Raw genomic sequence first — 57,671 nt, 5'->3', positions numbered from 1 at the left:
CTATCTATTCACATAATGAAAAAACAAATGGTTTAGCTATTTATGGTGGTGATAAAAAAGACATTAAACTTTTATCAAGGTTTATTAAAGATATTAGGGCTGGGATCTACAATGAATTAAAAAAAGGAACTCCCCCATTTGAAATACCTAATATTCTAAAATTACCAAAATACAAACATTGGAATAAGTACGATGAATGGTTAGCCTTAAATGTTTGGAGAATATTATTAGATGAATGGATGGGACCTTTTCCTTGGAAAGCAAACAACTAAATAGAATCCAAATAAAAAATATTTTTATATAATTAAAAAACAATGATTTTTTTCAATTTCATTGTTTTTCCTAAAATGGAATAAATATAAGTTTGTCAAAAAAACAAATCAAAAGCAACCAAAATCTTCCACCTTCACTCCACCTCGAACAGCTGAATACACTGATTTTACTAGTATTATTACTTTCTGTATCGGGAAGTAAATGCTTTTTGCTAAATTTTGTAATTCTAGAATTTCTTTAGTTTCGAACTAATTATTAGAGTTTAGAAAAACAATTCTAATAAATACTAATTTGTAATAATTAAGATTTCATCTAACATCTTTAATTAGTTAATTTTATATGTTAATGTTTTAAGAATCGATAAGGGAATGTCTCCATTTTTAACGATTTCTTTATGAAACTTTTTAAAGTTAAAATTTTTATCTTTTTTGGCTTTTTCAAGAAATTCTAAAAATAAACTAGCTCCATATTTATATGTAATTACTTGAGCTGGCCAACGTTTCATTCTCTTAATTTCTCGCATTCCAATATCATCTTGATCAATGATGTTTTGTTTCCAAAATTCTAAAGCTTTCTGATCGGACCATCCATAATAATTAATTCCTACATCTAAAGACACTCTAACCGAACGAATTAAATCCCACTCCCATTTACCATATTCATCATATATAGTTTCGTATACTCCTAATTCATTACCCAAATATTCTACATATGCCCCCCAACCTTCAGCAAAACCCGGATACCAAAACAAATTTTGAATTTCTGTTCTTTTAACAATGTTATTAACCATAAACTGATAATGATGACCAGGAATTGCTTCATGAATATATAACCAACCTAATTTTCTTTTATTAAATGATTTATCAAAAAAATTGAAATAAAATGTATTATTGCTATAGTATGCTGGAACTTGCGATAGCGAAGCATTGGTGCCTCTTTCAATTCTTACGTCTGAAATATCATTTATATATGGAAACATTTTATGCGCCTTTACAGCTACCTTCTTTTTAATAGTAACAAAAGCTGCTTTTACATCATTTGGATTTTTAAAAAAGAACTCATTATTACTTAAGTATTTCTTGAAATCTGATTTTGATAAACCCGATGCTTCTTGTAGCCTTTTCATATGTAACTTGACGTTTTCTATTTCAGCTAAACCAAACTTATATAACTCTTCTGGAGACACTTCTTTATCTACCCAACGTTTTAGTAAATATGCATACCATTGCTTTCCATTTTGTACTGTGAAAATACTTCTCGAGTCATCCAGTTTTGTGTTATAATTCCATTGTTTTTCAAGTTCAATTCTTTCTAAGTTTAATTCAGTTTCATAGCTAAGTATATTATAGTCGACTTTTTGATTATCGGCTAGCTTAGACTCATCTATTTTTTTTAATTTCTCTTTTAGCTTAGTGAAAAATAGTTTTTGAATTGCAATGTTATCTTTACTCTTTATACTATTTAATGTATTCACATAGTTAATTTGCAAGTTTGGAATTCTTAATAAACGATATTGTTTTAGAAAATCGTTTTTAACCTTATTAAATTGTTGACTTTGTGAAAAACCACTTCCTGCATGAGCGTTATCAAGCTTTGAGTTTTTTAATTCGGCTTTACAGACTAAAACATAGTTAATTTGAGCAAAAACATTTGTAAATGTTACGAGCGTACAAACAAAAAATATTTTCCTTAGAGATTTCATAATATTAATATAGACAATTATTCAACTTTTAGATTTAAGTTATTCCATCTTACAGTTTCAATTTTTATCCTTCCTGAAGAGTTTTTACTGTATTTAAGAAAAATATTTTCAATATCTGTAGAAAGTACGCCTTCTGAATGATAATACAATTCAGTACAGATTTCAAAAAAACTTCTTATTCGTCTAGACATTTTTAAATACAATTTTCCTTCCATCTCTATAATACGTAGTTTTCTGTCTTCAACTTTATATTTACCTTCAAGTTGCTTTCTTAATTCTTTTGGAACAGATTTCTTTTTAACTTCTGTTGTATAAGCTTCTGTTAGCTTAATCCAAGGGTCAATGTTTGTTTTTTTATCAGTAAAAGAATAATTAACTTTTAAATGTGGTAGTAATGTTTTACTAGAATCTTGTTTCCAGCTAGTCGTCCACAATGTATGAGTAATCGAAACTTTTAAACCAGAGTTTGGTAAAGTAATGTATTTGATGTCTCCAACAGTATTTACACCCTCTGCTGTTGGTTCTCCAACAAGAATTGCTTTGGTATTTAGATTTAAAATTGATGCCAATTCTAATAAAGTTCCTCTTGTTGCTTTACTTGTTAACACAAATAAATGCCCTTCTTTATTAATGGTTTTAGAATCTCTTAATACATCCGTTAATCGTTTTAATTTAAAGCCATTTCCGCCACCTCCATATCTAACATCAATAATAATTTTATCTGTTTTATTGGAAGTTATACTTTCTTCAATTTTATCAACAAAATTAGAAAACGAATATCCTTCTTTATTATTTACAACTGCTTGTAGCTGTATAAATAAGGTTTTAGTATTTGGAATAAAATCTAACCAATAATTCTTTCCTTTATGATTTTTATTTGTGTAACTAAAAAACTCATCGTTTGGTAATTTTCTATTTAATTTTGCATATTCATTAATTGATTCACTTTTTATAAGTATAGTTTTTCCTAATGCAAACTCTATTTTTACTTCATTATCATTAATTCCTAAACCTACTGCCTTTAACATAGAAGGCATAAATCCATACACTTGAAAGAGGTATTTTTTATAATGTAGATTATCTGCATTTAGGAAATTTTTTAGCTTTTCAAACACTTTTTCAATAGGAGTATTATTGATTTTAATTACCTGTTTACCTATAATTTCTTTATAATTATTCGAAGCATCTAAAACATACAAACCATTTGAAAACCAATAGGTTTTAATTGGTAAAACTTGTAATTCAAGCCCTTTTTGAAATAATGGTACATTACAACCTTCATCATTTAGAGTATTCATTAATTTTTGAATACCAAACGTTGCTTCATAACCATTAAAATCTACATCCAATAGATTGTTATAAAACGAGTTAAAGTTCTTTTTAACAGCTTCATATTGATACATAGGTGCAATTTTCTCAACTCTTTGTTTTAAATATTTAATATCTTCTTTCCATAACTCTTTTTCAATTTGTAGGTTTATCTCTTGTGAGTTTCCAGAGCAAGAAAATATTAAGTAACAGATAAATAGTAATAATTTTTTCATAAATCTATTTTTCGAGTTTAGATTTCATCCAGTTTACAGTTTCTTTTCCTAAATCTGTACTGTAATTATTTATGGCGTGATTTAAATAGTTACCACTACCTAGAGTTTCAACATTATGCTGCATTGAATTGAAGTTTACAAAGCCATGGTCTGCTTTATTAATCAAAATAAAATCCCCTTTACCTCCATTCTTATTTACTATTTCTGCTATCATTTGGGCTCCTCTTGGACTTATAGCCTGAATATCGAACTCCCCATGCATTGCTAAAACTTGAGTCTTTACTTTTGACCATGCCCCAGGAATATCTATATCAGAGAGGTTTTGCCAAAAATCGAAATGACGACCTATATATTGGTTTTGTTTAAAATTGATTGCATTTGCACTGAAAAAATCTGCATAAGATTTGTTAGCCAATATTTCTTCACCTGATAGTTTATTGATTAAAAAATCCTTGTTAAATTTTAAATTAATTTTGTTGTCTTCCTTGATCTGTTCTTCAGATACACCAAAATGCTTAGGTTGAATAGTATACAAATCTACCATATAATCATACCAATTTTGAGCAACACTTCCATAGGTTAAAATACCACGTGGTGCTTTAAGTTCATTTAAAAGTGGCGCGATAACACCTCCCATAGAATGCCCAAACATAAAAATGTTATCAGTATCAATAGATTTTTGTTTTAGCAAATCTTTATAACCTTCTTGAAACGCCTTTAATTCTTCATTAAAACTTATTTGCAAACAATGTTTTTTACTTTTACTGTCTCCAACTCCAGGTTTTTCAATACGGTAAATAGCAAACCCAGCTTCTAACCAATCGTTCATTAATTTTTTCATAGGGTACTGGTCTGAAATTGTCTCTACAGATCCACATGTGTAACCTTGTAAAAAATATACAACTGGTGGATTTTTTATATTTTTTGGAGCAACCAGAATACTTCTTAGTACATTATCTTTATATATGACTTCACTATATTTGACATTTGCTTTTTTAAAGGCTTCAATTGGTCTACCTAATAAAGATGTTGTCTTTTTCCTTCTTTTATTTTCTGAATAATAATCAGCTTCGATTTTATCGCCCTCATAAAGCGGTCTAATAATTGCCAATACATCTTGAACAGTTGCTACTGGTACTCCATTTAACTTAGAAATTACATCACCTTCCTTGATTCCTAAATTAAAGAAAGTTGAGTTAGGCATTACTGTATTAATTAGCACTCCAGAGGTAATTTTTAAATTTTCTTGTTTAACTATACTATCATTTAGTGTTTGCATAGTGATACCCAAAAGACCTTTTCTTTTTAAGGTTTGTGCTTCTAAAATATTTTGTACCAATAACATTATAATTATTAGACTTATGTACCTTGTTTTCATCTTTTACTTTGGTTTATTAAATATTAAAAAATGCTAAAATGAGGAGGAACTTAAACTATCAAATGAAGAAACCATCAACCTTCTATCTTAATCGCTCCTGATTTAGTTTTGAACAACTATATTAATTTCCAGGTAGCTTGTATGTTCCCGTTTCAATCTCTTTTATAATTTCTTTCAATCTAGATTGAAATTGTTCTGGCGCCGTTTTTAGTACTTTCCTGACATCTTTTAACGCTGCTTTCTTATTATTCAGAAAATATTGGCTTATACCTCTATTCAATTCTAAAAACCATGTATCAGGGTTTGATTCAAGTAAGTTATTGCAATACTCTAATGCATCCTGATATAAACCATTTTGAAGTAAAAACCTGCTAAAACCATTTGCCTCATATACAGTCGCCTTTATTTCCTTTGCTTCTGCAATGGCAGTTTTAGCTTCTTCAGTTTTATTTAATTTTCTTAACAATCTTATCTTAGTTGACATATTCGTTAAATTCTTATCAGCCGCAAAACCGCCATATCCACCATTAATGGAACGGTTTGCCCATTGTAAAGCTTCTGCTAAATTGGTATTGTGATTTAAACACCATAAAGCAGCATCATTCCATGCTTGCCAATGGTAAGTATTAATACCACGTAGTTCATTCCTAAAACTTTCTACAACAGTTGTATTTAAATCAACTTCTACTTTAAAGGGAATTCGCTTTTCACCCCATTCTAACCCAATAACCAATGAGTTTTCAGTTCTGTTTAAGAATTCATAGTCTAGCTGTTCCGACTTTGCACAAGGCTCAGGATTTACAGTTACTTTTAAGCTTACATCCTTCTCTTTATCTAAGTAATAACTTCCCCATTGATTGTGATTATGAGCAAATAATAAAGTATATGTATCATTATCAGGAATAATATGAATCCCATAAACACCTGCTTTTAACGGCTGTCCTTCAACTAGCACATCGGTTGTAAATTCTATAGTTGTCCCCATATTGGCTCCTGCTCTCCAAGCTATAGGGTTTCCGCTCTGTGGAATAATATTAGGGTTGTTCCAAACATCCCTATTACGTAATGCAGGACTTCCATAATCTAATGTGATCTCGGTTACCCCTAATTTTTGTGTTTCTTGAACCCTTGGACTCCCTTGCGGCATATTTAAGGTATGAAATTGTGCCATTAAATTCTGCGTTAAAAATGCTGCAAACAGGAAAGCTATGAACTTATTCATTCTTTTGTGTTTTAATTTTATTTATAATTAATTTTAAAATTGAGAAGAACTATTCAATGCGCTCTATGCTAGATAGAATCAAATAGTAAATCTTGTGCAAACCTAATTTTTAAAGCAATTTGAGTCGTCCTAATGCCTGTAAAAACAGAAATTAGTACTTACTTTTAAGAGTGATTTAACAAAAATTATCTACATCAGCAGAAAGGAAAGAAATCAGTAGTGAAGTTATCCGTACATAGCAGAAATATAATTCTTTCTGTAATTAGATGGTGTTTGACCAACAGTCTTTTTAAAAACAGCATTAAAAGCAGATTTACTATTAAATCCAGATTCATATAAAATGGTTAGGATTGTCATTTCTTCGTCTCCATTTTTTAAAAGAGATTTTGCTTCTTCTATTCTATAGAAATTAATAAAGTCGTAAAAATTACCTTTATAGAACGTGTTTATTAAAATTGAAACGTTTCGGGCAGATTCTCCTAAAGCATCTGATAAATCACTGATCTTTAAATCTGTTTTTTTATATAACTTTTCCTTTACTAACAAATCACAAAGCTTGTTATAGATTTCTTTGTTTATTTTAGGGTTAACTGTTTCCTTTCGTAGTTTTACCGTTAAATTGTTGTAAAAAAATTCTGGATGGTTTAATAATTGAAATAAGGTAATATTGGATAGCCCCAACAACAGTAATACTCCTATAAATGTAAAAGTATAAGATATTTTTGGTAAGCTTTCCGTTAACGAACCGGTAAGAAACATCAACCAAATCATAATAAAGAAAACCAAAGTTTGCTTTAGCCATTTGGAAATTTTTACAAACCTTAGGTTATCGCTCTGATGCTTGTACACCACCCAAAAAGAAATAAATGTATAGGCAATCACTTGCACAAAATAAAGTTTGTCAAAAGAATTTCTAATCCATAAAATGTTTGCAGTTACTTCACTATCCCGTTTCAAAAGAAACAGCAGAACCAATACTATATTCAATACCAAAAATATTGCAAAAGGTATAAAATGGATGATCTGTTTTTTTATTGAGATACTTCCTTTAATAATGCTTACAGCAAAAAGATATAAAATGGGGGCATAAAAAAACAGAAATGAATTAAGGAAGATACCTGCTAGAAAAACAGCTTTACTTTCGGGAAAAATTACTCTGGCAATTATTAGATTACTTAGCAAGGTTATTCCTTTTCCTAACAAAAAGAATGAAAACACATATACTGAAATGTCTAACTTTTTTCTAAAATACCATATGATAATTGAAAAAAGTAAAAAATTAAATACCGTTATTCCTTCTAAAAACTCTATGCTTCTCTATTTTTTTGTGGTAAATATCGGGAATTCAAAACTTAAAATAAAGTTAATTGTTCTTAATGAAATATTCATTAGTCTAATATTAAAAACATAAAAGCGAGATTAAATTAAATTAATCTCACTTTTCAATCTATACTTTCTTTTGATTACCTCTTTACCAAAATCTAAAGCTTCATTGTATCCAACTACATAAGATTATAAATAGATTTTATTCCCCTTTTAGATTCCAAACATTATCTGTTTTATTTTTTTCAATTAACTTATACATCGGGTCAATTGTTATCACACTAGGTTTTTTATCTAAAAAGATTTCAAGTTTAGTCTTTTCCTGGCTAATTTTATACTGCTTAAGATAGTTTGTCTTTCCCTCTTCATCTTTTATTTCAACATCTATCCAATCATTCAAAGACACAAGTTCCTTATTTCCTAATTCATTGATGTGCGATTTTTGCATCTCAATCAATAATTCTACTTTATAAGAACTATCAGAAAGCTCTTCTAAGCTTGCTTCATAAATTCTATTATCATAAGTAATTGTAGTTTCGAATAAATCAGTAATAAGCTGTTGAAATTCATCAGGAGTAACAGTTCTAAAATATCCTATCAAATCTTTACTTGTTGGGTATCTTTCAGGTTTTATTGGATTGTTAAAAGATTTCCAATCATTTATAAAATTTCTCAATGCTAAATTAACTTTGCCTTCACCTATATAATCCTGTAAAGCATACATTGCTATAGCTCCTTTATCATAGTAAAGATAATCTTGATTTTCTACCAATACTAAAGGTACTTCTATATTATTATCTTGTAACTTCCCTATAAAATAGTTTTCAGAACATAATTTTAAAAACTGTCTGGTCTTTCCTTTTCCATATCTCTTTTCAAAAACCATAATCGCAGAATACTGTGCTAAAGTCTCCAAAATCATTGATTGTCCTTTCACATTTGCTGCCTCTATTTGCAATCCCCACCACTGATGTGTCATTTCATGTGCTGTTATATAAAAAGCCATATCTATATCTTTTTCATCATCAATATCTAAGATAAACCCTAGGGCTTCTGAAAAAGGTATTGTGTTAGGAAACGATTGTGCAAATTTTCGATAACGTGGAAATTCCATAATACGCATTTGTTTGTATTGATAGGCTCCAAAATGCATGGTGAAATAAGATAAAGAATGTTTCATTCCTTCCATCATTCTAGCCAAATTATATTCATGTCCTTTATGGTAGTAAATCTCTAAATCTACATTATTTTCTTCTTCTTTAGCTTTCCAAATATCCTGTAACACCTCATATTCTGCTGATACTACTCCATAAAAATTAATAATCGGTTCTTCTGTTCTGTAGTGAAAATAATTACGATTATTCTTTTCCCATCTTCTAATTAGGTTTCCAGGCACAATGGCACTTTGATTTGCAGAAGTGCTCAAGGTAATATCTAAACGAACACCTTTAGAGTCGCTTCCTGTTCTAGCATTTACCAATTCATTTGGGTTATCAATGTTCTTTTTATAAACACGATTTGCTAAATTGAACTTGTTACGATCATCTATATCACGTAATTCGTATTTATTGTTATATCCAAATGTTGGTAATACTTTGTTATTGAAAAAAGTACCATTATGAAGTACTTCTGTAGTAGAACCTCCCTCTTCAAAGCCTTTGGGAGAAAATAGTTGTTTGAAATACATTTTAATACTCTCTCCAGGCTCTAATGGTTTACTTAGTTGATAAATAGTATAATCATACTCGACATAAGCATTGTTCTTTATTGTTTCTACATCGAAAATCACCTCTTCCAATTTCACTTGTGAATCTATTCGTTTTTGTACATGAACTTCTTTAATAGATTCTGAGTGTAAATTGGTTATCACATAATAACCACTTGCTTCATAAGAACGTTTTTCAGGGTATAAATCAATCTTTAAATAAACATCGGTAATTTTAGGTTGTTGTAAATATTCATATTTCTTCAATGTGCTTTCATAACCAGCTCGAAACTCTAATTCATGGTCGTTTGTCCAATACTCATTTAGAATATTTGTATTATAAAAAATATAGCTTCCAACCAGTATCACACCTAAAGCAATGGCTAGCGTGAATTTCCTTAACGTATTACTAAATTGTTGCCCTCGAATTTTCCATCTTTTTAACAAACTAGTTTCTGTTCCTCTTACACTAATTATCGAAGAAAAAACTAATAAGAGTACCCCTAATAATGTCCAGTATAACTTTACCCATAAATAAGGTTTTAGAAAATGACCATACCCATTCATATCTGAGTAAGCTCCTATCGGATTTCCTCCAAATTTATATAGACTATGTGTATAGCCAAAGAACTCTAAAACCAAACTGATTGCAAAAAAGAATATCATTGCTATTATTCCAACATATTTATTGTTTATAATCGCTTGCAAAAAGAAGGAGATAAAAGTATACAATGCCAAAAAAGGGAATAACTCAAGAAAAAAGCCATAAAAATAAACCTCCAATTCAAAATTATAATATCCATTCCATATTTGAAATAGTACTCCTGTTCCTATTAATACAAACATTAAGAGAGCATAAACTAATAATAGACTTAAGTATTTTGATACTAAATTAACAAAGTTAGAAATTGGAAGAGCATCATAAATTAAGTTTAAATGAACGCTTCGTTCTTTCCAAAACAATTCAGCAGAATAAAAAAGAAGGATAATTAGGAAAAAATAAAGCGCCATTTCTCGTAATTCTTCTACTATTAAATAGGTAGTTGGATAGCTATCTACTCCGTAGCTTGTACCTAAACTAACTGAATTCACCAAAATGATAATCATTCCACAAATTGCAATTGCTTTGAAAGAGGTTTCCTTAATAATTGCTTTAAAATAGAATAATGTATGTTGAGCTAATTGTATAGTCCAAGCTAACATTCCATATTCTTTAGTTACTTTTGGAATTTTAATATCTTCATATGTTTTATTCTGTTCTGTTTCATAGTTTGATTGTTTCCTTTTTTGTTTTCTCGTTTTCGTTTGAATAATGGAAAAACTAAACTTATGATATCCTAAACCTAATATTATCGCGCCAATCACCATCCAAAGTAATTTGTTATACAAAAGAAAACCACTAACCGAAACCAATTGAGTGTTCTTTTGAATTGCTGACCAAAACTTTGTATCCTCATTTAATGTGTTCAGTGAAAAGGGATCTAAAAGCGCTTGAATTGAGCTATTTTCAATACTGTTTATCAACACAAACAAAACAAAAAACCCCAATCCTTGTGTATATACTACAATTAGTTTTTTGCTCAGGGCACCTGTAACAAAAAAGAGAGCGCTTCCCAAGAAAACAATAGGTAGTCCTACAAAAATAAAAGCATGTAAATATGCCATAAAATTAAATGGTAGCATTTCTTCAGGTTTATGCCAAGGCAAAAACTCTCCTACACACATTCCTAACAAAACTCCACTGAAAACAATTAAAAGAATAACGAATGCTCCTAAAAAACGACCTAGTAAATAGTCTCTTTTTGTTATTGGGTTAGTGTATAATAAGGAGGCTATATCATATTCAAAATCACGTAACACAGCTACTCCCATTATCATTGAACTTATAAACATGGATATACCACAAAGCACTCCCATAGTTTTAGCAATAAGTATAGGTGCATTCTTTTTAACCTGCCCAAGGTCAATACCGCTAAAGACAAAATCTATTCCTATAGTAGAAAATAGCAATAAAAAAATAAAGAATATATAAGTATCTGGACGTTTTAATCGATATTCTAATTCAAATTTAAATACTTCGTACCACATCTTTTTAACTTGTTTAATTTTTAAAATATTTGTGAGAAATACACGTCTTCTAATTGGGTTTCAATAGGAAGAAAATCGCTTCCAGGATTTGTTTCACTTAACACATGTATAATAGGTTTTCCTAAAAACAATTTTTCACTCAATACCCTATATGCTTTTCTATATAGTGGTAATTCTTTTTTATGAATTGTTTTTTGATATACTTTCCCCTTTATATTTTCAATAAGTTTTAAAGGGTTTCCTTCGAGAAGAACATTTCCTTTATTTATAATAGCCATTTTAGTACATAATTCCTTTACATCATCTACAATATGAGTTGAAAGAATAACAGCTGTATTTTCTCCTAATTCACTTAACAAATTGTAAAACCTATTTCTCTCCATTGGATCTAAGCCAGCAGTAGGCTCATCTACAATCAATAATTTGGGGGCATTGAGTAAGGCTTGAGCTATACCAAAACGCTGTTTCATCCCTCCAGAAAAACCTCCTAATTTCTGTTTTCTTACATCATACAAATTCACTTTATGCAATAATGCATCTACTAAATCATTACGCTCACCTTTATTAGAAATTCCCTTCAATATTGCTAAGTGATTTAACAATACATCAGCAGATACTTTTGGATATAATCCAAATTGTTGTGGTAGATATCCTAGTACTTTTCTAAGATCATTTTTTTGTTCTAATACATTTATTTCTCCTAAAGTAATGCTTCCTGTATCTGCTTCTTGTAATGTAGCAATGGTTCGCATTAATGATGATTTTCCTGCTCCATTAGGCCCCAGTAAACCATACATACCTATTGGTACTTCAAGTGAAACATTTTGTAAAGCTTTTACGCCATTTGCATAGGTTTTTGACAGGTTAGAAATGATAAGACTGCTCATAATTATTTTAATTTTTCATCAAACATATATGACATTATTTACCTCTTCTAACAATTGGGATAGACATGGCAAATTATAATGCAGAATGCTAAAAAAACGAGGCAAAACTATTCATCACAGATTTATAGTAGTTAATCCCTAAAACACCTGTTTCTATCAACTTATTTGTTCTATATTCTTTTTTGAATTATAATTGAAGATGATTTCTAAAATAATTAATAAACTACCAAAAATTCCTAAACGAGGTTACTCAATATTCTTAATCTTGTTTGGAGTTATTATTGTTGCTTTTAATGATGAATTTGGAGGGGAGCAGCCTTATATGACTATTGCGTTATGCTACTTTTTAAGTTTGATAGTGTTGTTTCTATACTGGGTTTTCAAACAGATTAAAATGATTATTTCATTGAAAACTGAAAATAAAAAAGCAGAACTATTACATTTAAAAAATCAGGTAAACCCACACTTTTTTTTCAATACGCTAAATAATTTATATGGCTTAGTAGATGAGGATACTGAAAAGACTAAAACACTTATTCTTAAATTATCTGATATGATGAGTTATAGTATTTACAGAGGTGACGATGATTATGTAACTATAGAAGAAGAAATAATTTTCTTAGAACATTATATTGAGCTTCATAAAATACGTTATTATAAAAATATAGATATTACATTTGATGTAGAAATTATAGATGAAGGAATTAAGGTTACACCTCTTTTGTTTATTAATTTATTGGAAAATGCATTTAAACACGGTGTAGAAAATTTAAGAAATGATGCCTATATAAAAGCAAAACTTAAAGTGAGCTCAGCTGTTATTTACTTTGAGATTGAAAACAACTTTGATCCTGAAGAAATTAATAGCCAATCTGGAATTGGGTTAAAAAATTTACAACGTAGATTGGAGTTGATATACCCTAAAAAACATCAACTTAATTTTACAGAATTAAAAAACATCTATAAAGCAACACTAACTATATATCTAACATGATTAAATACTTAATTATAGATGATGAACAAATGTCCCATAAAATTATTAAGGGCTATTGTGATATGCTGCCTTATATGCAACTTTCAAAACAGTGTTATGATGCTATTGAAGCACTAGAATATTTGAGTCAACATACCGTAGATTTGGTTTTTTTAGATTTAAACATGCCCAAATTAAAAGGTTTTGATTTTTTAAAGACCTTAACATCCCCGCCCAAAGTTATTGTTACTACGGCTTATAGAGAATATGCATTAGAAGGTTATGAGTTAAACGTAATTGATTATTTATTAAAACCTTTTAGCTTTGAGCGTTTTTTAAAAGCGGTAAACAAAGCAGTAAAACCCAATGAAAAACCACAATCTTCTATTGAAACATCTAAAAGTGAACTAAAGCAAACTTTGTTTTTACGTTCTAATAAAAAACATGTTCAAATAGCTATTGATACTATTCTATTTCTTGAGTCTGATGGTAACTATACCAAAGTTTTTACCTCAAGTAACATCATAACTGTTCGAGAAAAAGTTTCTGAATTACTGGAATCAATCGCTCATGATGATTTTGTTCAAGTACATCGCTCCTTTGCTGTCTCCAAAAAATATATTGAAAGCATTGAAGGAAATAGAATTTTCATAGAAAAACATGTTATCCCAATAGGCAGTAGTTATAAGAATCAAATAGACGAATTATTAAAATAAGGATAAAAAAAGTCAGCTAAAATTAGCTGACTTTTTTATTAAAACCCTTCTCCTGGATCTTCTGGACTTTGCGCTTGCGCTTTCTGCGGATTCAATATCATATAAGTTCCTAAGGCTGTTAAGGCAGTATATTTACCATACTTTCCTAACTTTTCTAATGCCTCTTTTCTGGTGATTTTATTTTCTTGACTTGTTGTTTTTTGTGATTTCATCGATCCTTATTTTTTTAGAACTACCTTCTTATTCGCTATTCCAATAGTGCTTTTTACATTTACTACATAAATTCCTGTTTCTACTTTTGGCAAAACAATCGAATTCTTTCCTGTTCCTATAAATTTTCCTTGATATACTTGTTTTCCTAATGTATTGTACAATTGTAATTCAAAACTTTCTCCTTGAATACCTTCTACAAACAATCTTTGATTTACTGTATAAATCTTGATACTTTCCGAAAGTACTTCTGGAATCTCTACTTGTACTTTTGTATGTAAATAAAATCTTCCTATGCCGTTTTCTGGCTTTGATAAGGTTAAATCATAAGACTCTTTGGTTACATCAATATACTTTTCTAATAACCTATCTTCTAAGTACACCTCAGCATCTTCAGGTAAAGCATTACCTTCTGAGCTAATACTAATTGTTGTTCCCTCAACAGCCTTAACTCCTACTGGAATAATCATAGTTTCATTCGCTTCTTTAGGTAAAGATTGATAGGTAAAGTTCTTTTCTGATGAACCATCTAAAAGTCTTGTGTAAATATCTAAACTAGCTCCTTCAAAGTTTCCAATATCATACCCAACATCCAATCCATTCGTGGCATTATTCCTATAACTGATACTTGTATTTACTTTTACTCCTTTTGATGCGATGGATAACTTAATTGTTGGAATACTTGCTTCCTTACTAAAGGTTCCTCCTGTAGCGGGTTGTACCATTCGTTGTGCTTGTTTAAAAGTCATGTTACTTGCACTACCTCCTGTTTTAACAAAGAATCCTTGTCCAGGTGCTAAAGAACTTTCTCCACTTGCCAGCGTTTTAGCAACATATTTGTTTTGAGCATTATCCCAAACATATACTCCTACATAGGTTGGATCAAAACTCGCAAGATTATCATTGATAAAATTCGTTCCTGAGTTTTCATTGATTGGTAAAAACGCGGTATATGGGTTTCCAACCGCATTCCATTGAGAAGCGATTACTGTTTCGTTCACATCAGCTGTTACTACAGTTCCTGTAAAACTTATTGAACCATTGGTGGCTCTAGAGATAGCGTAACTTTTTCCTTCTTCAAAGGTAATGCTATTCGATGCTAAATCATCTACGGTGTAATATACCCATTTACTTCCTGCAGCTCTACTATCATCGTAATATCCTACAGCATATCTATTAGGAGTTACCGTTGTATTTACTCGAATATTATTCGCTGCATTTTCAACAAAATCTTTTACACTTTGGCCTGATACTGGCGCAGCAACAATACTCCATTGATTTGCCAATAAACCTCCTCGTTCGTAAGTTATTTGTCCGTTTGACGATCCTTTTACAACCAAACTTGCACTATTGGAAGTTGTTGACGTCATCGTAAAACTTCCATCATTCACAAAATTACCATCTACCGTTACTCCTCCATTCTCATTAATATCAAAAGAAGAAAGAGATTGTATTGTTAAGTCTTTAACCTGAACGGTACTTCCAACTACAGGTGTAGTTGCTACGTTTGGTATAACCACATCATCCGTTGTTATAGGTAAAGCTCCTCCTCCCCAATTTCCAGTAACTGTCCAATTAGTATCTACAGCTCCTGACCAATTAACATCACTTGCTACTACTGCTCCTGCTGAATTAAAAGTATCTCCAGTTAATTGAACTCCTGGATGATTGGTACAGTCTGGAAACCCCAAAGATGTTGGTCCACAAGCAGTAAAAAACTGATCTAAATACACTGCCCCAGTTTCAAATGCAATATTGGGTGTTTCATTTATATCCGTATACTTAATTTTTATACTGAATAAATGCTTAGAAGAAGAAGTTACGTTATTGGCGGTAATTGTTCCACTACTTACTCCTTGCTGAAAAGAAGTGGACACTCTAGAAGTTGTATTATCGTTTACAATAAAGTCTTTGTACGCCGGAAAACCATAAACTTCTCCTAAAATACTTCCCGCCGGTTGTAAATATTCGAAGTTTCCACTTGTATGAATATTATTTCCAAAAGCTGCTGTATTGTAAGTAAAATAAATTTGTCCCGAACCTAATTTAAAGTCAACATCCGAAGCAATATAAATATCTGCTTCATAAAAATCATCGGTTCCATCATTCGTATTTCGAGCATTCTCAAAGGTAAATGTTATGTTCTGCCCGAAACACAATGGTGTTATTAAAATTAATACTAGTAGTTGTATTTTTTTTATCATGTTAAAACTATTTATGGATAAACTTCAGCTCCTTGTATCCCTTAAAATTATGATTACTCTTATACCAAGAAGCCTCTGTTTATCTTTGAGGTTATTGAATTTTTTGAATATTTATAATGCGCATTGTCATTCCATTAAATGACTTCTCTATTTTTACTCGAGATAACCAAAACACCGAACTTTTATAAAAAATTGGGAAATAGGTAAACCTCTTAACTTCATTTCGTACCCTAAAGGTTTTTCTTCGCTTAAATATTTTCATTTGTTGAAAGTTTATTACATTATTTAAAATTGATTCCCTTTGCCTATATTAATATTAATAAGGTCATTGATATCTGTATTTTGTACTTGACCATTCATATCGGTGTCTGAATTTTGATATCCAGAATTCCCTAAGAATTGAATTACAGTATTTACATCTGAGTTCTGAATTTGTCCGTTACGATCTATATCTCCTGAAGGAATTGCATACTTGTTATTTTCTAATTGTATAAATGCATTGCTTCCTCCTTTTGTTAAAGATGTATCGTTGGTAAAATCAAGTGATCGTGAAGATTTTGATAAATAAACTACTGAATTTGTTTGAATTGTAAGGTGATTTCTATGAGAAATGGTTACATAATAATTTCCTTCTGGAACAACAATTTTTAAATTTGTGCTATTGATTATTGGATCAATTACCTCTCCATTTCTTTGAAGCAAAAATGAGCTAGAACTTACTATTTTGTTGACATCATTTGCATCTAGTAATTTAACTTCTAACCAATCTACAACTGCACTCTCTCCTGTAGTCAAAAAAGTACCCGCATCACAAGTTATAGCGCTATTATATGGACTCATTGTAGGAATGTTATTCCCTTGTCTCAAATCGTCTCTCATCCAATCTTCTTCTCCCGAATTTGGATTAATTCCTGCTCCTTCTAAAAATACTTTTATACTTAATTGAACTGTACATGCGTTTACGATATCATCGAAATTACTATAGTTTCCTCCATCGGCATATAAAGAAACAAAGCTGGGTTTTGTTCCGTTTAAGGCATAATTTGCAATTCCACAAACATCACTGGTATTTGGAATGTACAAGGACCAATAACTAACATTTACCTCTTCTAAGGAGTTTAGATTAATGGTCTGTAGGTTTTCCTCAGCTAAATAAATATCTACTGAAGCAATGTTTGATGCATTTATCGATTTTAAATTTTGCAATCCATCTACTTCTAATAGTCCATTTCCTGAAATATTGATTCTATCAATGTTTGTTAACGATTCAAAGCCATCTAACGAAGTTAACGAGGTGTTGTCTAGGATTAGTAAATATCCAATACTTGTAATATTAGGAAATCCAACCATACTGGTAACCCCTGTATTACGAATTGTTAGATTATCTAGACTTGTAAGACTTTGAATCCCATCTAACGAATTAAATGTTGAACAGTTTTGAATACTTAATGAAGCCATAGTAGTGAATGAACTCAAGCCATTTAAAGTATTAATAGCATCACAATTCTTTAACTCAATCGTGTCAGTTGAGTTGGCTTTTAATCCTGTAAAACCAGTTAGACTATCACAATTATCTATTGTTATACTTTCAATCGTATTCGAATTTGATAGACCATTGAAGTTTTCGAAAGCGGCAGCATCTGTAATTAAAATATCAGTTAATGTACCTACATTGTTAAGTCCTGTTAGATCAATAATATTATTACATGTATCAATTGTTAAGTCATTTAAAGAAGTTATGCTCTCTGCTCCTGTTAAACTAGTTATTGCAAGATATTTTAGAGAAAACAAGGAAGTAATGCTTGTAAGATTAGTGATACCCGATAATGATGCTAGTGCACTACAACTTTCAATTTCAAAAGTTGTTATTGTTTGAAGGCTACTTAAACCATTAAGGTTTGTAATGGTATTTAATCCTCTTAATTTTAATCTAGGTAAATTAATAACATTAGGAAAGTAATTTAAATCTACCAATGCCGTTAAATCCGAAAATAAAACTTCATCAACACTTGTTATGTTATCCAATCCTTCTAGAGAAGTAATTATTGAGTTACTCTGAACAATTAATCTGTTAACGCTTGTTAGCTTATTGAGATCATTAAGGTTTGGCAAGTTAGGCTCTGTAATGCTAAGGTTTTTTACCGTTGTTAAATTGTGTAATCCTTGTAAATCTGTCAATTTGTTATAACCAAAAGAAATATCGAAATCAACATCCGTTAGATAACTAAAAACACTAATATCTGTTAAAGCGTAATTTGAAGTTACCTTAATTGAAGCAACAGTTGAAACGTTTCCAATACCATCAATCGTAGTTATGGCATCATTTCCTGAAATTGTTAAGCCATTTCCGATCGTTGTTAGATTGCTCAATGCTGTTAAACTCGTTAAACTATCATTGTTGTTAATTGATAAAGAACTACCAATCGTTTCAATTCCTTGAAGTCCGTTTAAATTGGTAAGACTAGTACTGGAAATTGATAATAATCCACTAATGTTTGTGATTTTATTATTTAATCCTGAGATATCCATTACTGAAGCACTAGAGATTACTAAGTTTCCAGTAATGGTAGTACAGTCAGGATAGTTGTTAATAAAATCGTTCACTGCAGTTTGAGAGGTAAGATAAACAGATCCTGAAGGACATTGGGCCATGAGGGAGTGCCCAATGTTCAGAAAAATCACAGAAACAAACATGTAAAGTTTCCATGAAAGTAGCTTTGTAGTAGTCGTATAAACCATGGGGATTAGTTTTTAATATTGTTGTCCTTTACCAATGTTGGTATTTAAAACATTATTGATATCAGCATTTTGTACCTGACCATTCATATCCAGATCTGCCTTACTATAGCCGGAAATTCCTAACAATTGAATAACAGCATTCGTATCTGTATTTTGAATTTGACCATTTTCATCAAAATCTCCAGAAATCATGGCAAAAATTCCATTTCCCATATCTACTAAAGAATTTGTTCCTCCAAAGACCGATGAAGTCGAATTACTTAGGTTTACTGTTTTTGAAGAACCAGTATTCAAAGTAGCTGCAGAGGCACTTATAATTCCTAAATGATTTCGGTGGTTTACAGCTATGTAATAACTATCAGAAGATAAAGCGAATGATAAAACAGAAGTTCCATCTATATCTACAATATCACCATCGGCTTGTAATAATGCAGATTGACTTCCTAGAACTAAACTCTTGTCGTTTTTGTCACGTATGGTTACCCAAACCCAATCGATAATTGCATTGCTACCTGTTATATTAAAAACGGAAGAATCACAAGTTAATCCATCAGAATATGGACTTGTTGTAGGTAGTAAACTATTAGCTCGTAAACTATCATCCATTATAGTTGATCCAGATGTTGTTAAAGGACCTTGTAAAAAGACAATAGGAGCTAGTTTTATTTTTAAAACAATTACTTCTTGCTGAAAACCTTGAGTTAAGGTATTATTTCCATTCGAACTTGTAGCAACTACTAATTCACCTACGGTAAAGTCTAAACTTGCATTTGCATTGCTCAATGTTGTTCCGCTTGTTCCTATTACAGTTCGCTCCAACGTCTGAGAGAGCATAACATTAGAAATAAGCAAGGATATTATGAATAAAATCTGTCTCATATACTTATTTTCTTTTACCTACAATGTTTAAAACAGAAAGCGCATCGGTTTTGGCATCTCCGCCAGAACTTCTTATCATAAACTCTACCTTACCAGTTCCTAGTGAAGTTATTTGAGCAGCTCTTGTTTGCGAAGTAGATGCTACACAAGTAATGGTTACGGCAGGAAGATTTGAAAAATGATTTGAATAATTAACAGTGTATATATTTCCACTTCTTGAAGTTGTAATTCCTGATGAGCTAGTAACATTTGAGTTTAAAGAACCATCTGCGTTTACAATTACAGAAATGATTTCTACATTATTTGCCGCACCCGCTGCTCTTAAATCATCACCATCTTCATCAATAATTACATTTCCATCGGTAGTGATATTTTCATCAACTTTTAATTCTCCTTTTACTTGTAGTAAATCATTATCAAACTCTCCATAAAGAAGATCTCTAATGTATAAACGATTTGAGAATGCACTTCCAGATAATCCAGCTCCTTGTCCTAATATTACGTTTGAGCTACCATTTAAATTGTAACCAGCAAAATATCCTATAACCACATTATTTCCTCCAGATGTTGCATTCTCTGCCGCTTGAGTTCCGATAATTACATTGTTTTGACTTAAGTTAGAAAGTTTACTTGTATCATCATAAGTTCCGAAAATCTGATTTTCAGAAGGATTTGTAATAAATCCATTGAACTCAATATTTCCACTTGTTTTAATATCTCCAGATACATTTAATAAATTATTTGAAATATCAACTTGAGAAGAACCATTGGTTACAAAATGAATTTCATCATTCCCTCCATAGTTATTATTAGCTCCTACAGCAATCATTGTTGGAGCACTATCTCGCTCACCAGGAGCCTGAATCGCTGATGTATATAACCATGGAGTTGTAGTAAAACCTTCATCTTTTTGGTTAGAAGCATTCTGAGTAGTACTTTGAGAACCAATAGCTATATCTCCAATAACAGCAGTATCAACTACATCTAAACTCGTTTGTGGATTTGATTCTCCAATTCCAACATTCCCATTTGTTTTAACAGCTATTCCTTCATTGTCACCATCATTAGAAATCCAATTAGAATTAATTTGTACATTTCCTCCTACAGAGATTTTAGCAGAAGTATTCACGTTTCCGCTAGCATCAAACTGAATTCCTTTATTATCTGTACCATCACCATTAATCCAATGTGTGTCTAGATTAATATTACTACCTAAGAATAATTTGTGTGATGTAGTTACTCTTCCTCCTGAGTTTACTAACAAACCTTCATCATCACCATCGTTGGAAATCCAGTAACCTCCGGTTTGGAAATTCTTTGTAGCTGTATGACTTCCTAAGTCATCTCCATTTTCAACATATTTTGCATGTAAAGCATATGGAACACTTAGTAGTTGCGTAGTTCCCATACTTGTATAGGTTGTTCCTCCAGCTACATCAATACTTACTTCTAGAAAGTAATTAGCTGCCGACCAATCAATCGTTGAAAAGTCATCTGTAGTAACTCCTTGGCCCACGACCAAATTGAAAACACCATATGCATTTGTTGTTGGTGTATGTGTTTCTGTAAATACAACCGTTCCTGATGTTGTGGTTTGGTGTAACTTAAATTGTACTCCTATTGCAGTATTTGCTAACACATTTCCTGAAGCATCTCTAACAACTGATTGATAGTTAAATCCTGCTGGAGTTTGAGCATAGGAGGTTAAAGAAAAGAGAATTAGAAATAAAAAAGTACTTGTTTTTTTCATGTTTATTGAATTAAAGTTGTGGGGAATCTTCTATAATTCCGTTTTTAAGATTAAATATTTTAGATGCTTATTGTCCTTAATCGGCGCTATTAATAAGTTGCTCTCCTTTACCTATATTGAGGTTTAAAAGGTTATTGATATCTGAATTTTGAACTTGACCATTCATATCAAAATCAGCTTTATTATATCCAGAAACCCCTAATTGTTGGATTACAGAATTCGCATCAATATTTTGAATTTGTCCATTCTCATCAAAGTCTCCTGAAATCATGGCAAATGTTCCATTACCCATATCTACAACTCCATTTACACCTCCAGCCACTGCAGTACTGCTTGAGGAAAGATCAATAGCTGTAGTTGTTCTAGACAAGCTTATTACAGCAGCCGTCATAATGTTCAAATGATTTCTATGTTTCACTACTATGTAGTAGTTATCAGCACTTACATTAAATGACATTGGAGAGTTTCTATCATCCGTTATAGCTACAATATCTCCATCACGTTGTAGAATTCCAGATTTACCAGCAATTACTTGATTTGGATTATTAGCATCTCTTAACTCTACCCAAACCCAATCTACCATTGAATTTGTACCCGAATCATCTAATTTAATAGCATCTGAAATAGTAGCACTATCACTGTATGGTGAAGTAGAACCATAAACACCTCCCGATGCACGTAAATCATCTCGCATTAAACTTTCTTCTCCAGCATTCGGATTTATAAAAGCTCCTTGTAAATAGATATCTATCGCTACCTGAACATAGTTACATGTAGTTTCATTAAATTTTGTTGTAGTATCTTTATTTGTCCAGTTTGTTGTGCTATACGTTGCGTCGTCAACTAAAACACAAGTTAAATTTGGATTATTTTCTATTTCAAAAGTAGTAACATTGGCATTATTACCATTTCTAACATTTAAATTACTTAAGTCTGTATCGTGTGCCCAAAGTTTTTCTAAATTGGTTTGATTACCTAAATCTAAGGTTGTAATTCCTGTATCATTTACACGTAGTGTTTCTATTTTTGTATTGTTAGTTAAATCTAATGTTGAAATGTTAGTTTCATCTACACGTAGTGATCTCAATTCAGGGTTATTAGAAAGATTGATTGATGTCATAGATGTTCTATAAGCAGAAAGAATTCGAAGTTCTCCATGAATACTTAAATCTAATGTTGATACACCAGAGCTATACGTGTATAATTCTCTTATTTCAAGATTATTACTCAAATCTAGGTCTGTTAAACCTCCATTACCTTGTACCCATAAATCTCTCAAATCTGGATTATTAGACACATCTAATGAAGTAATGCCATTTGATCCAATATTTAAATTTCTTAAAACAACATTTTTAGATACATCGATTGATGATAAACTATTACTATTAATATATAAGTGTTCTAATAGCGTGTTTTTACTCACATCTAACGTGGTAAAATTATTACCTCTAGCGTTTAATGTAACTAATGCAGTAAAATCTTCTATTCCTGTTAATTCATTAATTCCAAGATCATTTACAGTTAATGATGTTACAGTTTCAATTAGCGCCGTTGGTACTTGTCCATCACCAGAAATATCATCTAATCCTAGTGCTTCTAATCGAGTTTCAAATATAGAATCTGGAATAGCTGTGTAATTACAATAGGTTCCTTCTGTAAAACTTGTAGCAGTACTTATATCTGTCCAATTAGTAGTACTATATGCTGCATCATCAACAGTAATACAACTTAAATCATTATTATTTCTAACATCAAAATTAGTAATGTTTACATTGTTTCCATTTTTGATATTGATATACTCTAAAACTCCTGTTTGTCCGTAAAATTCAGTTAAAGCAACCTGATTCGTTAAATCTACAGTGGTAATGTCAGATCCGTTTACTCTTACTTCAGTAAGCTTTGTATTTGTTGACAAATCTATAGAAGTAATGGGTGTGTTATCAATTCGTAATTGCGTTAGTTCTGTATTTAAAGAAACATCTAAAGAGGTTAATTTAGTTTTGTAAAGAATTAGTTTCTCCAATACTAAATTGTTCTTGATATCTAACGTTGTAATATCTGTTTGAAATAACTCTAAAAAAGTAAGTTTCGTTAGTTTACTTATATCAATTGATGTAATATCATTTACTGGACATTCTAATCGAGTTAATAAAACATTGTTTGAAACATCTAATGCTGTTAATTTATTTGCACCGAGATCTAGAGAAGTTAAATTAATATTCTTAGAAAGATCTATCGTTGTTAAATCATTCTCACTTAGACCTAGCGTTTGTAAAGCGGTATTATTACTTAGGTTTATAGCTGTTAAACTGTTGTTTTTAAGATTAAGAGACGTTAATAAGATAAAGTCTTCTATTCCTGTCAAATTAGCAATTACCTTACTTCTTAGATCTAAAGAAGTTAATACTTCGATATTTTCAGTAGGAACTTTTCCATCTCCAGAAATATCATCGTACCCTAAGTTTTCTAATGCGGTTTCAAAATTAGTATCTGGGATAGCCGTGTACCTACAAATACCTGAATTGTAAAAAGTAGTTCCAGTATCAATGTTTGTCCAATTGGTATTACTCCATGTAGCATCATCTACTTTGACACAGCTTAATTCTGTATTACCAGTTGCATTAAAATCAGCCGTTGCTATTGCTGTATTATTTCCATTTTGAACATCTAAAAAAGTTAACTGATTATTGTCACAAGACAAACGAGTTAATGCTGAATTATTTGATGCATCCAAACGAGTTATATTATTATCAGATACTCTAAGTTGTCTTAAAGCAGTGTTGCTTGACACATCAATAGTTGTAAGATTATTTCTTTCTAAAGCAATTACTTCTAGCAACGTGTTTTGAGAAATATCTAAACTCATTAACGAAACATCTTGTAAATACAAAAACTTAAGATTGGTATTTGAGCTTACATCCAAATTCATAACATTTGAACATTCGCGAATATTAATCGTCTCTAGTAAAGTATTATTAGAGACATCTATACTTGTAAAATTGTTGTTTCTAATGTTTAAAAATGTTAGCCCTACATTTTGAGTTATATCAATTGCTCCTAATTGATTGTATTTCCCTTCAATAGACACTAGGTTTGCATTTACTCCTAAATGTATTGCCGTAATATTGTTCTCATTGAAGTTTAATTTCTGAAGATTATTATTATTACTTACATCTAGAAAGGTCAATGAGTTGTTTTCACAGTTTAAATCAACTAAAGCAGTAAAATCTTGTATTCCTGTTAAATCAGAAATATTCTTATTATTAACATCTAAAACTGTTACAACTTCAATTAATGCGGTTGGTACTTGTCCATCATTTGAAATATCATCATACCCCAAGTTTTCTAGCTCTGCTTCAAAATTAGCATCTGGAATTGCCGTATAATTACAATAGGTATTACTAAATGTAGAGGTTGCGTCAATATTTGTCCAATTGGTTGTACTGTAAGTAGCATCATCTACTAAAATACAACTAATAGGAGTTCCAGAAGTGTTGAATCCAGTAATACCTGTATTAGCTCCATTTTGAACATTTAAACTCGTTAATGTGGCTATATCATTAGCTATTAAATTGGTAAGTGCTGTATTTTTCGATACATCTAAAGAAGTCAGTTTGGTAGAATATACATCAAGAGTTGCTAAACTTGTATTAGTACTTAAATCTAAAGTGTTAATTTCTGAATTCCATACATCTAAATAACTTAAATTGGTATTGTTGCTAGTGTCTAAACTTGTTAAATCACAACTTGTACAAGCAAATCTTCTTAATGCTGTAAGATTAGATAAATCAATCGATGTACCTGTATATTGTCGTATTCTAAAATCTTCTAATGCAGTGCTATTACTAACATCTATTGTATTGAAAATATTTCCATTAGCTGCCCAAAGCGTTTTTAGATTTACTAGGTTTGAAATATCTAAAGAGGTTAAACTATTGTATTGAAGTTTTAATGATTCTAATGCTACAAAATCATTGATCCCTGTTAAATCAGAAATGTTTTGATTATTAAGATCTAAAGAAGTTACCACTTCAATAAGAGCGGTTGGCACTTGTCCATCTCCAGCAATATCATCATAACCTAAAGTATAAAGTCTAGCTTCAAAATTAGCATCAGGAATTGCGGTATAGGCAGCTTGATTTACAGATACAGTTCCTAAATCTAAAACACATGAGCCAGAATTATATTTTGCTTTAAGATTATACGAACCTATTCCTAGGTTAGCAATTTCGCCAGTTAAGACATCATCACTAAATGTATATGGGTATGTTGTTCCGCCATCAATACTAAATTGAATCTCAGTACGTGTAGTCTCATCAGTAAAATTAAGTTTTATAGTTGCATTATTTTGACCAATAAGTGCTGTTGTTACTTCCGATATCGAAACAGTTGGAGTTATTGTACTCGCCAGAGATATAAAATGAATTGCCCCAGAATTTGAAGGTGAATCATCTTCATTTTGCCCTATAAGTATATATGGATATGAAACTGCTAACGCTCTATTTGAAAACTCATCCCATCCGCCACCAGAAGTTAGTTTAGTTAATTGAGACCAATTATTAGTGCCATCATCTTTAAAAATATAAACAGCATCAGTGCTGTTTGATCCATTTCCAAAAGTTCCGACATATAAAAAACCATTATCTATTACCACATCTGTTCCAAAACGTTGGTCATTATAACTGTCCTTATCATCATTTTGAACCATTACTCTGTTGGCATCTAAATAATCACCATTTATATCAACTTTATAAACGAAAACTCTTCCTTGATCGGCTTCAGCTGTAGAGGATACTTCAAAATTATACCCACCTATAGCTAAATAATCTCCTTGAACACTTATTGCACTACCAAAATATTCTGACGTTTCTGTACCTCTTAATCTGTGTGTTCGTGACCAAGATCCGTCATTGGCTTGATCCCATATTTGTACCGATCCGGCAGAAGCTCTACCTACAGAAGAATAATCGGCAGGTCCACCAACATAAGCGCGACCATCTTTAACCAAAACATCATAACCAAATTTTGCCCCTGAATAATTAGATTGTACTTGAGGTTCTAATTTTGTTTCCGAATAAGTAAAGGTATTAGTACCATCATTTTCATATAAATAAGCACATCCTCCTACAGCACCATCCCTAGCTCCAACAAGAATTAAGTTTCCTTCGATAGAAACGGATTCTCCAAAACGATCACCAGAACTTCCATCGCTAGGTTCAAATACAGCTACTTCAGTCCATGTATTAGAGCCATTGTATTCAAATAAATAAGCTGCTCCTGTATCTACTACTGATGCATTGGTTTGTGATCTAGCACCAACAACTAAGTAATTACCCTGTAAGGCAACACTAGACCCAAAATTATCTCCAGCAAACCCATCACTAGCGGTTAATATAGTTTGTTCTGTCCAATTTCCTGCCCCATCATTAATAAAGATGTAAACCTTTCCTGGTTCGGTACCATTACTACGTGATGTAGTAACCGCTATATTACCATCTATAGCTACACGTTCACCAAACCTATAATTTGAAGTAGCATCGCTGGCTTTAGTTTTTACTCCACCAGCACCAGTTACGGTAAGTGTTCCAGAAAATGTAGTTTCATCTAAAGAACATTCTGTGGATTGCGCATTGATAAAAGATATAAAGACGCTACAAAAAGCTAAAACTATAAGTAATCTTTTTTGCATAATCATTAAGGAATTTTAAGTCTTGTTCAAATAAAGAACTTAACTTTCAATTACTTAAAGAATGCTAATAGACAAAAAAAAGACAAACTTAAACCTCTGATAATCAAAACACAAACTAACTAAAATGGACAAAAAAAAGACAATTTAAACCGATCTAAATCACCTATGCTATTTTGTTAAGAAGCTTCTAAATAATGTAATGTGGAAATTCCTTTAGGGACATTAATTTTTTTTCGCAATCTGAACCTACTTTTTACCACACTTGTATTTGAAATAGCCAACATACTTGCTATTTGATTTGTATCGAGGTATAATTTTTCTAAAGCCAATAATCGTTCTTCCGCTTTTGTTAGTGAATACCCTTTTTCTTTTATATTTCTAAAAAACTCTGGATATACACTCGAAAATTTTTCTTTAAAATTATACCAATCTTCATTTGTAAGAATTTTCACAGAAGTTAAATTTTCAATTTCCTCTTCAGCAGAATTTTTACTTCCTGCCTCTTCTTTTAATCTTTCTATCTCTTCTGTTAATGTTTCTTGTATTCTTCTTTTTTCTAAAAGTTGTTTAGTATATTCTTCCAATGCTTGCTTATTCTTTTCTATTTTCTTGGCCAATGCTCTTCTTTTGTGTTTTCCTTGTTTCCAAATGAAATATGCTGTTAGCAATAAAATGACCACAATTGATAGAAAAACCGCCCATAATACTTTTCTTTTTGCTGTAGACAGTTCCTTTTCTTTTTCTAACAGTTGAATGTCATTTTCCTTTTTAAGAATTTCGGCATCCTTTCTTTGTGTTTCAAACTGAGATTGATAATATAAAAACGTATTGTCCTTTATAAGTTTGTTATTCGCTTCCTCTAATTGTAAATACGTATTTAAATGTTCGAATGCTTTTTTATACTGTCCAGTAACTCCATAAATTTTAGCAAGTTCCTTTTCTGCACTTTTAACCTTTTCTTCTTGACCCTCTTGACCTTTCAGAGCTAATACTTTTTGTAATGCTTCTTCTGCTCTTCTATAATCTTTCTTTTTACTATAAACTTTGGCTTGGTATTCATAATTCATTCTCTGGAAAAATTCAGGAGCACTAGATTTTTGAACCCAAGTTTTAGCTTCCTCCAAGTATTTTTCCGCTTCAGTAACATTATCTAGATCTAAATTGTAATCTATATTTAAATTTGCCAAAAACAAATTAGACAATACTTTTCTTTGCCTGTTTTGTACACTGTCAGCATAAAACTTTGTAGAATCAATATACTTTTTAACTTCATCAAAATTCTTAACTTTTTGATGAATCTTGGCTAAATTCCCATAAGCATAAAATAAGGAAGCGTAGTCTTTTATTTCCTTAGCATTTCGGAGAACTTTTTCACGTTCTGAAATTGATTTTTCGTGAAAACCATTTTTAGAATAGATACCAGCTAACTCTGACAAAGTGAAGTTTTTATAAAAATTATCATCTAATTCATCATATAATTTATATGCTTCTTCGTAATTAGTGACCGCATTTAAAAACTCATTTAAATCGTTATAAACCTGTGCTGTAAAAAGTCTTGCATCTGCTGCATTAATTACACCTTTATTTTCTTTAATAAAAATATCCCCTGAACGTTTATAATCAGCAATTGCTTTTTGATATTTATCTGTATTATAAAAGTAACTTGCCCTTTTAAGTAGTAAATGTGCTTCTGTTGTTGGATCCTTAAAAAACTCCTGATACCCTAACATTTTATCTACATAATACTTGGTAGAATCTAGTTTTCCAAAATTGGTATAATGCTGAATTATAAAACGTGATTTTTGTGCAGCTAAATCATATTTTTTCAATTCTTGAGCAAGCGCTACATATTCATTAAAATAGGTCAATTCATAATCTCTTTTATTTTTAAGAATAGCTTTTGTTAGGTTATCTAAAATCTCAAGCCTTTCATTTTTATCTGAAACAGTTGCTAACTTTTTTTCTAAATCTTCAATAGTATTTTGTGATATACTTGGAAGCGAAATCAACAATAAAAAAGCTAATACGAATATTTTTTTTAACATAATGAATTAAGAGTAGAGGGTAAATAAGATGAAATGCTATTCATTTAAAAACAAATATACACCATACAAAATACAAATTTCTGTTTATAAAGTTATTATTAAGAAGTAAAAGAAAACTAACTTTTTAGATGATATCAATAATACTACTCAAACTTAAATTCCAATTCTATTACAGTATCTTCTTGAAAAGAATTTGCATCTATTTCAATAACTGCTTCTGAATTCTTTTTTAAATAAGCATTTAGTATTCTTCGTACATCTTGATTATCAGATTGACTTTGTAGATTTTCTTGGTAATCTTTTGAGGTATAGCTTTTCTGTTTTTTTAAATAACCATATCCTTTGTAAATATTATTCACTACTAAAGCATAGCCTATCTCATTTTCTTCTCTTCCTGCTTCATGTACAACAAAATCTTTGTTATCAAAAGCTAAAGAAGTTATTGCTGCTATTACACGACTATTGTAATTTTCTATGGCTTCCTCTTCTCTACAAATACCTCTACATTCTTTAATTTGATAATGAAAACAGCTACTTACATTGGTTTGCAAATGACAATATTTAGGGCATAATTCAAAAGTGCTACACAGACGTTCTACAAAATTTCGTGCTTCTGTAAGCGTATAAAACTTCATAAGTGGTTTGTTGACCATTTTTAAATTATTCCACGCTAAATGAAGAATTCCTTTTCTATCATAATAGCTAAACAATGCATAACTATGTTGCTTTCTTCTCTGAGCTCTGTTATACTTAGGAAACAATCGCTTAATTTCTGCCGATTCTAATAAAAGTGCTAATAACTCATTTCCAGTTTCGGTATAGGTAATGTTTGCTGTTTCCATGCACATGAGTATTTCTTTCTTTTTCTTATCGTGAAAATGACTTAATACTCGTTGCTTGATATTATTAGCTTTTCCTACATAGATGATCTCTTTATCTTTATTCCAGAAATAATAAACTCCGTGTTTTTGTGATAAACCATCAAAAACTTCTTTCGCTAATAAAGGAGGTAAGGTTGCTTCTTTAGATCTAGGGTTTAAAAAGGAATTAATAATCTTAAAATCATCTACCCTATCTTTTTCTATCAACTTTTGAAACAAAATAACTGTTGCTTCGGCATCTCCCCTTGCTCGGTGTCTATCTGCAATCGTAATTCCTTCCGAAACACATAACTTCCCTAAGCTGTACGATTTTTTATTAGGCAATAATTTTCTTGATAATCGAACTGTACAAAGTTTCTTTCTTCGATAAGTTAAGCCTAATGATTTAAACTCTTTTCCTATAATTCCATAATCGAAATTTACATTATGAGCTACAAAAACACATCCTTCTGTAATCTGATAAATCTTTTTAGCCACTTCCTCAAACTTAGGGCTATTCTTAACCATAAAGTTGGTAATTCCCGTAAGCTGTGTAATAAACCCAGGAATATTAGTTCCAGGATTAATCAATGTGGTAAATTCATCAATTACCTTTTCTCCATCGAAAATAAAAATACTTATTTCGGTAATTTTTACTCCTCCGTCAGTTTCTATATCAACTATTGCATAATTCATTATTGAAGCTTGGCTAATGACTCTAATTCTACTCCTAACTGTGTAAGCATATTGGCTATACTACTTATTTTTAAATCTCTTTCATCATATTCTTGTGTATTAATACTACAAGTAAACTCCCATAACTCAACCACCTCAGCTACTGGAACATTATACGATGCATAGTTTTTATTATCAGGTACAAGTAATAAAGTATTACTCTCCTCTATTTTATTATACAAACGCTTGTAAGTCATTCCATCATTCTTGGTAACAATGATATACGATGTTCCATCCTTTACATCTCTTACATTTTCAACAAAGCTTGCTATTACATACGAACCATCTTTCATAGGATGCATAGAATCTCCTTTAATAGGAAATGCGCGATGTTTTCCCACAGGCAAAAATGGAAGTTTTATTTTTTGTAATTGCTCAATATATTCTGGATCGTCATATCCTAAAAGATACCCTGCTGAAGCTTCTGTAGGCACTACCTCAATCATATTTTCATTGGTATTATCTACCGCAATTGGAAATAACACACGCTGATTACCTATTTCTATAAATGAGGTATCTGTAGCATAGGTCAAATCATTCTTTACCAAAATATCTATTGGTAAATTAAAATAGTTTGAAAAGTTTATTAATGTTTCAATAGGAGGTTCTGATCGGCCTTCTTCATAAGAAGAAACTCGAGAACGAGTAATAGACACATCATCAGCAAACTGCTCTTGTGTAATGCTTTTTAGCTTACGTAAATGACGGATGTTTTTTGCTATATTTTTCATTTGCTACAAATATAAGCAATCTTTGCTACAATTTGTACTTAATTTTGTAGCATGTTTATAAATTGTCATACATATTACAGTTTACGTTATGGTTCCATGAGCACTGAAGAGTTGTTAGAGCTTGCTAAAAACATGAAGATCAACACCATTACTTTAACCGACATTAATAATACTGCTGCTTGTTTAGAGTTTATACGATTGGCTCCAAAATATAACATTACTCCTTTGGTAGGGGTAGATTTTCGTAATAAGGCTTATCAAGAGTTTGTTTTAATTGCTCAAAATAATAGCGGTTTTCAAAATATAAACACCTACCTCTCTGAATTTTTGCATCAGGAGAATTTAGAGATTCCTACAAGAGCCAAAAGCCTAGCTCATACATTTGTTATATACCCTTTTGAAAAAAGCATAGAATTTGAATTAGCCTCTAATGAATTTATAGGTATTTCTCATACTGAATTAACACGACTTCCTTTTTCAAAATGGAAAAACAAATTAGATAAACTTGTAATTCTTCATACCGTAAGTTTTCAAAATAAAAAAGGTTTTAATACGCATAGATTATTGAGAGCTATTGATAACAACGAACTTTTAAGTCGTTTAGAAACTACCGAACAAGGTAAAGAAACACATCAGTTTATTTCAAAAGAAGAATTGCTAACCTATTTTGAAGAGTATCCGCAAATTATTGCAAATACACAGGAACTCTTTTCAAAATGTTCTATTGATTTTGATTTCTCTGAAAATACTCCAAACAATCAAAAATCATATACAGGAAATGAAGTTTTAGACTATAAACTTTTAAAGAAACTGAGTCTTAATGGAATTAAGTATCGCTATCCACAACCTGATTCACAGGTATTTGAAAGAATTGATAAAGAATTAGAAATTATAAAAGAAAAGGGCTTTGTTTCTTACTTTTTAATCAATTGGAAAATACTCAAATACGCTCGTTCTAAAGGTTATTTTTATGTTGGAAGAGGTAGTGGAGCCAACAGTATTATTGCCTACCTTTTAAGAATTACCGATGTAGATCCTATTGAACTAGACCTATATTTTGAACGCTTTATCAATCTCTATAGAAAGAATCCACCCGATTTTGATATTGATTTTTCTTGGCAAGATAGAGATGATATTACGGAATTTATCTTTAACCGATTTCCAAATACGGCATTAATTACTGTATACAATACTTTTAAGTTTAAAGCTGCAATTAGAGAGTTGGGAAAGGTTTTTGGATTACCTAAAAGTGAAATTGATTTACTGTCTTCTGGAAACTACAACTATAATACCTTAGATAAATTATCGCAATTGGTAATTATTTACAGTACCTATATTCAAGGTTTTCCTAATTACCTAGGAATTCATGCCAGTGGAATACTTATTTCTGAAAAACCAATACATCATTACTGTGCAACTTTTATGCCTCCTAAAGGTTTTGCAACCACCCACATAGATATGGTCGTTGCTGAAGATATTGGTTTGTATAAATTTGATATTCTTAGTCAGCGCGGTCTAGGGAAAATTAAAGATACGGTGTCAATTGTAGCTAATAATCACCCTGAACTCCCTCCTATTGACATTCATAATATTGCAAAGTTTAAAGAAGATGTTCGAATTAAATACCTATTAAAAAACGCGAAAGCTATTGGTTGTTTTTATGTAGAGTCTCCAGCTATGAGAATGCTACTTAAGAAACTACAAGTAGATCATTATTTAGGATTAGTAGCCGCTAGTTCGGTAATTAGACCTGGAGTAGCTAAATCGGGTATGATGCGTGAATATATTTTACGCTTCAGATATCCCAATAGAAGAAAAGATGCACACCCTGTACTACTAGATATTATGCCAGAAACTTATGGAGTTATGGTATACCAAGAAGATGTGATTAAAGTAGCACATTATTTTGGAGGCCTTACCTTGGGAGAAGCCGATATGTTACGCCGTGGAATGTCAGGGAAATTTCGATCTCGTGAGGAGTTCTTAAAAGTAAAACAACAGTTTTTTGATAATTGTAGAAACTCAGGAAAGAGTTTTGAACTGACCAAAGATGTATGGAGACAAATAGAAAGTTTTGCTGGATATGCTTTTGCGAAAGGACATTCTGCTTCTTATGCTGTAGAAAGCTATCAAAGTTTATTTTTAAAAGCCTATTATCCTCTAGAATACATGGTAGCTACTATTAATAATTCAGGAGGTTTTTATAGTATTGAATTATACATTCATGAAGCTCGATTACATGGAGGTATTATTCATGCTCCTTGCATTAATACAAGTGAATATTTAGCTATTATTCAAAGGAAAGATATTTATCTTGGTTTTCGTTTTTTACAATCTTTAGAAGCAAAAACTATTCAAAAAATTTTAGTAGAAAGAAATGCCAATGGTGCTTTTACTTCTTTAGATGATTTCATAGAACGTGTTCCTATTTCTGTAGAACAGATTACTATTTTAATAAAAATAGATGCTTTTCGTTTTTCTAAAAAACACAAAAGAGAACTCTTATGGGAAGCACATATGAAAATTAACAATGTAACGGTTGATGAATTTCATATATCCCTATTTCAAGTAGAAAAAGTACATTATGAGATCCCTAAGTTAAACTCTACTCAATTAGAAAATGCCTTTGATCAAATTGAGTTATTAGGGTTTCCATTATCAAGTCCTTTTAGTCTTCTTGTAGAAAAAAAACTTCACCCTATTCGCGCTAAAATGCTTCCACATTATACAGGAAGGTATATTACTATTGAAGGGTATTTGGTTACTATAAAAAAGACAAGCACTTCAAAAGGACAACAAATGTACTTTGGAACATTTTTAGATCTCGAAGGTGATTTTATTGATACGGTTCACTTTCCACCAGAGGCTAAAAAATTTCCATTTAGAGGTAAAGGCATCTACCGAATAACAGGTAAAGTTATAGAGGAGTTTGATTGTATTTCTATTGAAACAAAAACAATGCAACGCCTTGCCATTATAGAAGATCCCCGATATGCAGACAGTAGAAAAGCACAACGCCCTAAACCTAAAAAAAGCATATTATGAGTACACAAAGATCAATTGTACATATGGATCTCGATACTTTCTTTGTTTCTTGTGAACGATTATTAGATAGTAAATTAATTGGCAAACCCATCCTTATAGGTGGTACCTCCGACAGAGGTGTCGTAGCTTCTTGTAGTTACGAAGCCAGAACTTTCGGAATTCATTCTGCTATGCCTATGCGAATGGCAAAGCAATTATGTCCTGAAGCTATTATTATTCGGGGAAACTCTCAAATTTATTCTAAGTATTCTAATTTAGTTACCGAAGTAATCAAAGAATCGGTTCCTCTATATGAAAAGACCTCTGTAGATGAATTCTATATAGATTTAACTGGAATGGATAAATTCTTTGGTTGTCATAAATTAGCTACAGAGCTCCGACAAAAAATCATTAAAGAAACCGGACTTCCTATTTCATTTGGACACTCTATTAATAAAACGGTCTCTAAAATTGCTACGGGAGAAGCAAAACCCAACAATCAAATTAAAATTGATAAAGGCAGTGAAAAACCGTTTCTCTCTCCTCTTTCTGTAAAGAAAATTCCTATGGTTGGTGAAGTTACCTACAGATCTCTTTGCGATTTAGGATTGAAAAGAATTAAATCTATTCAAGAAATGCCTATTGAAATGATGTCGAGAGTATTTGGAAAAAACGGAGTTGCTATTTGGAAAAAAGCAAATGGTATCGATAACAGTCCTGTTGTACAATACCATGAACGAAAATCAATCTCTACCGAACGTACTTTTGATAAAGACACCACAGATGTTAGAAAATTAGAAAGCATTATTGTGGCTATGGCCGAGAACTTAGCTTACCAATTACGACGCGGAAATAAACTTACTGCATGTATTACTTTTAAAATACGATATTCCGATTTCCAAACCTATACCCAGCAACAACGCATTCCTTATAGTGCTGCTGATCATAAAATAATTCCTATTGTTAAAGAGCTCTATAAAAAACTTTACAAAAGAAGAATGCTCGTTCGTCTTGTGGGTGTTCGATTTTCACATTTGGTTGAAGGTGCTCATCAAATTGATCTTTTTGATGATGATGAAAAGATTATCAACTTATATAGCGCAATGGACAAACTAAGAGAACGATATGGTGATAGAGCTGTAATGCGCGCCCAAGGTATGGAAGCTAAAAGTATTTCTAGATGGAACCCTTTTAAAGGAGAACCGCCCCCATTATTAGCTAATAGAAGAAGATAATTAAGCCTCGTAGACTTTTAAAAAACATTCATAAAACTCTCTCTTATTTTCTTTTTTACAAATAGGAAAAATTAATACTTTAGTACGTAAATTTTTACCCATGGATAATTTCCTTATAGGTATTGGAAAACGCATAAAAGAAATTCGAAAAAAGCAAGGCATTACAATAAATACTCTTGCTAATAATGCCAATGTTTCAAATGGCTTAATTTCTAGAATTGAAAATGGTAGAACCATTCCTTCTCTACCTGTTTTTTTAGAAATTATATCAGCGCTTGAGATTGATGCTAGTACTTTTTTTGAAGGAGTAGAAAAAAAGAACAATGCAAAGTATATTCATGTAACTAAAGAGCAGCATCAACTTATTGAAAAAGAAATTGAAGCAGAAGGTTTTACCTATCATCAAATTTTTGGAAAAAGTTTAAATGCAGTTGGATTTGAAGCAGTGTTATTAACTATTTCTCCTAACTCTAAAAGAGAAAAAGTAATTACTGATGCATGGGAATTTAAGTATATACTTAGTGGAGAATGTACTTATTTAATAGACAACGAAGAAGTAACAGTTATTGAAGGAGACTCTCTATATTTTGACGGGAGAATTCCTCATGTTCCTGTGAATAGATCTCAAAAAGATTGTACTATGCTAGTACTTTACTTTTATTCTGAAAATAATTAAAAAAGGGTTCATAATGAACCCTTCTTATACATACCTCTTTTAATTATTTAGTCCTGGCCAAGTATTATTATTTATTGGTTTAGGGTATCCTGAAACCGCACTATCTGTTAACTTATTGTATTTTATGTAGGTGTTATTATCTAAGAAAAAATAGCAATAGGTAGTATTCCAATCTACAACCGCAGTAATCATCATCTTATAATTTCCTAATCCTGGCCAATTTCCGTTAGTAATGGTAGCTGGATACCCTGACTCTACTCGATCATTAGAAATACTATATCTAATATATCTTCCATCATTTAAAAAGAAGTATGCTCTGCTATTATTCCAATTAATAGCAGCTACAATACTATTTTTATAAGGTTCTAATCCTGGCCAATTTCCATTAGTAATTGTTGTTGGATATCCTGAATCTACACTGTCATTGTTCATATCATAACGTAAATACCTTCCATCATTTAAGAAGAAATAGCCTTTATGATTGTGCCATTTAAAAGCAGCACTGATCAAATCTCTATAATTCCCTAAACCTGGCCATGAACTGTTATTAGTTTCATAAGGATACCCACTATCTGCTTTGTCTAACGTTTTATTATAACGAACATACTTGTTATCACTTCTAAAGAAATAAGCTCTATTATTTATAAGATCGTTCCAATCTAATCCTGCTATAATTTTTGAATTGTTCAATGCAACAGATCCTGATTGCCCATTCAGTACCAAAGTATAGTTAAGCATCCCTTCTCCAGCATTAGTATCTGTATATGATCCCTGTGATGCAGGTACCGTTGCTATTAATGTATTATTTCTATAAATTTCAACGGTGTTTGTTGCAGTAGAATTCCAATAAAGTGTATTATGATTTTGCATCATCACTTTTCTTACCCCTAAATTTCCAACTAATGAGGTGCTATTCAATTGCCATTCTTTTTGAATAGGAATCCCTAAATGTGTTAATACAGATGGTACAATTGCCGTTTGTGCTACATTTCCATAAATCCCAGAAAAATCAGAATTAAGTGTATTTACATACCCTGAAAACTCTTCATTACCCGATTTATTCATTCCAACAAAAATTGTTTTTTCTCCTAATGTTTGATTTCCATGACCATACCCGCTTGATTCTCTACCATGATCTGTAACTACCATGATTAACCAATCTTCATTTGTTCTCTTCTCTACTTCGGCTACAATTCTTCCAAACTGTTCATCTGCTCTAGTAATAGCGTTGTTATACGAAGTTCCAAACCCTGAAAAGTGTCCTACTCCATCTACATCATCTAAATGCACAAATACAAAATCGGAGTTTTCATTGTTAATTGCACGAATTGCTCCTGATACCGTATTCTCGTCTCCTCCACTTTTTGAATGATAATCTATAAAGCCTAATTGATCTCTAAAAAAATCGTGTATTGGAGCCCAAGTAACCACGCTAGCCGTTTTTAAACCAGAATTTGATTCTTTAATTAATTGAAATACACTTTTAGAGTTTGATTTTTGAGAGGAATTATTGTCTACAACTCCATGTTTGTTTAGCCACACCCCCGTTAAAATGGTTGTCCAACTTGGACCACTTTTTGTTTTTTGTTCTGAAGATGTTCCTGCAATTCCTCCTGCGTACGCCTTTACAATTGTTAACTCATCTAGGTTTGGCGTTGACGTTTCAGAAATTTTCTCAAGTTGCATTCCATCGAAACCTACAACAAGTACTTTTTTCTTAAGACTTGTTTTGCTTGATTTCCTTAATGCTTGAACTGTTTTTGTTTCTTCTATTGTATTCTCCTGACAATTAGAAAAAACTAAAGTTAATGCTAAAGCACTTAACTTAAAAAGATAGGTTGTTTTCATAAAAAGTTTACTTATAGTTAATTTTATACATCAAAAATACACTATAAGTAAACTTAAAAAACTCTAATTTCAATACTTAATCTTATTATAAACTAGTTAACTTAAAGGAGATATTCTGTAAACACTTTGTTTACAAAAAGTTAAACTAATTCTTTTAAGGAGTTTAAAATGTAAGTTGGATTTTCTATCTCCAATTGTTCTCTACTTTGAGCTCCTGATAAAACTCCAATTGTAACGCCACAACCTGCATTTTTCCCTTCCTCAATATCTATTCCTGAGTCTCCAGCTTTTAGTACTTCTGCTGCATTTGAAACATTAAACTCTTTCATAGCTTTTTGAATCATTTCTGGATGGGGTCTTCCTTTTTCTACATCTGATGCTGTAATTAACATATCGTAATGTATTCCTTCAATCCAATTTAACTTCTTTAATAAATTAGTTGCTACCTCTCTAGCATATCCAGTATTTAAAACTACTCTTATATTGTCTTCTCTTAATTTTTGCAATACTTCTTCAACACCATCAATTGGCTTTACCTCAAGCTTTAAATAAGCTTCATTTAACTTTTTTTTGAAGTTATTAAAAATTAAATAAGAATATTCAGTTTTACTGAAATTTAAATAGGACAATACATCTTTTATTGCTTGATGTTTTTCTTTTCCTGCACCTAATTCTAAAACAGTTTCCAAATCAACATCGATACCATAATCGTTTATAGATTTTTGTAACGTTTTATATACTACATTATGCTCATCTACCGTTGTTCCTGCCATATCAAAAACAACCATTTTTATATTTTCTAACATGTACTTAATTTAAATATATTATTAATGTTTTCTTTCGAAAAACCTGCACTTCCTGTCATTCCTTTTCCTCCAATTCCAGTAACAATGTGAATATTGTTTCCTACTGTATGTTGAAATAAATCGGTTGTTTTACATTGGCTATAAAACCCCGCCCAACGTTGTTGAATTTGATAATTAGGTAGATCAATTATTTTTTTTGCTTCAGTTATCATAAAATCATCTATTTCTTCATTTAAATCAAACCCTAAATCATCTATATTTTTGGCATCTGCATATTCATGAGAATCTCCAATGATGACAGAACCATCCACAGCTTGTTTAAATAAAATATGAACGCCATACTTCTTTTCAAAACTATTTGGATCTTCCTTTAATTTGATAGAGTTCCATGACGGACATTCTTCAAAGGCCTCATATCTTCTAATAGTTAATCCTGTTAAAATTGAACCATCTAACCTATAATTCTTTTGGGGTTTAGTTCGTAACATTTGTAGTTTTGAAACGACTAAATCACTTTCATTAAAAATAGTTGGGTATAAAGCTTTAAAATCTGAACCATTACAAATGATTGTTTTATCTGCTTTAAAAACTTCTCCCATTGCCGTTGTTAACTCAACAACTTCATTGGCTTCATCTACATGAACAACACTCGTTCTATAAAAGATGTCTATCATACCATTTTCCAACATAAATTCATGCAAACGATTTATCATAACTCTTGGCTCAACAGTAACTTCTTCTGGAAAGAATAAGCCTGCTTTACAATAATCTGCACGTAAACCAGCATACTTATTTAAACATTGTTCTTTCGTTAAAAGTTCAGAATGATAGCTATTACTTTTATTTATTTGATACAGCTCTTCTATTAATTGAACCTCTTCCTCATTTGAAGCTAAATAAATAGTACCATTTTGACGAATTGAAACATCAAATTGTGATTGAATTTCTTTATAAATGGCTAAACTCTCTCTTCCATAATTCTGCCATTTTACATTCATTCCTGAAGGTACAACCTGTCCAAAATTTCTTACAGTAGCTCCTTGCGGTTTACTGTCTTTTTCTAAAATCGCTACAATTAATCCTTTTTTTGATGCATGGTAGGCATGAAAAGTTCCTAAAACTCCTCCTCCCACTACGATTAAATCATATTTTTTATTCATAAATAAGTTGATTTTCATTAAAATATTTTTCTCTTTTCTTTTTCTTTTTAAAGAACAATAAACAATAGACCGAAATCATAAAACCAATTGCTCCTAACATATAAAGTGATTGTATAAAAAACGATAGCCAGGATACTTCTTTGCTTCCAAAGTTTTTAAACAATAAAATGAGTACACTACCTAAATACCCAAAAGCATCGGCTATATAAATAAGAAAACCTACGTTCCCTTTAATTTTAAAAGTAGCAATCATTCTGTCAAAAAAGATTCCATTAAAAGGTACATAACAGGCGTATAATCCTAGACCAGAAATAATCATCCATACTATTGGAGACATAACTTCTAACTGAAATAAATAGGTGGAAAGTAATATTGATAGTGTGCCAAATATTAATACATAATGATAATAAGTAAAGGCTTTAAAGTTCTTGGTAACACTACCGATATATCCTAATATAAAAAGTACAATTATGGCTATTGGAATCTCTGATATACTAAAAATAGAAGCGTCATTATATCCTAAAGCTTCCCAAATTTCTCGAGCAAAGTTGTCTCTAAAATCTCTAATTGCTGTAAGTATCGTAAAGAAAAAGACTATCAAAACTAATGGAATTGCATATAGTTTAAAAAGTTCTTTTCTTTCTATTCCATTTAAAGGTTTTCTAGCTGTTTTTAGTTTATTATCCTCTTCATTTGGTACTGGAAGTTTTTCCAGTAACCATGAAAATATGACTAATGGTACAATAAAAAACAACCCCGTCACAAAAGGCATCCAAAACTCAGATACTTGTAACGAATCCATTGTCCATTTCCCTACCGATTTTACCACTCCTGAAGAGATTATAAAACTAGATGATAAAATAACTCCTAACAATTCTGAAACTTTCCTCCCTTCTAAGTATGAAAATACAATTCCCCATATCATTCCAAGAGGTAACCCATTCAAAAACAAGAATAAAATATTATATGGAGCAGGTATCGCTGCAAAACCTAGTAAGGCCAACTCGGCAAACAAAATAAAACCAATTAGATACTTTATTCTATGATGACTTTTCATTTCAGAAATAATTTTTATTCCTAAAAATTTTGACAACGTATATCCAATTATTTGAGCTATTATCAACAAAATTTTATAGTCGATTCCAAAAAACACTTCGTAAGAAAATATAGCCACCGTAAAGGGTTTTCGAAATGCATACATACAAAAGTAAGTGCCAAATGCTGCAAGAGAAGCTTGTATTATAAAACGTATATTCATCTTATTTTTTTTTAACAAGGCAAACTCTCTTAGATAGAGAGTTTGCTTGCATTTAAACAGAGTTCATTTTTAAAAAATGAAAAATAATTACAGATTAAACTTAACACCTAAACTTCCTTTTACTCCATAATACTCTACTTGCTTAGGTCTTGCCGTGTCATTGGCTCCATAATGATAAATTAATGGTTCATTTAGAATATTGTTTACATCGGCAAAAATTGAAAAACGGTCGTTGATTCTTAATGATCCTGAAAAATCTAATGTTGAATAGTTCCCATAGTACTCATCATTAATATCTCTATCTCCAAAGTCTACTACATATTTTCCTTTATGATTAAATGCAAACCTTAAATTGAACCTGTCATCTTCAAAATATAATTGTGCATTGTATAACTCTTTGGCTTGATATGGTGTAGTTACTGTTCTATCATTTCCGTTTTCATCTCCACCTGGAATAATCATTTCAGAATCCATAAAAGTAGCGTTCGCTTGAATTCCTAGTTTACTTAAAAAGCCTTCTTTAGCAAAAATGTCAAAACGAACATTTGCTCCTACTTCTAATCCTAAAATGTGAGCCTTTCCTCCATTTTCAGGTCTTTTAGTTTCTACACCTCCAATTATAGATGTTGAAGCAAATACTGGGTCTTTTAAATCTTTATAAAATACACCTGCATTTATTATACCTACGTTAGAAAAATAATGTTCAAATAATAGATCGTAGTTCCATGAAAATGTTGGTTCTAGACCAGGGTTACCTCCTTGTGCTTCATTATCGGCTTCACTATATGAAACTCCTGGTGAAATATCACCAAAATTTGGTCTTGCGTAAGTTCTTGTAATCGCTGCTCTTAAGTTTGTTTTAGAATCAAAACTATATCTTGCATGTAATGCTGGTAAATAAGTTAGATACCTATTGGTGTTTTTTGCTTTAACCAATACATTATCGTCTTCGTTATAAGAATATCCCTCTACTGCCGTTTTAGTTGCCTCTAATCGTAAACCTCCAACAAAAGTTAACTTATCTGAAGCTTTAAATGTTGCCATACCATAAGCTGCATATTGATCTTCATTTACTGTAAAATTTCTAGACAATCCACCTCCACTAGCTAAAGCATCAGAATCTCCAGGGATAAAATTAAAATTACCTTGATTCAAATTATAAAAGGCGCTCATTCCTTGTGTAGATAATACTTGATTAAAAGAAGATGATGCGTTCGGCGCCAATTCTTTTAAGAAATCACTTTTACCTGGTTGTGTAATCAGGTATTGAGATAGATTACTAAGTGCAATGTTAGCATTTCCTTGTGGTGAGTAGAAATAATCTCCGTATTCAGCTTTTCTTACTTTATCACGGTATTTAGCACCTACTTTAACCTTAAACTTATCATTAAACTTATGCTCATAGTTAGCTGTTAAAACAACCCTATCTTTTTCGTTTACATAAACTTTGTAGAAGTTTAATCCGTCTGAAGCTATTTGTTGTTGTGTTGGATCTAAGGTAAAGCTACTATCTGAGAACACATCAAAAATAGTTGATGGATTGTTAAAGTCCATTGGTCCTCCATCTGCTTTCCAATAGGCTCTATGATCTCCAGCACCATTAGGTCTAGATACCGCATAAGCTGGCTTAATCCCCACTCCAGATTGATTGAATTTTAATACGAAATAACTGTTATCTTCTGCGTTTGGAATGTTTCCATACTTAAATTCATTCTCATAAGAACCCACATTCCAATCTAATTTACCAGCTCCATCAAATAAACTATGTTCACCTCCAAAATCAAAAGCGACCAATTGTGTAATTAACTCATCATGAATATTTTGTAACTCAACTCTAGCTGTATTATCCGTTTCATCAAACTTATCAAAGCGAATTCTATGTTTATAGTGAGTTTCCTCATCAGCTAAGGTTCCATAAACACCTCTTACTATGAATTTATTATTATCATCTAGTTTATAATCAAATACCGTATTTATTCCAGTTGTTTGTCTTACTCCTGTATAATCTCTTAGTTCTAAACGAAATACTCCTTGGTCTCCTTTTCTACGTGCTTCGAAATTATCTGTTGCCCAAGAACGATTCCAATGAGAAACGTTTACTAAAAATCCGAATTTATTATCTGGGGTTCTATTCCCATAAGTAAAAGCCGCATTGTAGTTTACCTTTCCTGCTTTTTCATTTGTTCCAGTTCCTAATGTTACACTTAATGTTTCTTTAGATGGAGGAGTTTGTGTGATAAAATTTACAGAACCACCAATACCATCACCTTCCATATCTGGTGTAATAGCTTTTGCCGCTTGTACATAACCAATCATTTCCGATGGAAAGAAATCGAAAGCAGTTGCACGAGAAGTAGTTTCTTCTTCTGCTGTTGGAATACGATTTCCATTAATTGTAGTAGAAGCCCAAAAAGGAGGTAAACCACGAACTGATACAAAACGTCCTTCTCCTTGATCTCTTTCTATAGATAATCCTTGAATACGTTGAACTGTTTCAGCAGCATTCCTATCTGGTAATTTTCCAATACCATCTGCTGCTATTACATTCATAATACTCATTGACCTTTTTTGAATACTTAAGGCTCTTGCTTCGCTATTTCTTCTCGAAGAAGATTTTACTACTACTTCATCTAAACTTTGAGATGATTCAGATAGATTAATTGTTCCTAGATTGTTTCCTTTTTCTTTTACATCAACTGTTATTGTTTTTGTTTGAAATGCGATATAAGATATTTCCAAAACAATGTTTCCTAATTCTACATTCGATAAAGTAAAATTACCATCAAAATCGGTGTTGGTACCATTAGAGGTATCTTTTACCATAACAGAAGCTCCTGGTAGCGGATAAGAACCGTCACTGATAACCCCTTTTATAGTGGCGGTTTGTGCATAATTAATTAACGCTATGAAAAAAGTGCAAAGCGATAATAAAAGTTTACTATTAGTCATTTTGTTTTCTTATTTGTTTACAATTATTAAATATCAACATCACAAATCAACGTAATATTTATTATTTGTAAACTTTTTTCTTGTTAAGAAAACTTTTAATAATGTATAACTAATTGTAATTTTATTGTTAAGTAGGATAAGTTATGGTAAACAATAACTAAAATGAGGCATCTTATAACTCATTGAAAGTATTGATATAACTGCAATACCTCAAGTTACTAATCGAGATAATAGTTTCTTTTAAGTTTGATGAATCTCTAAAGCTGTTTTAATGATTCTTGTTTTATAAGAGGCTTCTTTGTTTTTTAATCTAGTTAATAATAACTGTACAGAATTTTCTCCTATTTCTTTTGCATGCTGATTAATTGTGGAAAGTTTTGGATACGAATATTCAGATAAAACTCCTTGACTAAAACTAATAATGGTTAACTCTTCAGGAATTCTAAATGCTACTGTTCTTGCTATGTTTAAAGTTATAATACCCGATAATTCATCCAATGCTAAAACGGCATCTATACGCTTACGCTTAATTAATTTTAGAAATGCTTCTTCTAACTCCTCCTCTTTTTCAAATTCTAATAGTGTAATTTTTTTAGATGCATCAAAAGCTCCTTTTTTTCTTAACTCTCCTACACTCAAATGTTTTATTAAAGAAACGACTACTATTTCTTCCCTTCCTTTATTTATTAGATACTTTACCGTTTTTTTTGCTGAATCAAAGTCATTGATAATTACTTTATCTGAATTCAACTTTTCTGAATATCGATCAAATAATACAAACGGAATCTCTTTTTGGTGTAAGGCAGAAATATGCTTATAGTTTCCTAACTTTTCTGTTTCTTCTGAAGGTGCTAACAAAATTCCGTCTACACTTCCATTAGAGAAAAAAGAAATCCCTTCTTTTTCTGAAGAGACTGTTTCATTAGAGATAGAAACAATAACCTTATAGTTATTCCTTTTTGCTTCTTGTTCTATTCCAGAGAGAATTTTAGTGTAAAAATGATTGAAAATATTAGGTATAATTACCCCTATTGTTTTTGTAGATTTCGCTCTAAGATTAACAGCTACATTATTTGGACGATAATTGTATTTCCTAGCTAATGCCAGTACTTTTTTCTTGGTCCTTTCACTTATTTCAAAGCTATCACTTAAAGCTTTAGAAACAGTTGAAATTGATACTCCCAACTCTTTAGATAACTGTTTTAACGTAACCATTTTTAATACTTTAACTTTTCATTTTTATCCCAAATTCCCCAATATGCTCCTACATCTCCTTCATCTCCAACCTTCCAAGATTCATCAAAAGAAGAGAAATAGAACATCGGTATATTATCTTCTGATGACCATTTTTGAGCATTTATCAAATACTTTATGGCATTCTCATAAGAAGGTATTGCTCCTTCTAAACCTTCTCCCTTACTTGGCCAACCTGTTTCTGTAATAATAACTGGTTTTCCATTGGCTGCATCTAAAGCTTGATAATACATTTGCTTCATATACATCAAAGAATAATCTATATGACAACCTTCCCAATAAGGATAACAGTTGGTAAGTATGACATCACAAGCTTGTGTAATTTTAGGTCTTTCAGTAAATTCATAATAGGCATCAACATAGCCCATAGGAATATTTGTAGGTAACTCTTTTTTTACTTGTTGCATGTATGCTAGTAATTCTTCTTCCGATAAATCTTTCCTATACATTACTTCATTACCTACCGCAGCAATATCAACATATCCTTCTTTTGCCAATTGTATCAGTCCCTTAATCTCGTTTTCATTGATTTCTAAATCATCTCCTAACCAAGCTCCCACTAAGGTTTTAATTCCCATTTCTTTAGCTATTTTGGGAATTAGCTCATTTCCTTCGGTACAAGAAAAAGAACGAATCCATTTAATATGAGGTTTCATAATGGTTAATCTTCTTCTTATTTGTTCTTCGGTTAGTTGATCTCCTGGCTCCTGACCTTCTTCATAAAAACTGGCACATAAACCATACATTCCATTCGTTAAAATATCATTGAATAACTCCTTCAAATCTTCTGTAGATTTCCCCTCAAAAGATATTCCTGAACTTCCTGTTAAAGATTTTATTTTTCCCGATCTAAATGACATTGCAATTCTTTGTTTTAATATTTTAACTTTTCATTCTTGTTCCAAATTCCCCAACGTGAACCAACATCTCCTTCTTGATGTACTTTCCAAGATTCATCAAAAGAAGAGAAATAAAACAGCGGTATATTTTTTTGTTGAGACCATACAATGGTATTTATAAAGTATTTCATCGCATTATTCTCTGAAGGCTCTGCTTTCTCTGTATTATCTCCTTTATTAGGCCATCCGGTCTCTGTAATAATCACTTGTTTTCCATTGGCTACTTGTTCTGTAACTGCAACCATTTTTCTTAAATACTCTGAAGCTTCTTCAATAGAACTTCCTTCCCAGAACGGATAACAGTTTACCAAAATAACATCGCACACTTCAACCAATTTAGGTCTTTCTACAAATTGGTAATAAGCATCTACATATCCTACCGAAATATCTGGCAAGGCTTTTTTTACTTTGAGGATATTGTTTATGAGTTCTTCTTCGCTTAAATCTTCACGTAATAAAACTTCATTTCCTGCCACGGCAACATCTACATATCCTTCTTTAGCCAATTTGATTAAATTATCAATCTCTACTGCGTTCTTATCGCTATCATTTCCAATCCAAGCACCCACCATTGTTTTTAAACGTCTACTTCTTGCTACTTTTGGTATGAGCTCATTTCCGTCTGTACATGAAAAAGAACGAATCCAGTCGGTATAAGGAGCAACAATATCCATACGTTGTTGAATTTGGTTTTCAGATAGTTGATTTCCTATATTTTGCCCTTCTAAATACGGACTAAAACACAATCCGTACATCTTATTTTGCAATGTGTTTCTGAACATTGTTTTGATTTCTTCTGCTGATTTTGATTTGAAATCGATCTCTGTAGAATTATCAATATTCAAATTAGAAGAAAATAAAGATGCCAATTTATTTGTTTGATAGTATGAAGACCCTACTGGTTTCTTTCTACGATCTAGTTGTGCACGAATTTCATTAGCTCTTGCTTCTGAAACACTATAATTACGCATTACATACATCGCTGCTACTGTTCCTATAATTGGGAAAAAGCAAAAAAATGCATGTAGCCCATCTACTGAAGCTTGCTGCTCTACAGTTGGTAACTCTGCATTAAAACCAACCGCCCATATGATAACACCACTCAATGCTCCTGCAATTGCAAAACCTACTTTTACCATCCACCAATAAATTGCTCCAAAAATTCCTTCTCTACGTTTTCCTGTATTCAATTCATCAATATCTATTACATCGGCTGTCATTGACATCATAATGGTAAATAAACTTCCAATACCGAAAGAAAAGAATGGTAAGGCTATGATATACATCCATGGTTTTCCTGGAATAAACAGAAAATACATCATAATATACCCTAGAATAGAAATCGTTTGGCATAACATAAATGCCTTTTTCTTACCCATTCTTTTTGAAAGCCAGGCTACAACAGGTATTACTATAAAAGTGGTTCCTAAGGCTCCTAAAGCTCCAAATAGGGATATCCATATACCCGATGCTTCTGCACTACCATTAAACAATTTATAGACTATTACAAAAAATGTTAATGAGGATACAGCCATAAAGGCATTGTAAATAAAGAATGTAGCAAGACATAACTTTCTAAACTCTTTCATTTGAAATGCTTCTACAAAACTCCTCAGTATTTTCTTTAAGCTACCACTAATATTTAAAAGGTTTAATGGTTCATAATCTTTATCTAAGGTAGATTCACTTTTAATAAACAAAGCGGGTACAATAGCACAAATAGCACATGGGACGGCTACCCATATGGCTAACTTTCTGGCGGCTACATCTGCAGAAGGGAACCATTCTGGATCGTACATAATAATCCAAAATAAGGGTGCTATTACCCAAGCCCATTGCCCAATCCATTGAGCAATTGCCATAATATTTGTGCGTTCATGGAAATCATCACTCATTTCATATCCCATAGCTACGTAAGGAACACTAAAAAGCGTAAGTCCTAAGTAAAACACAACAGACCAAAGAAAGAAATACCAAAAATTGTATTGTACCGTATTCTCTTTAAAGAGTTGCCACATAAAAACGTATGCAATTCCCATTACAATTCCTCCTGCTAAAACATATTGTCTACGTCTTCCCCATTTTGATTTCGTGTTGTCTGAAATAAACCCCATTAAAGGATCGGTGATAGCATCAAACAATCTTGGGAATAAATAAATCATTCCCCACATAAGTCCTGTAAATTTTAAATCTTCTACCAAGACTACCATGAAAATACCCAATATTGCAGGAAACATTTGATTGGCAAACATACCAACACCAAAAGCGACTTTTTGACCGAATGGAACTTTTACTGATTGTGACATTGTTAGTTTCTTTTAATTAGTAATGATGATAGTTTGTATTGCTTGCTTTCCTATTGAAATGTTTTTCGTTTTATTATTTAACTCAATTGTGAACTGCTTCTTCTCTTGAGTAGGATTAAATAATATTACTGAAATGGTCTTATCAGGATTGAGTGCTGCGGTAACCATAACTTGAGCATCATTTGTTTGTGAGTCTATGATTACTGCGTTAGGGCGAATGTATTTGCTGAAATGAGCAAGTGTATAATAAATTGGTGTTAAGTATACCTCATCTGCTTCTTCGTCTACTATAACCGGTGCTACGCACCAATTTTTAAACCAATTAGGGCCTCCTTGTTTATTTAAAACCATATTCCAATCTACCCAGCCATCTACCCAATTATTTAAACAACCAATGATATCTCTTGCGTAACGGTATACAGGTACATACTTAGGGTGCCAACTTTTCTGATGTTCTGGTGCCCAATCCCATCCCCAATCTGTAGCTTCTTTGCTCCAATACCAAGCATCGTCTTTCCATTTAGGAACTTCTGAATCTACACAAGCTTCTGTTTGAATTAGATACTTATTAGGAGCTTTCTTATGTGCATATTGTAATGCCTTTGGAAAATAGTCAACCGTACTCTCATACCAATGAATTGCAGTTCCTGCATAGTATTTAGAAGAATTTTCATCTTTATACATTTCATCTACCCATTCCTTTAAACCATCTCTATTCTGATCATATCCAAAGATTTTCACCTTTTCTAAGCCTTCTTTTTCTAGTTTAGGGCCTAGATGATATTGTACAAAACCAGTCATTTCTTTTGGTGAGAAATGCATACTCTCCCAATTGTTTCCATTTCCATGTGGTTCATTAACAACTGTTACTCCCCATATATCAATTCCTTCTCTTTTATAAGCTTTTAAATACTTAGAAAAGAACAGTGCATAACTATCATTATATTTTGGTAACAGCTTACCCCCAACCCAATGGTTATTATCTTTCATCCAAGGTGGAGCGGTCCATGGAGATGCTATAATCTTAAACCCTTCATCAGAAATAGACATAGCATCTTTTATCATGGGTACCAAATCTTCTTTATCCTCTTCTATACTAAAATGTTCAAGCTCCATATCTTCAGCTACTGGAGCATATGTATAGTTACTCAATGAAAAATCACAGGAGCTTATATGCGTTCTTGTTAAGGAATAATTTGCTCCTTCCTTTCCAAAATATGCTTGTAATACTTTATCTCTATTTTTCTTACTTAGTTTGTTTAACAAATAGGCAGATGCTTCTGTAAAAGAGCCTCCAAACCCAGTAATTGTTTGATGTTTTTTTTCAGGATTGATACTTATTTTCGATAAATTTCCTTCTATAGAAAATTCAGATATTGGTGTTAATTTATTTCCACTAGCTGATGTTTCTAGTACTTCTAGCTTTAATTCTGAATTATTTTTACATTGAGTCATCATTATAAAAATTAGAACGAAAAATGTTAATCTCTTTATAAGTATCATAATCGTTATGGTGTTATTACCAGTTCCTTTCTTAAAGGAGGCATTAATACATCTACCAGAAGATTTTCTTTACTTCCGTTATAGGTTTTAACTATTGTATTTCCTCCTCGTTTTAATCCTTTAAAAACTCCTTTATCTACTAAATCCCATAAAGCATATTTTGCTTTTCCATCTACAGTAAATAAGCCAAAGTGGTTTTCTGATCCTTCGGGGTTTTGAGCATCTTTCCAAGTTTCATCAAAAGCTTCAAAATAGAAACACGACATGCCTTCTTTAGCCGTCCAATCTCTCATATGCTCATAAAAAAGTGCTTCTTTATATTGATCTGTGGCTTTAGAACCTTTATTTCCATAAAACTCGTTAGAATAACTAGCCCAACCTGTTTCTCCTATATGAATTGGTTTGTCAACTCCAATACTTTTCATATACCGTTCAACACCATGGTATTGAGATTCTGCATAGCGACGTGCACGAAGCATAGCGGCTTTTATTTTTTCTAAGCTAGAAAGTGTGTCTTCTTTTTGACTTACACCCCAAAATCGTGGGTTATAATGGGTATCGTGCATCGGATAGGTGTGCATAGAAATAAAGTCTACGGCAGCTATCAGTTTGTTTAAATCCTCTACATGATATTCATTGCTTCCTCCTCCCCAAGAAGCAAAATTATCTGAACTTGTAATCCATAAATCTTTATCCAGCTTCTCTTCTTTTTTTAAGTTTTGAAGATGGTTTACCCATTTTAAAATTACCCAAGGTTGTACATAATAACTCGTGGCCCACTTTACCATAGCTTCGTTGCCAACGGCTATTATTTTTACTATATCTGGGTATTGATTTGCTAGTCTAACAGCTTCATCTATTTCTTTTTTATTTTGTTCGCTTTCTTGTGTATGGTCTACTGGTAAGCCTGTCCATGCATTTTTACAATCTATCCAAGCACCCAACATAACATACATTTCAAAGCTTGCTTCTTCCTTCTTTAACTCGCTAATTGCTTGCAATAAATTTGAAGCATGTGGTAAATGCACATTATAGGTTCTTAATAATTTAACTCCCATCGCATGAAGAATTTTCATATCTTCTTTCAACTCATCAATTGTTGGTTGTATCTCTCTCGTATTCTTACGATATCCTCCGTAAGATATAGCTAGGTAATTAGAGTTTCCTAGTATGTCTTTCGCTTTCACTTCTTTATATGGTTTCTTTAAGGGCTTAGTATTTGTTTTCTCTTTTCCACAAGAAATCAAGAGGACAATGAGTAATATGATATGGCTTCTTGACTTCATATAATTATTTTAAATATTCTTCTGTTATAAACACATTAAGTTGTGCCACACTATTTGTTCTATTAAAGATTTCTGAACTGGTTGTAGCATCCATACTAAATTCTTCTATAGTTCTGTAGTCTCCATTGCTATATTGAATTTCTATTCCTATCTTTTTTGAAATGATATATACAATAGGTATTTGACAGTAAGAGAACAGTAAAGAGTCTGTAGGTAATAACACCTTTCTTTTATTTCCTGAAACTGTTAAAAAATTAATTTCTTTAGCTTCTTGTAAAAATTCGTTTCTCCTAAGTAAATTCGGATTAAAGTGTAGTTTTCCTTCAGAAGCATATACTCCTAGTTCTCCAAAACGGCATAAAATATCTTCTTTTACTTGACCCGTCATTCCAGGTTGCTGAGCTCCTTTACCTTCAGGTGTATGAGAATAAGGGTCTGTTGGGAACGCACCATACAATGTTGGTGATTTATGTACTCCAATGCCTTCATTAATTTCATAATAATGCTCTAACAGTCTTCCTATAATTTCTTCGCTTTCATTTTCTTTAATCGCTTTTAAACAACATTCTTGAACCGCTAATAGTAATTTAGAAACCATATGCCAATATATAGACCCTAAACCTTCGTACCCGTAAAAAGTTCCTGAACGTCCAGTAAATGATTTGTGATTAAAAACTTCTTCAAAGATTTTGAATACTTCATTTTTATCTTTTTCTGAAATTTCCAACGAAAAATTATCCATAGCAATAGCCAAATCATTTGCATTTTTAAAATTCCCGTTAAAATGAAATCCTCCAAGAATATCTTTTTCTATGATAGAAGTATCTCCAACATCAACTAAGGTTTGTAATACAGTTGATTTTCCTAAAGCTTCATTAGGAATAGTGTTTCTTTCTATAAAGCCTTTTAATTCCTTATTTGGATATAATAAATAACTGTATTGATCTTCTCTAAAAAGACGACTCTGCTTTAAGGCATCTAATACTTGTAAAGCCTCTAATGAAGTTAAACTTCCTGAACTTAGTACAGCAACTTGTCCTTCTAACATTTCATCTAAATATGCTATTGAAACTGATTTTTCACTTTCTACAATCATCAAATTATAGGCATGGTACAAATTGTCTGCTCTTTTATTAGCTTTTATCGTGTGCTCTAGATAAGCTAAACTTAGATTTATAAAAGTTCTTAATGATTCTAAGCTGACCGAGGTTTTTCTGCCCGAAAAAGAGTTTTGATAAATATGTAATCTATATTCACTTGCTACTTGGCCCAAACCATCCAAAACCTGTTTTCTTTGTTGGTTTGTAAAACTATCTGAAAGGAAGTCTTTATGTGTTTCAAAAGTATGTAAGACTTCTTTGTAAAAAGTTGCTAGTTCTTTTGAAACTTCTACCGATTTTAATTGAGAGTCTTCAAAAATCTCCTGAAAGAAACTTAAAAATCGTCTTAAGTAACATAAGGTAACCAACGATACTCCATTACCTACCAAGGCATTATTTGCATCATTCCATTCAGGTCGTTGTGTATTCATCCATATTCCTGCTTCTGGAATAAAGTTGGATAATTTAGCCAGTACTGTGGCTAGTATTTTTTCTATAAAATTGACTTTGTGTATAAATCTGTTTTCATCACGTAAAAGCGCTCCATCAGCACCTAACTCATCGCGTTCTTGTCTTATTCTTAAATCAGAGTTTTCATCAAATTCAATAGTATCTTTCGGATTTTTTAACAAATCCTGATAAGACTTAATTCTATAAGGAACATTTGCATATACAAACAAATCTTTGCTGAAAAAGCTTTCCAATTTTCTAGGCTCATAGCTTTCTATAAGTTCTAAAAACTTTAGTAAGTAAATGATTTGATGATCTCCCCAATATCCTATATAACTCCATGGGTCATCTGGTTCTATCGTTTCCCAATCGAAACCATCTTTAGTTACCCTGTAAGGGTTATAACCATCAAAAGTGGTTGCATTCAAAAACTTATGAATCATACTTTCAATAAAAGCAGGATAAGAATATGCTAAAGCTTCCCAGTTTTGAAAAATATCTCTCCAATTCCCTTCATAATCTAATTTCTTAGAACCATCTTCATTTTGTGTATTGATAGAAAACTTGTTCCATGGTCGACTAGGATCTCCATGACGACGACTAAACTTTAAGGGCATGTATTCTAAACACAATCTTCTAAAATTCTTATCCGTTGTTTTTGCAACAATCTCTTTTAGTTTAGAAACCATAAACTTTTCAGGTAAATTATCTATAATAATCTCATTCTTTCTAGCTACTTTTTTATTTGCTTTTGTGATATATGCTTTAAAATCCCATTTTTCAATGGTATAATTATCATCAAAGATTCCTCCTCTCATGATATTGAAAAGCACATTTGAAAAATGACGTGTATTCCTTAATTTATCTGCTGAAACTTGTATACCATCTGATGCTGTATTTAATTGCACCAAATGCTCTGTACCAAGATTGATATCTTGTTTTACTTTTTTTAATAAATTCTTGTCTTTTTGAATACTTTCAGATAGCTTAATTATTTCTGAATGGTTTTGATTAACATTCGCTACTATATACCATTCTTTACTACTATTTGAAGCTAACTGTATTTTAGTTGTGATATAATAGGCTCCTTTTTCTCCTTTTATATCTGTTTCTTCAAATATGCTTTCCTTTCTTCTGAAGTTTCTTAACTGTTTTGAAGAAAGTAGATAAGTAGGATTTTCTATTCCCCAACTCCAAACAATATTTGATTTCAAAGCTTCACTAGGTTCTGCTTTGTCAACTATAATAGCACTTAACGCAAAAACTCCTAAGCCAGATTTCTTATCTAATTCATTTCGTTTATAAGCATCTACAAGGTTACTGCTTGCATTTTGTAAATCACTACCAACTCCATATGGCAACACGTTTTGAATTCCATCAAGAACGTCAACATTTACAGAGTGCAAAGAGCTATTTATAAGTTTACTACTTCGTATAAATCCATATTTATCACTCGTATTCCATCCGTATCTAAAAGTGATTTCTAAATCGTGATTAACCTCTTCAAACAATATCTTATTTCCGTAACTATTTTTATAAATATTTCTAGTGATGTTAAACATTCCTTCTCCACGTTCTGAAAAAGGCTCCCACAAATATGTTCTATCTTCTCTATGTACTTGAAAGATTGATTTACTACCTGTAACTTCAATGCTTTCCGTTATTTTATCGTCTGTATAATACGGAAACAGCGCAAACTCACTGTTTTGTCTACCCGCAGTAATACCGCCATTGCTTGCAATAAACATCCAATGATTGGATGCACTTACAATACTCATAAAAAAAGGACGCATCTCGTCATTATTGCTAATCTTAAAAAAAGCTTCTCCTTCTATAAAAACCTTTTCTAACTTAACTTCTTTGACTGCTTCTTGTGCTAAAGTTAAATTCATTTTATTGTAACTAGTGTAACTTATAATTTTGTTTAAAAAGGTCGAGTAGTACCTCGACTTTTCTATTAATTCAAACTGAGGTGCTATAATTACTCGCTGAAGTAGATATTGTCTATTGTAATATTTACTCCTTGAGTTGTATCTGTTCTAGCTGCAGAAATTACTATTTGTGCGATTGCATTTCTGATTAAATTTTGAGGATCACTAGCAGCGACAAAGTCTGCTAAAGGAATAGACAATGAGTTTACATCTGTACTTGTTGGTACATGAGTATACTGAATTGCACTTGTTTCACCACTTCCGCCTTCATGGTTCGATAACTTAATGTTAAATACCTGACCTGGTAATAAAACGTCTACTTTATAATCTATATGGAATGTTGTAAAGCTCGTTGCATCAAATGCAGATGATGAAAAGTCAATTCCTGCAAATGTCTTGCCCCCTTCCATATTGATCACTTTCGCTGGACTACCATTAAGAGTTCCATCTACAATTCTAGCAGAAGAATCTCCCCAAAATGGTCCCCATTCGTTTACTGAAATATCTGTAAAATCATTGTTATAAATCGAAACTACATTTCCTGAACTTCCTCCTCCTCCAGAACTCGCTTCTTTATAAAAGTAAAAGTTGTCTATAAATACATCTCCAGAAGGAATACCATCTGAATCTATTAAAATTTGAGTAATTTTTTCTTTATTAGCTAAGTTACCTCCATCAAAACCAGACATATCTATGTCTATACTTTGCCAAGATCCACTTACTGTTGTTCCAAGAGATTCGATATCTTCTCCCCCATCAATTGTATTTACAATTTTCACCAATAATTCATTGGTTACACCTGATGGTACCCAATAATCAATATGCAATTTTTCCATAGATGAAACATCTATACCCGTTGCATAATTGGTTACAATTCCTAAGAAATCTAAATTAGATAGTTTCCATACATTATCACTACCTACTGTTGTAGCTTCAAAAGAGGTTGCTGACCATGAAGTTGGCAACTCACTTAATGTTACATCTGCATAAGCATCACTAAAAATAGAGATAACATCTCCTGCTTGTCTCGCTGGTGGAGTTGGCGCTGGATTCGTTGGTGCTGTAGGTGCACTAACTACTTCAACGGTTCTTGTTACTTCTGCAGCTGCATTACCTGCTGCATCACTAACATTATACGTTATTGTATACGTTCCTAAGGCTGAAGTATCAACTGTATCTCCTCCCACCATTATATTTCCGGAAACATCACCATCAACATTATCGGTTGCAGTTGCACCTGGATCTGTAAATGTAGTTCCTTGAATAACCGACATTGAAGCATCTCCATTTAATGTAATTGTTGGTGGAGTTACATCAATTGTTGGAACTTGTTCAATATTGTCTATATAGAATTTTCCTGCGGTAGTTCCTGGACCATCAACAAACAAGGTTAGTCTATTATATTTTGCATCAGAATCGAATGTGAAAACTAATTGCTCCCATCCTGTTCCTCCATGAGTAACTGTTATTTCTACATCTGCCGCAGAACCTTGTTCAAGTTTTAATAATACTGGTACTTGTACATTAGACCAAAGATCCATTACAATAGTTTTATTCGTAGTAAAATCTATCGGAGCATCTAAGTCGTAAAAGAATCCTTCCCAATTAACTCCATTATTTGTTAATTCTGCCACCATTGAACTTGTAGCATTGCTTCCTGAAGGATCTGGGTTTTCAACTAGTTTAAACGTTCCGCCTGTTGGAAATAAGGTTATCTCATCATATTTAACATTAGCGGTATCAAAATTAATTGGTAATCTAACCGGTATTGGTATGTTTATATAAACTTTATCTTCAAAAGTTTCTGACGCTCCAGATATATTGGTTGATTTTAGTACCACCGTATATTCTCCCGTAGGATATATTTTTGTTGGATTAATTTCTGTTGAAGTAGTTCCATCTCCAAAATCCCATTCATAATTATCGGCATTTTCGGATATATTGATAAAAGTAACTTTTCCTAAATCTTGATTAACAGTGTACGTGAAACCCGAGGTTACTTTAGGTAAAGTAGCATCATTCTCTTCACATCCTATAAAAGTTATAATCAAAATAAAGATTGATAATACCCTAACATTTTTAATTAATTGTTTCATCTTTTTAGTCTTTTGAATTAATTATTGTTTATACACTCTAACATAATCTACCAGCATACTTTGTGGGAAAACCGTTTCGCTATTTGGAGGTCCCACAAAACTTCCTCCAACAGCTAAATTTATGATGATATAAAAAGGATGGTCTAATACCCAATCTCCTGTTACATCTGCTTTAGTTATCTGATTATATAAAACATCATCTACATAAAAGTTTACATAGTCTGGCGCCCACTCTAT

The 57,671-nt window shown here is 31.7% G+C and carries 35 protein-coding genes (2 of these 35 only partly in view); 6 read left to right on the top strand and 29 right to left on the bottom strand.

Annotated elements, in window-relative coordinates; all coding sequences use genetic code 11:
* Positions 1–272, top strand: partial view of an MBL fold metallo-hydrolase gene (locus Q0873_RS03025; protein WP_299104304.1) — the final stretch only. The gene continues 640 nt to the left of window position 1, outside the view; 272 of the gene's 912 nt are visible here — the last part of the coding sequence; its start codon lies off the left edge, out of view; the stop codon is at positions 270–272.
* 326 nt (positions 273–598) lie between these two features.
* On the opposite strand, the gene Q0873_RS03020 is transcribed toward Q0873_RS03025, so the two are convergent.
* The 7 genes from Q0873_RS03020 to Q0873_RS02990 all read right to left on the bottom strand — a co-directional run bounded on the left by Q0873_RS03020 (position 599) and on the right by Q0873_RS02990 (position 12,122).
* Positions 599–1,975: a DUF885 family protein gene (locus Q0873_RS03020; protein WP_299104303.1), complete on the bottom strand. Its 1,377-nt coding sequence runs from the start codon at positions 1,973–1,975 to the stop codon at positions 599–601.
* 17 nt (positions 1,976–1,992) lie between these two features.
* Complete coding sequence (locus tag Q0873_RS03015; RefSeq protein WP_299104302.1) at positions 1,993–3,519, bottom strand: hypothetical protein; 1,527 nt, start codon at positions 3,517–3,519, stop codon at positions 1,993–1,995.
* A 4-nt stretch (positions 3,520–3,523) separates the two neighbouring features.
* Positions 3,524–4,897, bottom strand: a complete 1,374-nt coding sequence (locus Q0873_RS03010; RefSeq protein WP_299104300.1) for a PDZ domain-containing protein — start codon at positions 4,895–4,897, stop codon at positions 3,524–3,526.
* A 121-nt stretch (positions 4,898–5,018) separates the two neighbouring features.
* Complete coding sequence (locus Q0873_RS03005) at positions 5,019–6,119, bottom strand: DUF2911 domain-containing protein (RefSeq protein ID WP_299104298.1); 1,101 nt, start codon at positions 6,117–6,119, stop codon at positions 5,019–5,021.
* Between the two features lie 225 nt (positions 6,120–6,344).
* Entirely contained in the window at positions 6,345–7,322 is a 978-nt protein-coding gene (locus Q0873_RS03000) for an AraC family transcriptional regulator (RefSeq protein ID WP_299104297.1), read from the bottom strand.
* Positions 7,323–7,644: 322 nt separating this feature from the next.
* The gene (locus Q0873_RS02995) at positions 7,645–11,235 is read right to left on the bottom strand and encodes a M1 family aminopeptidase (RefSeq protein WP_299104296.1); all 3,591 of its coding nucleotides are present in this window, start codon (positions 11,233–11,235) and stop codon (positions 7,645–7,647) included.
* A gap of 20 nt (positions 11,236–11,255) precedes the next feature.
* Positions 11,256–12,122: an ABC transporter ATP-binding protein gene (locus Q0873_RS02990; RefSeq protein ID WP_299104295.1), complete on the bottom strand. Its 867-nt coding sequence runs from the start codon at positions 12,120–12,122 to the stop codon at positions 11,256–11,258.
* A 199-nt stretch (positions 12,123–12,321) separates the two neighbouring features.
* Here Q0873_RS02990 and Q0873_RS02985 point away from each other — a divergent pair, with 199 nt between their 5' ends.
* Both Q0873_RS02985 and Q0873_RS02980 read left to right on the top strand, forming a co-directional pair.
* Positions 12,322–13,116: a histidine kinase gene (locus tag Q0873_RS02985; RefSeq protein ID WP_299104294.1), complete on the top strand. Its 795-nt coding sequence runs from the start codon at positions 12,322–12,324 to the stop codon at positions 13,114–13,116.
* Entirely contained in the window at positions 13,113–13,811 is a 699-nt protein-coding gene (locus tag Q0873_RS02980) for a response regulator transcription factor (protein WP_299104293.1), read from the top strand. The genes Q0873_RS02985 and Q0873_RS02980 overlap by 4 nt, the downstream gene beginning before the upstream one ends.
* 38 nt (positions 13,812–13,849) lie before the next feature.
* On the opposite strand, the gene Q0873_RS02975 is transcribed toward Q0873_RS02980, so the two are convergent.
* The 9 genes from Q0873_RS02975 to Q0873_RS02935 form a co-directional block, all read right to left on the bottom strand.
* Positions 13,850–14,023: a hypothetical protein gene (locus Q0873_RS02975; RefSeq protein WP_299104292.1), complete on the bottom strand. Its 174-nt coding sequence runs from the start codon at positions 14,021–14,023 to the stop codon at positions 13,850–13,852.
* Positions 14,024–14,029: 6 nt separating this feature from the next.
* Positions 14,030–16,225 (bottom strand): T9SS type A sorting domain-containing protein, encoded by a 2,196-nt coding sequence (locus tag Q0873_RS02970; RefSeq protein WP_299104291.1) that lies wholly within the window; start codon positions 16,223–16,225, stop codon positions 14,030–14,032.
* A 285-nt stretch (positions 16,226–16,510) separates the two neighbouring features.
* Positions 16,511–18,964 (bottom strand): hypothetical protein, encoded by a 2,454-nt coding sequence (locus Q0873_RS02965; protein ID WP_299104290.1) that lies wholly within the window; start codon positions 18,962–18,964, stop codon positions 16,511–16,513.
* A 12-nt stretch (positions 18,965–18,976) separates the two neighbouring features.
* Positions 18,977–19,843: a hypothetical protein gene (locus tag Q0873_RS02960; RefSeq protein ID WP_299104289.1), complete on the bottom strand. Its 867-nt coding sequence runs from the start codon at positions 19,841–19,843 to the stop codon at positions 18,977–18,979.
* A gap of 4 nt (positions 19,844–19,847) precedes the next feature.
* Positions 19,848–21,593 carry a hypothetical protein gene (locus Q0873_RS02955; protein WP_299104288.1) on the bottom strand — a complete coding sequence of 582 codons (1,746 nt, stop codon included), beginning with the start codon at positions 21,591–21,593 and terminating at the stop codon, positions 19,848–19,850.
* 76 nt (positions 21,594–21,669) lie between these two features.
* Positions 21,670–27,282 (bottom strand): hypothetical protein, encoded by a 5,613-nt coding sequence (locus tag Q0873_RS02950; RefSeq protein WP_299104287.1) that lies wholly within the window; start codon positions 27,280–27,282, stop codon positions 21,670–21,672.
* A 176-nt stretch (positions 27,283–27,458) separates the two neighbouring features.
* A complete protein-coding gene (locus Q0873_RS02945; RefSeq protein WP_299104286.1) occupies positions 27,459–29,327 on the bottom strand; it encodes a hypothetical protein in 1,869 nt (622 codons plus the stop codon).
* A 143-nt stretch (positions 29,328–29,470) separates the two neighbouring features.
* On the bottom strand, positions 29,471–30,883 hold the full coding sequence (locus tag Q0873_RS02940) for an exonuclease domain-containing protein (protein ID WP_299104285.1): 1,413 nt from the start codon (positions 30,881–30,883) through the stop codon (positions 29,471–29,473).
* The gene (locus Q0873_RS02935; protein ID WP_299104284.1) at positions 30,883–31,653 is read right to left on the bottom strand and encodes a LexA family transcriptional regulator; all 771 of its coding nucleotides are present in this window, start codon (positions 31,651–31,653) and stop codon (positions 30,883–30,885) included. Before Q0873_RS02935 ends, Q0873_RS02940 begins: the two co-directional genes overlap by 1 nt.
* Before the next feature lie 51 nt (positions 31,654–31,704).
* On the opposite strand from Q0873_RS02935, the gene dnaE reads away from it, so the two are divergent.
* The 3 genes from dnaE (at position 31,705) to Q0873_RS02920 (ending at position 36,588) form a co-directional block, all read left to right on the top strand.
* Complete coding sequence (gene dnaE / locus Q0873_RS02930) at positions 31,705–34,698, top strand: DNA polymerase III subunit alpha (protein ID WP_299104283.1); 2,994 nt, start codon at positions 31,705–31,707, stop codon at positions 34,696–34,698.
* The gene (gene dinB / locus Q0873_RS02925) at positions 34,695–35,912 is read left to right on the top strand and encodes a DNA polymerase IV (RefSeq protein WP_299104282.1); all 1,218 of its coding nucleotides are present in this window, start codon (positions 34,695–34,697) and stop codon (positions 35,910–35,912) included. The genes dnaE and dinB overlap by 4 nt, the downstream gene beginning before the upstream one ends.
* 100 nt (positions 35,913–36,012) lie before the next feature.
* Positions 36,013–36,588 (top strand): XRE family transcriptional regulator, encoded by a 576-nt coding sequence (locus Q0873_RS02920; protein ID WP_299104281.1) that lies wholly within the window; start codon positions 36,013–36,015, stop codon positions 36,586–36,588.
* A 39-nt stretch (positions 36,589–36,627) separates the two neighbouring features.
* Here Q0873_RS02920 and Q0873_RS02915 read toward each other — a convergent pair whose 3' ends face one another.
* From Q0873_RS02915 to Q0873_RS02855, 13 genes are all read right to left on the bottom strand, one after another.
* Positions 36,628–38,436, bottom strand: a complete 1,809-nt coding sequence (locus Q0873_RS02915; protein WP_299104280.1) for an alkaline phosphatase family protein — start codon at positions 38,434–38,436, stop codon at positions 36,628–36,630.
* Positions 38,437–38,576: 140 nt separating this feature from the next.
* Complete coding sequence (locus tag Q0873_RS02910) at positions 38,577–39,242, bottom strand: phosphonatase-like hydrolase (RefSeq protein WP_299104279.1); 666 nt, start codon at positions 39,240–39,242, stop codon at positions 38,577–38,579.
* Positions 39,236–40,402 (bottom strand): TIGR03364 family FAD-dependent oxidoreductase, encoded by a 1,167-nt coding sequence (locus Q0873_RS02905; RefSeq protein ID WP_299104332.1) that lies wholly within the window; start codon positions 40,400–40,402, stop codon positions 39,236–39,238. The genes Q0873_RS02910 and Q0873_RS02905 overlap by 7 nt, the downstream gene beginning before the upstream one ends.
* Positions 40,395–41,660, bottom strand: coding sequence for a DUF5690 family protein (locus tag Q0873_RS02900; RefSeq protein WP_299104278.1), 1,266 nt, complete (start codon positions 41,658–41,660; stop codon positions 40,395–40,397). Before Q0873_RS02900 ends, Q0873_RS02905 begins: the two co-directional genes overlap by 8 nt.
* Before the next feature lie 87 nt (positions 41,661–41,747).
* On the bottom strand, positions 41,748–44,609 hold the full coding sequence (locus Q0873_RS02895; protein WP_299104276.1) for a TonB-dependent receptor: 2,862 nt from the start codon (positions 44,607–44,609) through the stop codon (positions 41,748–41,750).
* Positions 44,610–44,849: 240 nt separating this feature from the next.
* Entirely contained in the window at positions 44,850–45,824 is a 975-nt protein-coding gene (locus Q0873_RS02890; RefSeq protein WP_299104275.1) for a LacI family DNA-binding transcriptional regulator, read from the bottom strand.
* 2 nt (positions 45,825–45,826) lie between these two features.
* On the bottom strand, positions 45,827–46,723 hold the full coding sequence (locus tag Q0873_RS02885) for a glycosyl hydrolase family 17 protein (protein ID WP_299104274.1): 897 nt from the start codon (positions 46,721–46,723) through the stop codon (positions 45,827–45,829).
* Between the two features lie 14 nt (positions 46,724–46,737).
* A complete protein-coding gene (locus Q0873_RS02880) occupies positions 46,738–49,068 on the bottom strand; it encodes an MFS transporter (RefSeq protein ID WP_299104273.1) in 2,331 nt (776 codons plus the stop codon).
* Positions 49,069–49,080: 12 nt separating this feature from the next.
* On the bottom strand, positions 49,081–50,526 hold the full coding sequence (locus Q0873_RS02875) for a glycoside hydrolase family 30 protein (RefSeq protein WP_299104272.1): 1,446 nt from the start codon (positions 50,524–50,526) through the stop codon (positions 49,081–49,083).
* Between the two features lie 50 nt (positions 50,527–50,576).
* Positions 50,577–51,857 carry a glycosyl hydrolase family 17 protein gene (locus Q0873_RS02870; RefSeq protein ID WP_299104270.1) on the bottom strand — a complete coding sequence of 427 codons (1,281 nt, stop codon included), beginning with the start codon at positions 51,855–51,857 and terminating at the stop codon, positions 50,577–50,579.
* A gap of 4 nt (positions 51,858–51,861) precedes the next feature.
* Positions 51,862–55,299, bottom strand: a complete 3,438-nt coding sequence (locus Q0873_RS02865) for a hypothetical protein (protein WP_299104269.1) — start codon at positions 55,297–55,299, stop codon at positions 51,862–51,864.
* An 89-nt stretch (positions 55,300–55,388) separates the two neighbouring features.
* Complete coding sequence (locus Q0873_RS02860; RefSeq protein WP_299104268.1) at positions 55,389–57,434, bottom strand: immunoglobulin-like domain-containing protein; 2,046 nt, start codon at positions 57,432–57,434, stop codon at positions 55,389–55,391.
* Positions 57,435–57,455: 21 nt separating this feature from the next.
* Positions 57,456–57,671 carry the 3' portion of a glycoside hydrolase family 16 protein gene (locus Q0873_RS02855; protein WP_299104267.1) on the bottom strand. Its footprint extends 621 nt past the window's final position, so 216 of the gene's 837 nt are visible here — the last part of the coding sequence; the start codon falls outside the window, past its right edge — the gene reads right to left on this strand; its stop codon occupies positions 57,456–57,458.

It is taken from the genome of uncultured Tenacibaculum sp., from assembly GCF_947498805.1.
Classification (GTDB): domain Bacteria; phylum Bacteroidota; class Bacteroidia; order Flavobacteriales; family Flavobacteriaceae; genus Polaribacter.
Note: the sequence above shows the minus strand (reverse complement) of the source record. Positions and strands in the feature narration are given on the sequence as shown.

Bases quoted from the DNA above. Each gene is read 5' to 3' on its own strand.
- Q0873_RS02860 (WP_299104268.1), bottom strand. From the start codon at position 57,434: ATGAAACAATTAATTAAAAATGTTAGGGTATTATCAATCTTTATTTTG.
- Q0873_RS02980 (WP_299104293.1), top strand. From the start codon at position 13,113: ATGATTAAATACTTAATTATAGATGATGAACAAATGTCCCATAAAATT.
- Q0873_RS02900 (WP_299104278.1), bottom strand. From the start codon at position 41,660: ATGAATATACGTTTTATAATACAAGCTTCTCTTGCAGCATTTGGCACT.
- Q0873_RS02990 (WP_299104295.1), bottom strand. From the start codon at position 12,122: ATGAGCAGTCTTATCATTTCTAACCTGTCAAAAACCTATGCAAATGGC.
- Q0873_RS02950 (WP_299104287.1), bottom strand. From the start codon at position 27,282: ATGCAAAAAAGATTACTTATAGTTTTAGCTTTTTGTAGCGTCTTTATA.
- Q0873_RS02955 (WP_299104288.1), bottom strand. From the start codon at position 21,593: ATGAAAAAAACAAGTACTTTTTTATTTCTAATTCTCTTTTCTTTAACC.
- Q0873_RS02905 (WP_299104332.1), bottom strand. From the start codon at position 40,402: ATGAATAAAAAATATGATTTAATCGTAGTGGGAGGAGGAGTTTTAGGA.
- Q0873_RS02970 (WP_299104291.1), bottom strand. From the start codon at position 16,225: ATGATAAAAAAAATACAACTACTAGTATTAATTTTAATAACACCATTG.
- dinB (WP_299104282.1), top strand. From the start codon at position 34,695: ATGAGTACACAAAGATCAATTGTACATATGGATCTCGATACTTTCTTT.
- Q0873_RS02915 (WP_299104280.1), bottom strand. From the start codon at position 38,436: ATGAAAACAACCTATCTTTTTAAGTTAAGTGCTTTAGCATTAACTTTA.
- Q0873_RS02910 (WP_299104279.1), bottom strand. From the start codon at position 39,242: ATGTTAGAAAATATAAAAATGGTTGTTTTTGATATGGCAGGAACAACG.
- Q0873_RS02920 (WP_299104281.1), top strand. From the start codon at position 36,013: ATGGATAATTTCCTTATAGGTATTGGAAAACGCATAAAAGAAATTCGA.
- Q0873_RS03020 (WP_299104303.1), bottom strand. From the start codon at position 1,975: ATGAAATCTCTAAGGAAAATATTTTTTGTTTGTACGCTCGTAACATTT.
- Q0873_RS03005 (WP_299104298.1), bottom strand. From the start codon at position 6,119: ATGAATAAGTTCATAGCTTTCCTGTTTGCAGCATTTTTAACGCAGAAT.
- Q0873_RS02870 (WP_299104270.1), bottom strand. From the start codon at position 51,857: ATGAAGTCAAGAAGCCATATCATATTACTCATTGTCCTCTTGATTTCT.
- Q0873_RS02885 (WP_299104274.1), bottom strand. From the start codon at position 46,723: ATGTCATTTAGATCGGGAAAAATAAAATCTTTAACAGGAAGTTCAGGA.
- dnaE (WP_299104283.1), top strand. From the start codon at position 31,705: ATGTTTATAAATTGTCATACATATTACAGTTTACGTTATGGTTCCATG.
- Q0873_RS02945 (WP_299104286.1), bottom strand. From the start codon at position 29,327: ATGTTAAAAAAAATATTCGTATTAGCTTTTTTATTGTTGATTTCGCTT.
- Q0873_RS02965 (WP_299104290.1), bottom strand. From the start codon at position 18,964: ATGGTTTATACGACTACTACAAAGCTACTTTCATGGAAACTTTACATG.
- Q0873_RS03015 (WP_299104302.1), bottom strand. From the start codon at position 3,519: ATGAAAAAATTATTACTATTTATCTGTTACTTAATATTTTCTTGCTCT.
- Q0873_RS02865 (WP_299104269.1), bottom strand. From the start codon at position 55,299: ATGAATTTAACTTTAGCACAAGAAGCAGTCAAAGAAGTTAAGTTAGAA.
- Q0873_RS03010 (WP_299104300.1), bottom strand. From the start codon at position 4,897: ATGAAAACAAGGTACATAAGTCTAATAATTATAATGTTATTGGTACAA.
- Q0873_RS02880 (WP_299104273.1), bottom strand. From the start codon at position 49,068: ATGTCACAATCAGTAAAAGTTCCATTCGGTCAAAAAGTCGCTTTTGGT.
- Q0873_RS02960 (WP_299104289.1), bottom strand. From the start codon at position 19,843: ATGAGACAGATTTTATTCATAATATCCTTGCTTATTTCTAATGTTATG.
- Q0873_RS02890 (WP_299104275.1), bottom strand. From the start codon at position 45,824: ATGGTTACGTTAAAACAGTTATCTAAAGAGTTGGGAGTATCAATTTCA.
- Q0873_RS02895 (WP_299104276.1), bottom strand. From the start codon at position 44,609: ATGACTAATAGTAAACTTTTATTATCGCTTTGCACTTTTTTCATAGCG.
- Q0873_RS02985 (WP_299104294.1), top strand. From the start codon at position 12,322: ATGATTTCTAAAATAATTAATAAACTACCAAAAATTCCTAAACGAGGT.
- Q0873_RS02875 (WP_299104272.1), bottom strand. From the start codon at position 50,526: ATGATGACTCAATGTAAAAATAATTCAGAATTAAAGCTAGAAGTACTA.
- Q0873_RS02940 (WP_299104285.1), bottom strand. From the start codon at position 30,883: ATGAATTATGCAATAGTTGATATAGAAACTGACGGAGGAGTAAAAATT.
- Q0873_RS02975 (WP_299104292.1), bottom strand. From the start codon at position 14,023: ATGAAATCACAAAAAACAACAAGTCAAGAAAATAAAATCACCAGAAAA.
- Q0873_RS02935 (WP_299104284.1), bottom strand. From the start codon at position 31,653: ATGAAAAATATAGCAAAAAACATCCGTCATTTACGTAAGCTAAAAAGC.
- Q0873_RS02995 (WP_299104296.1), bottom strand. From the start codon at position 11,235: ATGTGGTACGAAGTATTTAAATTTGAATTAGAATATCGATTAAAACGT.